62 protein-coding genes (1 of these 62 running past the window's edge) are annotated in these 54,205 nt (G+C 65.7%); 25 read left to right on the top strand and 37 right to left on the bottom strand.

Annotated features, from left to right (window positions below):
• Positions 1-8: 8 nt before the first annotated feature.
• The 5 genes from EPO41_RS11465 to EPO41_RS11445 are packed head-to-tail and all read left to right on the top strand — an operon-like array spanning position 9 to position 4,657.
• The gene (locus EPO41_RS11465) at positions 9-776 is read left to right on the top strand and encodes an ABC transporter permease (protein WP_296324891.1); all 768 of its coding nucleotides are present in this window, start codon (positions 9-11) and stop codon (positions 774-776) included.
• Between the two features lie 29 nt (positions 777-805).
• The gene (locus tag EPO41_RS11460) at positions 806-1,792 is read left to right on the top strand and encodes an ABC transporter substrate-binding protein (RefSeq protein ID WP_296324888.1); all 987 of its coding nucleotides are present in this window, start codon (positions 806-808) and stop codon (positions 1,790-1,792) included.
• A gap of 18 nt (positions 1,793-1,810) precedes the next feature.
• Positions 1,811-2,611 carry an ABC transporter ATP-binding protein gene (locus tag EPO41_RS11455; RefSeq protein ID WP_296324885.1) on the top strand — a complete coding sequence of 267 codons (801 nt, stop codon included), beginning with the start codon at positions 1,811-1,813 and terminating at the stop codon, positions 2,609-2,611.
• 58 nt (positions 2,612-2,669) lie between these two features.
• Positions 2,670-3,905, top strand: coding sequence for an acyl-CoA dehydrogenase (locus EPO41_RS11450; protein ID WP_296324882.1), 1,236 nt, complete (start codon positions 2,670-2,672; stop codon positions 3,903-3,905).
• 5 nt (positions 3,906-3,910) lie between these two features.
• Positions 3,911-4,657 carry a sulfite exporter TauE/SafE family protein gene (locus tag EPO41_RS11445; protein WP_296324876.1) on the top strand — a complete coding sequence of 249 codons (747 nt, stop codon included), beginning with the start codon at positions 3,911-3,913 and terminating at the stop codon, positions 4,655-4,657.
• Between the two features lie 27 nt (positions 4,658-4,684).
• Here the strand turns inward: EPO41_RS11445 and EPO41_RS11440 are convergent, their stop codons facing one another.
• The 14 genes from EPO41_RS11440 to EPO41_RS11375 form a co-directional block, all read right to left on the bottom strand.
• Complete coding sequence (locus EPO41_RS11440; RefSeq protein ID WP_296324874.1) at positions 4,685-6,919, bottom strand: N,N-dimethylformamidase beta subunit family domain-containing protein; 2,235 nt, start codon at positions 6,917-6,919, stop codon at positions 4,685-4,687.
• Positions 6,916-7,275: a hypothetical protein gene (locus EPO41_RS11435; RefSeq protein ID WP_296324872.1), complete on the bottom strand. Its 360-nt coding sequence runs from the start codon at positions 7,273-7,275 to the stop codon at positions 6,916-6,918. The genes EPO41_RS11440 and EPO41_RS11435 overlap by 4 nt, the downstream gene beginning before the upstream one ends.
• 7 nt (positions 7,276-7,282) lie before the next feature.
• Complete coding sequence (locus EPO41_RS11430; protein WP_296324870.1) at positions 7,283-8,329, bottom strand: extracellular solute-binding protein; 1,047 nt, start codon at positions 8,327-8,329, stop codon at positions 7,283-7,285.
• A 13-nt stretch (positions 8,330-8,342) separates the two neighbouring features.
• A complete protein-coding gene (locus EPO41_RS11425; protein WP_296324869.1) occupies positions 8,343-9,173 on the bottom strand; it encodes an ABC transporter permease in 831 nt (276 codons plus the stop codon).
• Positions 9,170-10,039 (bottom strand): ABC transporter permease, encoded by an 870-nt coding sequence (locus EPO41_RS11420; protein ID WP_296324868.1) that lies wholly within the window; start codon positions 10,037-10,039, stop codon positions 9,170-9,172. The genes EPO41_RS11425 and EPO41_RS11420 overlap by 4 nt, the downstream gene beginning before the upstream one ends.
• Positions 10,036-11,121, bottom strand: a complete 1,086-nt coding sequence (locus tag EPO41_RS11415) for an ABC transporter ATP-binding protein (protein ID WP_296324865.1) — start codon at positions 11,119-11,121, stop codon at positions 10,036-10,038. The genes EPO41_RS11420 and EPO41_RS11415 overlap by 4 nt, the downstream gene beginning before the upstream one ends.
• Before the next feature lie 143 nt (positions 11,122-11,264).
• Positions 11,265-12,257, bottom strand: coding sequence for a glutathione S-transferase family protein (locus EPO41_RS11410; protein ID WP_296324861.1), 993 nt, complete (start codon positions 12,255-12,257; stop codon positions 11,265-11,267).
• Positions 12,258-12,264: 7 nt separating this feature from the next.
• Positions 12,265-13,344 (bottom strand): magnesium/cobalt transporter CorA, encoded by a 1,080-nt coding sequence (gene corA / locus EPO41_RS11405; RefSeq protein ID WP_296324859.1) that lies wholly within the window; start codon positions 13,342-13,344, stop codon positions 12,265-12,267.
• A gap of 11 nt (positions 13,345-13,355) precedes the next feature.
• Positions 13,356-13,640, bottom strand: coding sequence for a putative quinol monooxygenase (locus tag EPO41_RS11400; protein WP_296324857.1), 285 nt, complete (start codon positions 13,638-13,640; stop codon positions 13,356-13,358).
• Complete coding sequence (locus EPO41_RS11395) at positions 13,637-14,143, bottom strand: MaoC family dehydratase (RefSeq protein ID WP_296324855.1); 507 nt, start codon at positions 14,141-14,143, stop codon at positions 13,637-13,639. The genes EPO41_RS11400 and EPO41_RS11395 overlap by 4 nt, the downstream gene beginning before the upstream one ends.
• Before the next feature lie 2 nt (positions 14,144-14,145).
• Positions 14,146-14,832 carry a glutathione S-transferase N-terminal domain-containing protein gene (locus EPO41_RS11390; RefSeq protein WP_296324854.1) on the bottom strand — a complete coding sequence of 229 codons (687 nt, stop codon included), beginning with the start codon at positions 14,830-14,832 and terminating at the stop codon, positions 14,146-14,148.
• 7 nt (positions 14,833-14,839) lie between these two features.
• Positions 14,840-15,787 (bottom strand): 3-hydroxyisobutyrate dehydrogenase, encoded by a 948-nt coding sequence (gene mmsB, locus EPO41_RS11385; RefSeq protein ID WP_363246965.1) that lies wholly within the window; start codon positions 15,785-15,787, stop codon positions 14,840-14,842.
• On the bottom strand, positions 15,750-16,817 hold the full coding sequence (locus EPO41_RS11380) for an enoyl-CoA hydratase/isomerase family protein (RefSeq protein WP_296324851.1): 1,068 nt from the start codon (positions 16,815-16,817) through the stop codon (positions 15,750-15,752). Before EPO41_RS11380 ends, mmsB begins: the two co-directional genes overlap by 38 nt.
• A 4-nt stretch (positions 16,818-16,821) precedes the next feature.
• The gene (locus EPO41_RS11375; protein ID WP_296324849.1) at positions 16,822-17,961 is read right to left on the bottom strand and encodes an isobutyryl-CoA dehydrogenase; all 1,140 of its coding nucleotides are present in this window, start codon (positions 17,959-17,961) and stop codon (positions 16,822-16,824) included.
• Between the two features lie 90 nt (positions 17,962-18,051).
• On the opposite strand from EPO41_RS11375, the gene hemB reads away from it, so the two are divergent.
• Positions 18,052-19,062 (top strand): porphobilinogen synthase, encoded by a 1,011-nt coding sequence (hemB, locus tag EPO41_RS11370; RefSeq protein ID WP_296324847.1) that lies wholly within the window; start codon positions 18,052-18,054, stop codon positions 19,060-19,062.
• Positions 19,059-19,547 carry an NUDIX domain-containing protein gene (locus tag EPO41_RS11365; protein ID WP_296324846.1) on the top strand — a complete coding sequence of 163 codons (489 nt, stop codon included), beginning with the start codon at positions 19,059-19,061 and terminating at the stop codon, positions 19,545-19,547. The genes hemB and EPO41_RS11365 overlap by 4 nt, the downstream gene beginning before the upstream one ends.
• Here EPO41_RS11365 and EPO41_RS11360 read toward each other — a convergent pair.
• Genes EPO41_RS11360 through EPO41_RS11345 form a run of 4 tightly spaced genes read right to left on the bottom strand, consistent with a single transcriptional unit; the run spans position 19,544 to position 22,922 of the window.
• The gene (locus tag EPO41_RS11360; RefSeq protein ID WP_296324844.1) at positions 19,544-19,687 is read right to left on the bottom strand and encodes a hypothetical protein; all 144 of its coding nucleotides are present in this window, start codon (positions 19,685-19,687) and stop codon (positions 19,544-19,546) included. The two genes, EPO41_RS11365 and EPO41_RS11360, sit on opposite strands and share 4 nt — an antisense overlap.
• 12 nt (positions 19,688-19,699) lie before the next feature.
• Positions 19,700-20,938 carry an MFS transporter gene (locus tag EPO41_RS11355; protein WP_296324841.1) on the bottom strand — a complete coding sequence of 413 codons (1,239 nt, stop codon included), beginning with the start codon at positions 20,936-20,938 and terminating at the stop codon, positions 19,700-19,702.
• On the bottom strand, positions 20,935-21,918 hold the full coding sequence (locus tag EPO41_RS11350) for an alpha/beta fold hydrolase (RefSeq protein WP_296324838.1): 984 nt from the start codon (positions 21,916-21,918) through the stop codon (positions 20,935-20,937). Before EPO41_RS11350 ends, EPO41_RS11355 begins: the two co-directional genes overlap by 4 nt.
• On the bottom strand, positions 21,915-22,922 hold the full coding sequence (locus EPO41_RS11345; RefSeq protein WP_296324835.1) for an alpha/beta fold hydrolase: 1,008 nt from the start codon (positions 22,920-22,922) through the stop codon (positions 21,915-21,917). Before EPO41_RS11345 ends, EPO41_RS11350 begins: the two co-directional genes overlap by 4 nt.
• Positions 22,923-22,951: 29 nt before the next feature.
• On the opposite strand from EPO41_RS11345, the gene EPO41_RS11340 reads away from it, so the two are divergent.
• Genes EPO41_RS11340 through EPO41_RS11330 form a run of 3 tightly spaced genes read left to right on the top strand, consistent with a single transcriptional unit; the run spans position 22,952 to position 27,434 of the window.
• Positions 22,952-23,827: a DMT family transporter gene (locus EPO41_RS11340; protein WP_296324832.1), complete on the top strand. Its 876-nt coding sequence runs from the start codon at positions 22,952-22,954 to the stop codon at positions 23,825-23,827.
• 9 nt (positions 23,828-23,836) lie between these two features.
• Positions 23,837-24,994 carry a CaiB/BaiF CoA-transferase family protein gene (locus EPO41_RS11335; protein WP_296324829.1) on the top strand — a complete coding sequence of 386 codons (1,158 nt, stop codon included), beginning with the start codon at positions 23,837-23,839 and terminating at the stop codon, positions 24,992-24,994.
• A 4-nt stretch (positions 24,995-24,998) separates the two neighbouring features.
• The gene (locus tag EPO41_RS11330; protein ID WP_296324828.1) at positions 24,999-27,434 is read left to right on the top strand and encodes a penicillin acylase family protein; all 2,436 of its coding nucleotides are present in this window, start codon (positions 24,999-25,001) and stop codon (positions 27,432-27,434) included.
• 3 nt (positions 27,435-27,437) lie between these two features.
• On the opposite strand, the gene EPO41_RS11325 is transcribed toward EPO41_RS11330, so the two are convergent.
• Genes EPO41_RS11325 through EPO41_RS11315 form a run of 3 tightly spaced genes read right to left on the bottom strand, consistent with a single transcriptional unit; the run spans position 27,438 to position 30,400 of the window.
• Entirely contained in the window at positions 27,438-28,748 is a 1,311-nt protein-coding gene (locus tag EPO41_RS11325) for a hemolysin family protein (RefSeq protein WP_296324825.1), read from the bottom strand.
• 12 nt (positions 28,749-28,760) lie between these two features.
• A complete protein-coding gene (locus tag EPO41_RS11320; RefSeq protein WP_296324823.1) occupies positions 28,761-29,597 on the bottom strand; it encodes a TauD/TfdA family dioxygenase in 837 nt (278 codons plus the stop codon).
• Between the two features lie 2 nt (positions 29,598-29,599).
• Positions 29,600-30,400, bottom strand: a complete 801-nt coding sequence (locus EPO41_RS11315) for an enoyl-CoA hydratase/isomerase family protein (RefSeq protein WP_296324819.1) — start codon at positions 30,398-30,400, stop codon at positions 29,600-29,602.
• Here EPO41_RS11315 and mepA point away from each other — a divergent pair.
• On the top strand, positions 30,399-31,265 hold the full coding sequence (gene mepA / locus EPO41_RS11310; protein WP_296324817.1) for a penicillin-insensitive murein endopeptidase: 867 nt from the start codon (positions 30,399-30,401) through the stop codon (positions 31,263-31,265). The genes EPO41_RS11315 and mepA overlap by 2 nt on opposite strands.
• A 5-nt stretch (positions 31,266-31,270) precedes the next feature.
• Here mepA and EPO41_RS11305 read toward each other — a convergent pair whose 3' ends face one another.
• From EPO41_RS11305 to EPO41_RS11290, 4 genes are read right to left on the bottom strand one after another with little or no spacing between them, the layout of a single operon-like run.
• Positions 31,271-31,666, bottom strand: a complete 396-nt coding sequence (locus tag EPO41_RS11305; protein WP_296324814.1) for a hypothetical protein — start codon at positions 31,664-31,666, stop codon at positions 31,271-31,273.
• A 26-nt stretch (positions 31,667-31,692) separates the two neighbouring features.
• The gene (locus EPO41_RS11300) at positions 31,693-32,490 is read right to left on the bottom strand and encodes an ABC transporter permease (RefSeq protein WP_296324811.1); all 798 of its coding nucleotides are present in this window, start codon (positions 32,488-32,490) and stop codon (positions 31,693-31,695) included.
• Positions 32,487-33,260 carry an ABC transporter ATP-binding protein gene (locus EPO41_RS11295; RefSeq protein ID WP_296324809.1) on the bottom strand — a complete coding sequence of 258 codons (774 nt, stop codon included), beginning with the start codon at positions 33,258-33,260 and terminating at the stop codon, positions 32,487-32,489. The genes EPO41_RS11300 and EPO41_RS11295 overlap by 4 nt, the downstream gene beginning before the upstream one ends.
• Positions 33,261-33,267: 7 nt before the next feature.
• Complete coding sequence (locus EPO41_RS11290) at positions 33,268-34,479, bottom strand: pyridoxal phosphate-dependent aminotransferase (RefSeq protein WP_296324806.1); 1,212 nt, start codon at positions 34,477-34,479, stop codon at positions 33,268-33,270.
• Between the two features lie 99 nt (positions 34,480-34,578).
• Between EPO41_RS11290 and bamE the strand changes: the two genes are divergently transcribed.
• From bamE to EPO41_RS11270, 4 genes are read left to right on the top strand one after another with little or no spacing between them, the layout of a single operon-like run.
• Positions 34,579-34,878, top strand: a complete 300-nt coding sequence (gene bamE, locus EPO41_RS11285) for an outer membrane protein assembly factor BamE (RefSeq protein ID WP_296324805.1) — start codon at positions 34,579-34,581, stop codon at positions 34,876-34,878.
• Between the two features lie 31 nt (positions 34,879-34,909).
• The gene (locus EPO41_RS11280; RefSeq protein ID WP_296324800.1) at positions 34,910-35,860 is read left to right on the top strand and encodes a hypothetical protein; all 951 of its coding nucleotides are present in this window, start codon (positions 34,910-34,912) and stop codon (positions 35,858-35,860) included.
• Complete coding sequence (locus EPO41_RS11275) at positions 35,857-36,429, top strand: chromate transporter (protein ID WP_296324798.1); 573 nt, start codon at positions 35,857-35,859, stop codon at positions 36,427-36,429. Before EPO41_RS11280 ends, EPO41_RS11275 begins: the two co-directional genes overlap by 4 nt.
• A complete protein-coding gene (locus EPO41_RS11270) occupies positions 36,426-36,959 on the top strand; it encodes a chromate transporter (RefSeq protein WP_296324795.1) in 534 nt (177 codons plus the stop codon). Before EPO41_RS11275 ends, EPO41_RS11270 begins: the two co-directional genes overlap by 4 nt.
• Here the strand turns inward: EPO41_RS11270 and EPO41_RS11265 are convergent.
• Positions 36,956-37,525: a hypothetical protein gene (locus EPO41_RS11265; RefSeq protein WP_296324792.1), complete on the bottom strand. Its 570-nt coding sequence runs from the start codon at positions 37,523-37,525 to the stop codon at positions 36,956-36,958. The two genes, EPO41_RS11270 and EPO41_RS11265, sit on opposite strands and share 4 nt — an antisense overlap.
• 174 nt (positions 37,526-37,699) lie before the next feature.
• Between EPO41_RS11265 and EPO41_RS11260 the strand changes: the two genes are divergently transcribed.
• The 3 genes from EPO41_RS11260 to EPO41_RS11250 all read left to right on the top strand — a co-directional run bounded on the left by EPO41_RS11260 (position 37,700) and on the right by EPO41_RS11250 (position 39,084).
• Positions 37,700-37,999, top strand: a complete 300-nt coding sequence (locus tag EPO41_RS11260; protein ID WP_296324789.1) for a PepSY domain-containing protein — start codon at positions 37,700-37,702, stop codon at positions 37,997-37,999.
• Between the two features lie 84 nt (positions 38,000-38,083).
• Positions 38,084-38,653, top strand: a complete 570-nt coding sequence (locus tag EPO41_RS11255; RefSeq protein WP_296324786.1) for an NnrU family protein — start codon at positions 38,084-38,086, stop codon at positions 38,651-38,653.
• A gap of 83 nt (positions 38,654-38,736) precedes the next feature.
• Positions 38,737-39,084, top strand: a complete 348-nt coding sequence (locus EPO41_RS11250; protein WP_296324783.1) for a hypothetical protein — start codon at positions 38,737-38,739, stop codon at positions 39,082-39,084.
• Here the strand turns inward: EPO41_RS11250 and EPO41_RS11245 are convergent.
• From EPO41_RS11245 to EPO41_RS11225, 5 genes are all read right to left on the bottom strand, one after another.
• Positions 39,081-40,616, bottom strand: a complete 1,536-nt coding sequence (locus EPO41_RS11245) for an amidohydrolase family protein (RefSeq protein ID WP_296324780.1) — start codon at positions 40,614-40,616, stop codon at positions 39,081-39,083. The genes EPO41_RS11250 and EPO41_RS11245 overlap by 4 nt on opposite strands.
• Positions 40,617-40,641: 25 nt before the next feature.
• The gene (locus EPO41_RS11240; protein ID WP_296324777.1) at positions 40,642-41,472 is read right to left on the bottom strand and encodes an ABC transporter permease; all 831 of its coding nucleotides are present in this window, start codon (positions 41,470-41,472) and stop codon (positions 40,642-40,644) included.
• Positions 41,444-42,226: an ABC transporter ATP-binding protein gene (locus tag EPO41_RS11235; protein ID WP_296324773.1), complete on the bottom strand. Its 783-nt coding sequence runs from the start codon at positions 42,224-42,226 to the stop codon at positions 41,444-41,446. Before EPO41_RS11235 ends, EPO41_RS11240 begins: the two co-directional genes overlap by 29 nt.
• A gap of 10 nt (positions 42,227-42,236) precedes the next feature.
• The gene (locus EPO41_RS11230) at positions 42,237-43,235 is read right to left on the bottom strand and encodes an ABC transporter substrate-binding protein (protein WP_296324769.1); all 999 of its coding nucleotides are present in this window, start codon (positions 43,233-43,235) and stop codon (positions 42,237-42,239) included.
• A gap of 63 nt (positions 43,236-43,298) precedes the next feature.
• Positions 43,299-43,742, bottom strand: coding sequence for a YqaA family protein (locus EPO41_RS11225; protein WP_296324766.1), 444 nt, complete (start codon positions 43,740-43,742; stop codon positions 43,299-43,301).
• 159 nt (positions 43,743-43,901) lie between these two features.
• Here EPO41_RS11225 and EPO41_RS11220 point away from each other — a divergent pair, with 159 nt between their 5' ends.
• Positions 43,902-44,234 carry a hypothetical protein gene (locus tag EPO41_RS11220; RefSeq protein ID WP_296324763.1) on the top strand — a complete coding sequence of 111 codons (333 nt, stop codon included), beginning with the start codon at positions 43,902-43,904 and terminating at the stop codon, positions 44,232-44,234.
• 165 nt (positions 44,235-44,399) lie between these two features.
• Positions 44,400-46,004: a benzoylformate decarboxylase gene (gene mdlC / locus EPO41_RS11215; RefSeq protein WP_296324761.1), complete on the top strand. Its 1,605-nt coding sequence runs from the start codon at positions 44,400-44,402 to the stop codon at positions 46,002-46,004.
• Here mdlC and EPO41_RS11210 read toward each other — a convergent pair.
• The gene (locus EPO41_RS11210; RefSeq protein ID WP_296324758.1) at positions 45,989-47,455 is read right to left on the bottom strand and encodes an amino acid permease; all 1,467 of its coding nucleotides are present in this window, start codon (positions 47,453-47,455) and stop codon (positions 45,989-45,991) included. The two genes, mdlC and EPO41_RS11210, sit on opposite strands and share 16 nt — an antisense overlap.
• A gap of 55 nt (positions 47,456-47,510) precedes the next feature.
• Between EPO41_RS11210 and EPO41_RS11205 the strand changes: the two genes are divergently transcribed.
• Positions 47,511-47,885 (top strand): hypothetical protein, encoded by a 375-nt coding sequence (locus EPO41_RS11205; RefSeq protein ID WP_296324756.1) that lies wholly within the window; start codon positions 47,511-47,513, stop codon positions 47,883-47,885.
• Positions 47,886-47,989: 104 nt separating this feature from the next.
• On the top strand, positions 47,990-48,655 hold the full coding sequence (locus EPO41_RS11200; RefSeq protein WP_296324754.1) for a dihydrofolate reductase family protein: 666 nt from the start codon (positions 47,990-47,992) through the stop codon (positions 48,653-48,655).
• Positions 48,656-48,659: 4 nt separating this feature from the next.
• On the opposite strand, the gene EPO41_RS11195 is transcribed toward EPO41_RS11200, so the two are convergent.
• Positions 48,660-49,628, bottom strand: coding sequence for a tripartite tricarboxylate transporter substrate binding protein (locus EPO41_RS11195; protein WP_296324753.1), 969 nt, complete (start codon positions 49,626-49,628; stop codon positions 48,660-48,662).
• Between the two features lie 207 nt (positions 49,629-49,835).
• Between EPO41_RS11195 and EPO41_RS11190 the strand changes: the two genes are divergently transcribed.
• The gene (locus EPO41_RS11190) at positions 49,836-50,237 is read left to right on the top strand and encodes a helix-turn-helix transcriptional regulator (RefSeq protein ID WP_296324751.1); all 402 of its coding nucleotides are present in this window, start codon (positions 49,836-49,838) and stop codon (positions 50,235-50,237) included.
• A gap of 70 nt (positions 50,238-50,307) precedes the next feature.
• Positions 50,308-50,700 (top strand): MliC family protein, encoded by a 393-nt coding sequence (locus EPO41_RS11185; RefSeq protein ID WP_296324748.1) that lies wholly within the window; start codon positions 50,308-50,310, stop codon positions 50,698-50,700.
• A 9-nt stretch (positions 50,701-50,709) separates the two neighbouring features.
• Here EPO41_RS11185 and EPO41_RS11180 read toward each other — a convergent pair whose 3' ends face one another.
• Genes EPO41_RS11180 through EPO41_RS11165 form a run of 4 tightly spaced genes read right to left on the bottom strand, consistent with a single transcriptional unit; the run spans position 50,710 to position 53,697 of the window.
• Positions 50,710-51,375 (bottom strand): amino acid ABC transporter permease, encoded by a 666-nt coding sequence (locus tag EPO41_RS11180; protein ID WP_295136347.1) that lies wholly within the window; start codon positions 51,373-51,375, stop codon positions 50,710-50,712.
• A complete protein-coding gene (locus EPO41_RS11175) occupies positions 51,372-52,052 on the bottom strand; it encodes an amino acid ABC transporter permease (protein ID WP_296324745.1) in 681 nt (226 codons plus the stop codon). The genes EPO41_RS11180 and EPO41_RS11175 overlap by 4 nt, the downstream gene beginning before the upstream one ends.
• Before the next feature lie 13 nt (positions 52,053-52,065).
• Positions 52,066-52,809, bottom strand: coding sequence for an amino acid ABC transporter ATP-binding protein (locus EPO41_RS11170; protein WP_296324742.1), 744 nt, complete (start codon positions 52,807-52,809; stop codon positions 52,066-52,068).
• A 39-nt stretch (positions 52,810-52,848) separates the two neighbouring features.
• On the bottom strand, positions 52,849-53,697 hold the full coding sequence (locus EPO41_RS11165; RefSeq protein ID WP_296324740.1) for a transporter substrate-binding domain-containing protein: 849 nt from the start codon (positions 53,695-53,697) through the stop codon (positions 52,849-52,851).
• Between the two features lie 87 nt (positions 53,698-53,784).
• Between EPO41_RS11165 and EPO41_RS11160 the strand changes: the two genes are divergently transcribed.
• Positions 53,785-54,205 carry the 5' portion of an aspartate/glutamate racemase family protein gene (locus tag EPO41_RS11160; RefSeq protein ID WP_296324738.1) on the top strand. The gene runs 242 nt beyond the window's last position, so the window shows 421 of its 663 coding nt (coding positions 1-421); it begins with the start codon at positions 53,785-53,787; its stop codon lies off the right edge, out of view.

Here is a 54,205-nt window from a genome sequence, read left to right as displayed (position 1 = left end):
GCAAGCGCATGACGAAATTCGGCACCTTGGCCAACCGTTACTGGCCGACTCTCGCCCTCTTCGCTTTCCTGCTCGCCAGTTGGCAGGCCGCCGTCACCTTCGGCAACATCCGCGAGTATCTCCTACCCGCCCCGCTGTCGGTCTGGAACGCGCTATGGCACGGCGACACCGCCTGGGCCGGTCATCTCTGGACCACGACGCTGGAGATCATCGGCGCGTTCCTGATGGCCGCTGTGGTCGGCGTGGCGCTGGGTGTCGCCATCGCCTGGTCGCCCATCCTCGCCAACGCCCTCGTGCCGTTCCTGGTGTTCGTGAATACATTGCCCAAGGTGGCGATCGCACCGCTGTTCCTGATCTGGATGGGCTACGGCATCTTCCCCAACATGCTGATGGGCGCGCTGATCGGCTTCTTCCCGGTGGTCATCAACACAGCCGTCGGCCTGTCCCAGGTCGAGCCCGACATGCTCGACCTCGGGCGCGTCTTCAACGCGCCGAAATGGAAGATCTTCGTCAAGATCCGCATCCCCAATGCGCTCCCCTATATCCTGAGCGCGCTGAAGATCACGGCGACCGCCGCGGTGGTGGGTGCGATCGTCGGCGAGTTCGTCGCCTCCCAGCGCGGCCTGGGCTACGTCATCGTCACCACCCAGAGCAGCATGAACACCTCCGTGGCGTTCGCAGCCCTGGTCTGGATTTCCGTCGTGGGCCTCGTGCTCTACGGCGCTGTCGTATTGCTGGCGCACCTCTGGGCCCCCTGGGCCGAGGGCGTCGACTGAGATCGGGGAAGGGATAAAGGGAGACCGTCATGACTCGCACACTGTCGCTTGCGCTGGCCGCGTTGCTGGCCACGTCCGGCGCCGCCTCGGCGCAGGAGAAGTTCACTTTCGCACTCAACTGGTTCGCGGTCGGCGACCACGCCGCCTACTGGGTGGCCCTCGACAAGGGCTATTACAAGGCCAAGGGCCTCGACGTGACCCTGGAGAACTCCAAGGGATCGGGCGACTCGATCGCCAAGGTCGACACCGGCCGCGCCGATGCCGGACTCGCCGACGCCGCCGTCGTCATCGCCTCGGTCGGCCGTGGCACGACGGTGAAGACGGTCGGCATGGTGTTCGACAAGACGCCGCTCAACATCTTCAGCCTCAAGGAGAAGCCGCTCGCCAAGCCCAAGGACCTGGAAGGCAAGACCCTCGCGGCCCCTCCGGGCGATTCGCAGCGCCAGATGTTCCCCGCCTTCGCCAAGGTGAACGGCATCGACCCGGCCAAGGTCTCCTGGGTGAACATCGAGCCCGCCGCCAAGATCGCCGCCGTGGCCGAGAAGCGCGTCGACGGCGTCGGCGACTACAGCACCGGCCTGCCGCTCTACGAGAAGGCCGCCGGCAAGGGCAATGTCGTCATGATGCCGTGGGCCGATTTCGGCTTCGACATGTACTCCATGTCGATCATCGCCAGCGCCAAGACGATGAAGGACAGGCCCAAAGCCCTGAAGGACTTCCTCGAAGCCTCCTACATGGGCTGGCGCGACGTCATGGCCGACCCGAAGGCCGCCATGGAAATCCTGAAGAAGCGCGTGCCCGAGGTCGACGTCGAGGTGATGACGCCCAACATGATGATCGGCCTCGGCCTGATGAAGACCGACCGCTACGCCAAGAACGGCATCGGCTGGATCGACGAGAAGAAGATGTGCGACTCGGTCGATCTGGTGAACACCTACATGGGCCTGCCGAAGAAGGTCGAGTGCAAGGACGTCTACTCGACCGAGTTCTTCACCAAGGTCGCGATGCCGAACTGATCCGGGCAGTCGCGTCGCGTGACAAAGGGACTGATCGACCTCGACCGGGTCGGCATGACGTATCAGGCGGCGAGCGGCCCGGTCGAGGCGCTCGCCGGTATTTCCGCGTCCATCGGCGCCGGCGAGTTCGTCTCGCTGGTGGGACCGAGCGGCTGCGGGAAGTCGACCCTGCTGCGCATCGTGGCCGGGCTGCGTCCGGCCACGACCGGCACCATCACGGTCGCCGGCCGCACGGTGACCCAGCCGATCCCGGATATCGGCATGGTGTTCCAGGCACCGATCCTGCTGAAGTGGCGCTCGATCCTGGAGAACGTGCTGCTGCCGGCCGAACTGGCCGGCAAAGATCCTGGCAAACTGCGGCCGCGCGCCGAGCAGCTCCTCGACATGGCCGGCCTCGGCGGCTTCGGCGCCAAACTTCCGCGCGAACTGTCCGGCGGCATGCAGCAGCGCGCCGCGCTCTGCCGCGCCCTGCTGCTCGACCCGCCCCTCCTGCTGATGGACGAGCCGTTCGGCGCGCTCGACGCCATGACGCGGGACGACATGGCGCTCGAACTGCTGCGGATCTGGGGCGAGAAGGACCTCGCCCGCGAGGCCCGCAAGACGGTCCTGTTCGTGACGCATTCCATCCCGGAGGCGGTCTTCCTCTCCGATCGCGTGATCGTCATGTCGGCCCGCCCGGGCCGCATCGCGGCGGACTTCCGCATCGACCTGCCGCGCCCTCGCACCGTGGAACTGCGGGCCTCCGAGGCCTTTGGCAAGCTGAACCTCGAGATTTTCCGAGCCCTGACGGGCAAGACCATCGTGGGCACGGCCCTTTAGGGCGTTGGCGTCGCCCGCCCTGCCTGATAAGACGCGGGCGAAATAGCCAGGAGCAGACATGGCCAACGCCGCCACCCCCCTCAAGAGCGCCGCCAAGGGCATCAGCGCCGACGCCAGGCCCTTCGACTGGGAAGACCCGTTCTTCCTCGACGACCAGCTGACCGAGGACGAGATCGCCATCCGCGACGTCGCGCGCGATTATTGCCAGGACAAGCTGATGTCGCGCGTCCTGATGGCCAACCGGCACGAGAAGTTCGACCGCGAGATCATGAACGAGTTCGGCGCGCTCGGCCTGCTGGGCTCGACCATCCCCGAGAAGTACGGCTGCGCCGGCGCCAACTACACGAGCTACGGCCTGGTCGCCCGTGAAGTCGAGCGCGTCGACTCCGGTTACCGCTCGGCCATGAGCGTCCAGTCGTCGCTGGTCATGCATCCGATCTACGCCTACGGCAGCGAAGAGCAGCGCATGAAGTACCTGCCCAAGCTCGCGACCGGCGAGTGGGTCGGCTGCTTCGGCCTCACCGAGCCCGACCACGGCTCGGATCCCGGCAGCATGAAGACCCGCGCCACGACCGTGCCGGGCGGCTTCAGCCTCTCCGGTTCCAAGATGTGGATCACCAATTCGCCGATCGCCGACGTGCTGGTGATCTGGGCCAAGCTCGACGGCGGCGCGATCCGCGGCTTCATCCTGGAGCGCGGCTGGAAGGGCATCGAGACGCCGAAGATCGAGGGCAAGTTCAGCCTGCGCGCCTCAGTAACGGGCGCAATCATGCTCGACGAGGTGTTCGTACCGGTCGAGAACCTGATGCCCAACGTCGCCGGCCTCGGCGGCCCGTTCGGCTGCCTCAACAATGCCCGCTATGGCATCGCCTGGGGCGCCATGGGTGCGGCGGAGTTCTGCTGGAAGCAGGCGCGCAACTATACGATGGAGCGCAAGCAGTTCGGCCGGCCTCTCGCCGCCAACCAGCTCATCCAGAAGAAGCTCGCCGATATGCAGACTGAGATTGCGCTGGGCCTCCAGGCCTGCGTGCGGGTCGGCCGCCTCAAGGACAAGGGCCATGCCCAGCCCGAGATGATCTCGCTGATCAAGCGCAACAACTGCGGCAAGGCGCTCGACATCGCCCGCGTTGCCCGCGACATGCACGGCGGCAACGGCGTCTCGGACGAGTATCATGTGATCCGTCACGCGATGAACCTCGAGGCGGTGAACACCTACGAGGGCACGCATGACGTCCATGCGCTGATCCTCGGACGTGCGATGACCGGCATCCAGGCGTTCAGCTCGGGAGCCTGATCGGCGTGCCGCTGCCACCCCCCGGCGACATCGCGATCGTCGTCGCCGGGGCGCTGGCGGCTGGCTTCGTCAACGGATTGAGCGGCACCGGCTACGCGCTGGTGGCGCTGGGCTTCTGGCTGCAGGCCATGTCGCCGCTCACGGCCGCCCCCCTCACCGCCCTGTGCGGCGTCGCCGGCCACATCCAGTCCCTGCCCCGAATCTGGAGCGGCGTGCGTTGGTCGCGCCTGTGGCCGATGCTGTCAGCCGGCATCGTCGGCGTGCCGCTGGGCACGCTCCTGCTCAATCATCTGGAACCGCGGCCCCTCAAGGCTGGTGTCGGTCTCCTCCTGGTCGTCTACAGCGCCTGGATGGCCATCGTGCGCCGCCCGCCGATCGTCACGGGCGGCGGTCGTCCGGCCGACGCCGCGGTGGGCCTGATCGGAGGCGTGCTGGGCGGCATGGCGAGCCTCAGCGGCCCAGCGCCGGCGATCTGGGCGCAGCTGCGCGGCTTCGGCAAGGACGAGCAGCGCGGCGTCAATCAACCCTTCAACATGAGCGTGCTGTTCCTGGCCCTCATCTCGGCCGGCATCGCGGGCTTCCTCGACCGGACGTTCCTGATCTGGGCGGCCATCACCATACCGACGACGCTGATCGGTGCGCGCATCGGCCTGGCTCTCTACAGCCGCATCAACGACACCCAGTTCCGCCGGGTACTGCTGGCGTTGCTCATGCTGTCCGGCCTGACGCTCGTGGCGACAAGCCTGTTCTAACCTCGACCTCGTGCGAGGCCGCCCAGGTCACAGCGGGGTCGGGTCGAGGAACCGCTTCAGGACGTTTGCGGTGAGCTGGCTCACATTGTTCCTGTAGCCCGCGTGAGACAGGGCACAGACCCAGGCGATCGACCCGGTCGAGAAGACCGCGCCGCCATTGGCCGTCGGGAAATAGACCAGATCGGCCCGAACCTGCGCATTCTGGTCACCCATCACGCCGCGATGAAGCGTGCGGATCTCCTCCGGTGCGGGGGTACCGCCATAGCCGAGACGGTCCGCCGTCGCGAGCCATACGGTGCCGGGGGGTGACCCCAGCGAGAAGTCGACGCGATCGATCTCGACTCCGGCGGCGCCGTTGCCGCGCAGGCCGAAATCGCCCAGCGGCGTGGCAAGATCGATCCCTTTGGTCAGCCACGACAGTGAGGGATCCTTCGCGCCATCGAGCCAGCGGTAGGGCGAGGAATGGGTGAAGACCTGACCATCGAAACCGACACCGACCAATCGCTGCGGCGGACGCCCGTTGCTGCGCCAGGTCGAGGACGGCTCGCCGGTGAAGGCCAGCGCGGTCTCGCCCGCCTCTCCTTCCCAGGTGCGCAGCCCGGTCATGCCGCGGCGCATCTCGATCGTGTGCGGCACCGTCGGATGATAGGCGATGCGCCAGTAGAAGCCGTTGCCGCCGAGATACATGTGACGCCCACCGCTGCGCTGGTAGGCGTCGAAGGCGTCCCAGACCTCGCGGCTGATATATTCCGGGTGCGACCCCGTGACGACGCAGGTGTACGGCGCCAATACCTGGACACCGTGGCGATGGATGTCGTCGTCCGTGATGACGTCGTAGTCCTGCCCCATCTCCTCGAGCCAGTCGATGAAGTGCGTGTCGTTGCCGTAGTTGAACACGTTGCCGCGCGGCCGCATGTTGAGAATGGGTCGTCGCGCGCTGCTGATGCTCCAGCCGCTGCCGTCGGCATGCGTATCGTAGGTCGAGAGGCCGACCTCGCGATGTTCCTGGATGTAGACATCGTCCCGCGACAGCGTCAGCACACCCTCCAGCATCGCCTCGGCATGGACCTGGTCGAGCCGCAGCGCGCTGTTGGCATAGGCGAGAAAGGTGCCGGTGCTGGCCACGAAGGCGAGATTCGAACGAGGCTTGCCCAGTTCGGCGCGCACGAAGAACGCGACGAAACTCTCGACTGGCTCGTCACCCCCGTCTGTACGCAGCCGCAGCGCATAGAAACCGCTGCGCCACTCCTGCGGGACGGTGAAGCGCACAGTGGGCTCCCACTCCGCGTCGGCCATGTCGTCGCTGTGGAAATGGATGGCGCCATACTGTTCGGGGCAATCGGTCCAGCGGTCCGTGCTACCGTCCCAGTTGGCTCCGGTCATGCCCCGCGTCGGCATCTGACGCAGCCTGCCGTGGAGGTGATGGGCCGAAAGGTCGATGACCCTCTCGCTGGCCATCTCTCGCGAGAAATCCCACGCAGCGACCAGTCGTGCGTCGGCCATCGGAAAGGTCACGCTTTCGCAAAGCCGGTGCAGCCCGTCGATCGGCTGCACGCTGGCATGGAGCCGAGGCCGGTCAATCTTGCCGTCGTAGAAGCCGTCGAACAGATCGCCGCCGCCATCGCTGGCGTGGGCCGCGATCACCAGGGGCACGGCGGCAGGCCATTCCAGACCCGTCGGCCCGTCCGCCTCGACGCTCTCTGAACGGTCCCGGCCGGCCTGCGCGTCGGCGCTGCGGACCATCACCGCAAGGCGGCCGGCGTCGGCATCCCAGCGCGCCCCCGCCAGCACCCACTCGCGCGACAACAGTGCCGCGCTGGTCGCAGTCCGCCACGTCCGGCCACCGGCCGCCACGACGAACTCCAGGTGGCCCTCGGCGTCGAGGCCGAGTCGCCAGCCCTCCTGCGTATCCGCCCTCCAGCGCGACAGTATCGTCTGCGCGCGGTCTCCGGGCATCGTCGGCCACAGGAAGGCGCCGACGGTGAACGACTGGAAGGATGTGAGCGCAGGCCCGTCGGCGACGATAGCGCACGAGCCCGGCCGGATGACCTGGTGGACGAGAGGCACGGTGCGCTCGAACGGTGCGTCCATCTCGTGAACCCGGATTCCGGGGCCCGCAGGATCCGGATCGCCGCAGCGCACGCGCACCAGGGCGGCATCGGCCTTCGATACGGAGGGGCTGGAGAGATGGAACGCTACTTCTTCGCCGGGCGAGACCACCATCGGCCACGCATATCCAAGAACGGAGGTCGTATCGGTCATGCCAGTTTTTCACTCAGGTGCGGCGGCAGGGTCCGGCCAGTGATGGCCTCCCAGCGCAACTTGAAGACCTCCCATTCCGCCTCGGCGATGGAGGTGAAGACGTGATTGCGCATGAGCTCGATTGGCCTGCCCCGCTGGCGCGGGAGGCGCCCGAGCATCCATTCCTTGCCCGGCTGCGTGACGATCAGCACATAACGGCCGGGCTGGTCGGGATCGCCCGCCCAGCGCAGGCGATGCAGCAGCTTCTGGAGCTCATCGCCATGCGGTCCGCGCGGTTGCCGCCGGAATTCCTCCACCAGGTCGAGCCGGTCGGGATCGATCGGCCAGTGCGCGGCCTCGGGATAGGTGACGAGCACGGGCGACCTACTTGGTGAGCCAGCTGATCCAACGCTCGCGCAGCTTGGCGCGATCGGCGGCGATCCACGCATAGTCGGCGATGACCAGCTTGTCGTAGTTCGCGGGATAACTGGGCCGGAAGCGCCGCTCCTCGGCCGGCACCTTGGCGGCCGCTTCCTTGTTGTTCGAGTCGAAGCTCACCTCGTTGCTGAACGGCAGGTGTTCCGACGGGTCCTGTACGAAGAAATCGAGGAACTTGATGGCGTTCGCCGTATTCGGTCCGCCCTTCAGCACCGCCCAGTTGCCGGTGTCGCGGATGGCGCCGTTCCAGGTGAAATCGAACTCGCCGCTCTTGGCGAGCGGGACGGCACGGCTTGAATAGAGCATGCTCATGACGGCGTCGCCGCCGCGCAGGATCTGCATGGAATTGTCACCGCTCTTCCACCAGGCCGCGACGTCCTTCTTGATCGTGTCGAGCTTGCGGTAGGCTCGGTCCACGTCCATCGGGAACAGCTTGTCGCGCGGCACGCCGTCGGCCATCAGGGCGGCCAGCGGCACCCACCAGTCGCGGTCCCCGGTGTCGGGCAGCGAGCGCGGACCGGGAAACTTGGCCACGTCGAAGAAATCGGCCCAGGATTGCGGCCCGCCCGCCGGGAAGGCCTTCTTGCTCCAGGTCAGCGCCATGCCGCCCACCGTCCGGATGATTCCGCTCGGCATGCAGCTGCCGGGCAGCGCATTGGCAACGATGCCGGGCATTGCGGCGCAGTCGAGCGGCTGCAGGAGGTTCGCATGCTGGATCAGGTCGGGCGGCGTGGCGGTCACCACGTCGAACGGCACGTTGCCGCTGCGCGCCCCTGCGATCGCGCGCGCCCACTGGTCGGGAAGCTCGATGGCGATGGCGCGAACCTTGATGCCTGTCTGGGCTTCGAAGCGCTTGTAGAAGTGGGCCTGCAGGCTGTTCGTCATCAGGCCGCCGGTGGTGGCGATGATCACCTCGCCGCCGGCGGCCCGTGCCGTCGAGATGAAGGGAAAGGACGCGGTAGCCCCGAGGATCGTGCGGCGTGTCAATTTCATGCTGCTCTCCTGTTCAATTCCCGGAAGTCGGCCTGCGCGCGCCAGGCGAGGCCTGCCGGCCGCGGCCGGCGAAATGACCGGCGACCAGCGCCAGTACGGTAAGCCCGGTCAGGACCGTGGCAACGGCGGCCAGGGTCGGCGAAACATTGTAGTCGATGTCCTCGAACATCTTGCGCGGCAGCGAGCGATGATCGAGGTCGGAAATGAAGAACGAGATCACCGGCTCGTCGAACGAGATGATGAAGGCGAAGAGCGCTGCCGAGACGATGCCGGGCAGTATCTGGGGCAGCGTGACCCAGGTGAAGGCCTGCAGCGGGCTGGCGCCGCACGACAGCGCCGCGCGTTCGAGATCGGCGTCGTAGCGATGCAGCGACGCCAGGATCGTGAACACGACGAACGGCATCGCGAGCGCGGTATGGGCGGCAACGAAGCCAAGCGTCGTACCGGTGAGTTTCAGCCCGTCGAACACCAGGTAGGTGGCGATGGCGATCGCTATGTTGGGCACGATCACCGGCCCCACCACCAGCAGCTCGAACACAGGCTTGCCGGGAAGCCGGCCGCGCACCAGGGCCAGCGAGACGAGCGCGCCGACGACGGTTGCGACGATCGATGTCAGCACCGCGATGCGCAGGCTGAAGAAGGTGGCGTCCAGCCAGTCCCGGTCCGAGAAATAGGCCGAGTACCATTCGAGCGTGAAGCCCGAGGGTGGGAACTTGAGATAGCGATCGGGGCCGAACGACATCGGTACGATCAGCGCCGTCGGCACAAGCAGGAAGATGGCCACACCGTAGGCGAAGGCGTTTGCCGCCAGCCGTCCCGCCGTCAGTTCCGACCGCCTCCTCATGCCTGCCCCACGAACCGGTCCAGCCGGATGACGCGATGGAAGACGATCATCAGGCCGAGCACGGCGAGCAGGAGAACACCGATGATGGCGCCGGCGAAGGGCCAGTTGAGCAGTTCCGTGACCTGCTGCTGGACGAGCGTGGCCAGCATCATCTGCTGCGGCCCGCCGATCAGCGCGGGCGTGACGAAGAAGCCCAGCGCCAGCAGGAACACCATCACGCACCCGGACGTGATGCCGGGCATCGACAGCGGCAGGGTGACGTGGCGGAACACGGCGAAGCCGTTGGCGCCCAGCATCCTGGCGGCACGCGCATAGTCGTCCGGTATGGCGCGCAGGGTGGCATAGAGCGGCAGCACCACGAACGGCAGAAGCACATGGCTCATCGCCAGCACGACGGCCCCCTCGGTGCGCAGGAGCTGCATGGGCGCGTCCACGATGCCCAGGCCGGTCAGCAGGTCGTTGACCACGCCGTTGCGCTGCAGCAGCACGAGCCAGGCATAGGTGCGCACCAGCACCGACGTCCAAAGCGGCAGCAGGACGGCGACCAGCAGCAGGTTGAGCATCAGCCCGCGCGTGCGCGCCATCATGGCCGCCAGGGGATATCCCAGCAGCAGGCTGATCAATGTCACCAGCGCCGATATCCGTATCGTGCGGTACATCACCCGGAGATAGACCGGCTCGTCGAACACCCGGCGATAGTGCTCGACCGTGAAGGACGGCACGAACAGGCTCTCGCGCAGAAGCATGCCCAGCGGCAGCAGGAACGCGAGCATGAGGACCAGCAGGAACGGCGTCGCGAGCAACAGGCTCGCCGCAGGACTGTAGGTCCGGCCCCCCAGCATGAAACGGGACGGCCGGGCCTTCATGCGGCGTATGCGCGGGCGTGTCGCGTCTGCCAGCCCAAGGTGAAGGGCGTGCCCGGCGCCGGCTCGCCGAGCGCACCGTCGGGGCCGACCCGGACGCGCAGCGTCGGCCCCTTGCTACGCAGCAGAAGCGTCGTGATGCTGCCGGCATAGATGGCCTCTTCGACCGAGGCCTGCACACCGGCACCGTCCTTACTCAGACGGATATTCTCGGGGCGGATCGCCACCTTGACCTTCTGCCCGCCCCGAATGGCGTCTGCGGCCGTGACGGTGGCGCGCTCCCCTCCCTCGAGGGTGACGCCGAGCTCGCTTCCGGCCACGGCGTCGCCCGAAGCGACGGCCGGCCAGAAATTGGTCTCGCCGATGAATCCTGCGACGAAGGCGGAGGTGGGCTGCTCGTAGAGTGCCTTGGGCGTGTCGAGCTGCTGCAGCTTGCCGAGATCGAGCACGGCGATGCGGTCTGCCATGGTGAGGGCCTCGGTCTGGTCGTGCGTGACGAAGATCACCGTCACGCCCAGCTCGCGCTGCAGATGCTTGATCTCGATCTGCATTTCCTCCCGCAGATTCTTGTCGAGCGCGGAGAGCGGTTCGTCCATCAGCAGCACTTCGGGATTGTACACGACGGCCCTCGCCATCGCGACGCGCTGCTGCTGGCCGCCCGACAACTGCGCAGGCTTGCGCTCACCGTAGCCTTCGAGGCGCACCGTCCGGAGCGCCACGCGCGCCCGTTCCTCGCGCTCGGCCCGGCCGATCTTCCGCATGCGGAGCGGAAACGCGATGTTGTCGAGTACGGTCATGTGCGGAAACAGGGTGTAGCGCTGGAACACCATCCCGAGGTTGCGCTTGTGGGACGGCGTCCAGGTCACGTCCTGCCCGCCGATCTCGATGCGGCCGAAGTCGGGAAAGTCGAAGCCCGCGATATTCATCAGGACCGTCGTCTTGCCCGAGCCGGACGGTCCCAGCAGGGCAAGGAATTCTCCGGTGCGGACACCGAACGTCACCCCGTCCACGGCGGCGACATCGCCGTAGCGCTTTACCAGCTCGTGAACGCCGACATGCTCGCCATTTCCGGTGCCTGTACGCAACTCTGCCCCGCCTGCTGCCGCACGCATCCTAATGAGCGGCCAACGTCGCGCACAACCTCATATTTGCAGGGCAGGCTGGCCGGGTTCGTCGAGCGCTCGAGATCCCGACAGGCCGGCGGCCTGATATCGGCGGGCGTCGCCGGCTAACCCACCAGAACCTTCAGGCAGCCACTCTCGGCCAGCAGCTGTTCGAGGCCGGCCGCCTGCTTAGCCACCTCATATTTGCGCCGGATCTCGGCCAGGGACCGCGCGTGATACTTCTGCGGCTCCTGCGTCCACGCCGCGCCGCCGAGGCTCAGGGTGAAGCTCTTGTCGCCGTGTGCGATCGCGGCCGCGTTGGCCGCCGACCAGGGCAGGAACAGCGCGCCGACCTCCTCGCGCAGAAGCGGCATCAGCGTCGGCGCGAGCCCCGCCAGTGTTTCGAAATTGCCTTCGAGCCGCGGCAAGAGCATGCGCTGGATCCAGGCCATCACGTTCGGCGCCGAAGCCCGCATGATCGCGCCCGGCGTGGGATCGGTCGCCGCTTCATAGAGCTGCGCCCACAGGCCGAAATCGGCCATCGCGGGCCGCCCGCCCAGCAGGTAAGGCCGCGACGCGAGGTGTGCCTCGATCAGGGCCAGCGCCCTGGCGAACGAGGCCTCGATCAGCGGCTCCGTCTTGTCGTTGGAGCCGACGAATCCCAGCCGGCCCATCATGCGCTCGGCCACGGCCGCGCGGGCCTGCGCCACGGCAAGCGTTCCCTGCGCGCCCATCATCTGCTGCGCGATGCGCTCGGCCGTGGACCAGACGTCGGGCTGGTAGCGCCAACGATAGTGGAACATCCACTTGTTGCCCCACTCGTCGCCATACTCTTCGAGAAGCGCGGAGAGGAAGGCCAGCACGGGATCCGCGGGCGTTACGGACGGTTCGGGATGGGACGCCTCGAAGCGTTCGAGGATTGGAGTCGAATCCTGGATGCCCTCGCCCTCCGGCGTCACGACCAGCGGCACGAGCGGCAGCTTGGCGTACTTCTGGAACTCCGACTGAACCGCCGGCGACCTCGGGATCCACTCGTGATCCAGGTTCTTGTAGCGGAAGAAGGACCGCACCTTCACCGAATAGGGCGACAGTTCGGAGCCGTAAATCCTGTAGGTCACGGCTCCCTCAGATCCAGCGCTTGCGCTTCAGCCACAGGAAGATGGAGGTCACGATGACGACGACCATCACCCAGAAGAAATCATAGCCGTGCTTCCAACCCAGCTCGGGCATGTTGCCGCTGTCGCGGTCGAAGTTCATGCCGTAGATGCCCGCGAGGAAACTCAGCGGCATGAAGAACACAGTGATCACCGCCATGGTCTTCATCACCTCGGACATCCGGTTGGACGAGTCCATGAGATAGACTTCCATCAGGCCGTTGGCCATTTCGCGGTAGCTCTCGACCAGGTCGAGCACGGCGACCGCATGGTCGAAGCAGTCGCGCAAATAGGTGCGGGTCTCCGGCATGATGAAGGGCACGTCCGGCCGCATCACCGCCAGCACCGTCTCGCGCTCGGCCCACTGGATCCGATGGAAGGCGACGAGCGCCCGCCGGGCCTGATGGATATGCGCCAGCGTGTCCTTGGTCGGGTGGTCGAGCGCCTCCTCCTCCAGCTCCTCGAGATGGGTCGACAGGGCCTCGATCAGCGGGAACTTGCGGTCGACCACGAGATCGATGAGCGCATAGACGAGATAGTCGATGCCGAACATGCGCAGCCGAGAGCCCGCGGTCTGCAGACGGTCGCGCACCGGCTTGAAGATGTCGGCCTTCAGGTCGTGGAAGGAGATGACGTAGTTGTCGCCGAAGAAGATGCTGACCTGCTGACCCTTCAGGACGCAGTCTTCATAAGCCGGGTCGTTCAGGACGAGGAAGCCCTGGCCCTCGTAGAGATCGAGCTTGCTGCGCTGGTTGGAGTGGAACACGTCCTCGAGCGCCAGCGGATGCAGGTTGAACGCCATGCCGAGATTGCGCAGCATCTCGGAGCTCGGGCGGCCGCTCACATCGATCCAGGTATGACCGGGCGTGCCGAGATGGAAGCGGCACTGGTCCACTTCCACCTCATGCAGGACTTCGACTTCCTCCTGTGTGTATTCGACCAGGGTGAAATCGAGCGCTTCGTCCGGAACCGGCGCGCGCCCGGTCAGCGTGCCGGGAGCCGTACCGGGCTTGGTGTGGCGGCGGAAGAAGCCCTCCATGCGCTCACTCATCCTCGAGTCGTTCAGACTTCTTCCATCACCTGGACGTCGGGACGGCCGGCGAGATAGTCGCCGAGCTTGCGGCCGAGTTCCTTGAAGTGCGGCGCGGCCCGATGGGCCTCCAGCGCCGCCTGGTCCTCGTAGCGCTCCAGCATGACATAGACGTTAACGTCGGCCGTCTTGTGCAGCGCATAGAGCTTGTTGCCCGGCTCGTCGGCATGGACCTTGGCCTGAAGCGCCTTCATGGTCGCCTCGAAGTCGCCGTTGGTACCGGGCTTGATGGTCAGTTTCGCGATGACGCCGATCATACTCTCTCCTCCTGCCGTCTCTGTTGCGGCCGCTTCTTCACAAGATACTTGTGCTCGCCATCGCACACCAGTTCACCCTTCTGGTTGTGGATCGTGAGCTTCAGCACGGCGACCCCGGTCGTGCGTCCAGGCTTCAGCTCGGTCACCTGCAGCATCGGATAGAGCGTGTCGCCGACATAGACCGGCTTCAGGAACCGCGAAGACTGTTCGAGGAATCCGACCAGCGATTCGCCCACGAAATGCGGGAAGATGCCGCCGCCGGCCGCGCCCTGGATCGCGACCTGCAGTCCATGGGCCAGCATATCCCTGTGCCCCAGGGCCTTGCAGTACTCGCGATCGTAGTGGATTGGATGATTGTCGCCGCTGGCGAGCTGGAAGGCGGAGAACAGCGCTTCGGTCTGGGTGCGCGAGTTGATGTAGAACTTCTGGCCGACCTCGAGATCCTCGAACCAGTGGGCCGGTCCGAAGCGATGCTCGGCCGGGTCGAATGGCTTCTCCGTCATGCCTAGGCCGCCTTGGCCTTGCGGGCCATCCCGTCAAACAGGTCGAGCATGCGCTCACGCCACGCATGGACCGGATCGTCCTTCTCCAGCAGCTCGAGCGGGCTGACCGTGCGTGGCCACATGAAGGTGCCGGCAAGGATGTAGTCCGGATACGCCGCCTCGGCGCCCGACAGGAATTTCTGCTCGCGCAGCGCCCGGCGCGCCGGCTCGAGCGCGGCGCGGAAGGCCGCCAGCCCTTTTTCGCGCGCCTTCATCTGGAACGAGGAGAAATCCGTCGTGCCCAGCCGCTTCCCGCGCGACTCGGCGAAATAGGGCTTGTCCTCTGCCCGCACGCGATCATAGAGGTCGCCGACGATCAGCGGGAAAACCCCGGCATTGACCACCGTGTCCGTCCAGCCGTTGATGAAGCGCGCGTAGGAGCGGCCCATCTCGCTCTTCAGCAGCAGCTTCTCGGGATACATATCGTCCAGATAGACGGCGATGGCCCAGCTGTCCTTGACCGGCTTCTCACCGTCCTTGATCACCGGCACGGTCTTGGAATCGGCGAAGGCGATCTTCTCCTTCTCCGTGAAGCCCATCGGCACGCTGGCAAAGTCGAGTCCCTTGTGCGCCAGCGAGAATTTGGTCCGCCAGCAGAACGGGCTGGGACGCCGATCGTCCTCGAACGCCAGGTCGTAGAGCGTGATCATGCGGGCCTCACTTGCCGTCCAGCATCTTGATGATGCCGGAGAAATCCTTGGCGCCGTTGCCGGAGTTCACGAACAGGCTGAAGAGCTGGGCGGCTTCGGCGCCGAGCGGCGTGCTGGCGCCGGCCGCACTGGCCGCCTGCTGGGCCAGCATCAGGTCCTTCAGCATCATCGCGGCCGTGAAGCCCGGCTGGTAGTCGCGGTTGGCCGGTGAGGCCGGCACCGGGCCCGGCACGGGGCAGTAGTTGGTGAGCGACCAGCACTGGCCCGATGCTGTCGAGGCCACGTCGAACAGCTTCTGCGCATCGAGGCCCAGCCGCTTGGCCAGCATAAAGGCCTCGCTGACCGCGATCATCGAGATGCCCAGGATCATGTTGTTGCAGATCTTGGCCGCCTGTCCGCCGCCGCTCGCACCGGCCAGAACGATGTTCTTGCCCATCTTCTCCAGGATGGGCCTGGCCTTGGCGAACGACGCCTCGCTGCCGCCCACCATGAAGGTGAGCGTGCCCGCGGTGGCCCCGCCGACGCCGCCCGAGACCGGCGCGTCGACCATGTCGAGGCCCGCCTTCTCGGCCAGCACCGCAACATGGCGGGCGCTCTCCACGTCGATGGTGGAACAGTCGATCAGGAGCGTGCCCTTTGCGACGTTCGGCAGCACGTCCTTCTCGTAGACCTCGCGCACATGCTTGCCGGCCGGCAGCATGGTGACGACGATCTCCGCGCCCTTCACCGCCTCGGCGGCGGAGGAAGCCTTGTGCGCCCCCTTCTCGACCGCCGTCTTCACGGCGGCATCCGACAGGTCGAAGGCCACCACGTGATGCTGCGCCTTCGCGAGATTGGCGGCCATCGGACCGCCCATGTTGCCGAGACCGATGAAGGCGATTTTCGCCATGGCTTCCTCCGTTTGGTTTGCTGCCGCCTCAGTCGAAGAACAGGTCGTTCGACACCGGCCTGAAATGCTCCTCGACCATCGCCGCGGTCACGCCGTCGATGGTCGGCGGATTCCATTGCGGCTTCTGGTCCTTGTCGATCAGCAGGGCACGCACGCCCTCGAAGAAATCATGACCCTTCTGCATGCAGCGCTGCGACATGCGATACTCGATCGTCATCGTGTCCTCGAACGACCGGTTGGCGCAGCGCTTCAGCTGTTCCAGGGTGATCGCCATCGAAAGCGGTGAGAGCTTCATGAGGGCGGCGAGCTGCTTCTGGGCGAACTCGCTGTTCGACTTCTTCAGCTTCGCCACGATTTCCGGCAGCGTCTCGGCCGAAAAGCAACGGTCGATCTCCGGCATCAGGGCCGGCAACGTCTGGTCACCGGCGTCCGCCTGGAAGCGGGCGATGACGGCATCGACCTTCTCGTTGGCGCGCGGACCGGAGAGGTCGGCCTCGCCGAGCGCCGCCTGCAGGTCGTCGATCTTCGCGCTTGGCACGAAGGCGTTGGCAATGCCCGCCCAGACTGCATCTGCCGCCTTGAGACGGTAGCTGGTGAGCGCGAGGAAGGTGCCCAGCGCGCCCGGCAGGCGTGTCAGGAAATAGCCGCCGCCGACATCGGGGAAGAGACCGATGGTCGTCTCCGGCATGGCGAAGAGATACTTCTCCGTCACCACCGAGTGCGAACCGTGGGCCGACAGGCCGACGCCACCGCCCATGTTGATGCCGTCGATCAGCGAGATCCAAGGCTTGGCGAAGCGGTAGATACGACGGTTGACGATGTACTCGTCGCGGAAGAAGTCGCGCCGCAGGGTGCCCGACGGATTGTCCCGCATCTCGCGATAGAGGCCGGCCACGTCACCCCCGGCGGAGAACGCCCGGTCGCCGGCGCCGCGCAGGACCACCGCCTTGATGGAAGGATCCTTCTCCCACTCAGGCATCACGCGCTCCATCTCGAGGATGATGCCGTGCGACAGCGAGTTGAGGACCTTCGGGCGGTTGAGCGTCATGACGCCCAGACCGTCCTTCACGTCGAACAGGATTTCAGCTTCGGACATACTTTCAACTCATCAACAAGCGGCGGGAAATGATCACGCGCATGATCTCGTTGGTGCCTTCGAGGATCTGGTGCACGCGGAGGTCGCGGAGATAGCGCTCCAGCGGGAAATCCTTCAAGTAGCCGTATCCGCCATGCAATTGCAGCGCCTCGTTGACCACACGGAATCCCGTGTCGGTCGCGAAGCGCTTGCCCATGGCGGCGGCCTGCGTCGCTTCCGGCGACTTTGCATCGAGCAGCGAGGCCGCGCGCCAGATCAGCAACCGCGCTGCGTCGAGCTCGGTCGCCATGTCGGCAAGCTTGAACTGCGTCGCCTGGAAGTCGGCCAGGAGCTTGCCGAACTGCTTCCGCTCCACGACGTAGCGCGACGCCGTCTCCAGGCAGGCGCGCGCGCCGCCCAGCGAGCAGGCGCCGATGTTGATGCGGCCGCCGTCGAGCCCCATCATCGCGATCTTGAAGCCGTGCCCTTCCGGCCCGAGCCGGTTGGCCACCGGCACCCGGCAATTCTCGAAGATCACCGAGGCCGTCGGCTGGCTGTTCCAGCCAAGCTTGTTCTCCTGCTTTCCGAACGAGAGGCCCGGTGTCCCCGCCTCGACCACCAGGGTCGAAATGCCGCTGGCGCCCGGCCCGCCGGTGCGCAGCATCACGACATAGATGTCGCTGCGGCCGCCGCCCGAAATGAAGGCCTTGCTGCCGTTCAGCACGTAGTGATCGCCCTGGAGCTCGGCACGCGTCGCCAATGCCGCCGCGTCGGAGCCGGCCCCGGGTTCGGTGAGGCAGTAGCTCGCGAAATGCTCCATCGAGCAGAGCTTCGGCAGGAAGCGCCGGCGCTGGTCGTCATCGCCGAAAGCGTCGATCATCCAGGCGGCCATATTGTGAATGGAGACGTAGGCCGCCGTGCTCGGGCAGGCCGCCGCCAGCTCCTCCATGATGAGCGCCGCGTCGAAGCGGCTGAGGCCGCTGCCGCCGACATCGTCGCGCACGTAGATGCCGCCGAAGCCGAGGGCCGCCGCCTCGCGCAGCACCTCCTCCGGAAAGATCTTCTCGGCGTCCCAGCGCGCGGCCTGAGGCAGCATGCGGTCGGTCGCGAACTGCCGTGCCGTATCGCGAAAGGCCTGCTGGTCTTCTGAAAGCGTGAAATCCATCAATGGGACCGTATCAACTCTGGGGCCGGCATTCTGCAGGAAAAGGAGCCGCATTGCGGCCCCCCGCCTGTTCGGGCGATAAGGCCATTCATGTCCGCCCGTTTCACGACCCTCGGCCGTTATCCCACGACCCGCCTGCGCCGCAATCGCGGCGAGGAATGGTCCCGCCGTCTCGTCGCCGAGAACAAGCTTTCGGTCGATGACCTGATCTGGCCGGTCTTCGTGCAGGAGGGCCAGAACGCCCGCACGCCGGTCGCCTCCATGCCGGGCGTCGACCGTCTTTCGATCGACCTGTTCGCAGAGGCGGCCAAGGAAGCGCGCGACCTCGGCATTCCCGCCATCGCGATCTTTCCCGAGACCGATCCCAAGGCCAAGACGCCCGACGCGCGCGAGGCCTACAATCCGGGCAATCTCGTCTGCCGCGCCATCACGGCGGTGAAGAAGGCGGTTCCGGACATCGGCATCGTCTGCGACGTGGCCCTCGACCCGTTCAACAGCGACGGGCATGACGGCATCGTGCGCGACGGTCGCATCCTGAACGACGAATCGGTCGAGGCGCTGGTCAAGCAGGCGATCGTGCAGACCGAGGCCGGCGCCGACATCCAGGCGCCCTCGGACATGATGGACGGCCGTATCGGCGCCATCCGTGCCGCTCTCGACGCCAGGGGATTCCAGCACGAGCAGATCATGTCCTACGCCGCCAAGTACGCCTCGGCCTTCTACAATCCGTTCCGCGACGCCATCGGCAGCTCCGGCGCCCTGAAGGGCGACAAGAAGACCTACCAGATGGACTACGCCAATTCCGACGAGGCGCTGCGCGAGGTTGGCTTCGACATCGAGGAAGGCGCCGACATGGTGATGGTGAAGCCCGGCCTTCCCTATCTCGATATCGTGCGTCGCGTGAAGGATACGTTCGGCGTGCCGACCTACGCCTACCAGGTGAGCGGCGAGTACGCGATGCTGAAGGGCGCGGCCGATCGCGGCTGGCTCGACTGGAACAAGGTGCTGATCGAGACGCTGACCGGGTTCAAGCGCGCCGGCTGCGACGGCATCCTGACCTACGGCGCGGTTGACGCGGCGCGACTGCTCAACTCCAGATGATTGAGCGTCCGTCGGCCCGGCTGATCCTGCTCGATCCGCAGGACCGCCTTTTTCTCTTCAATGTCCACGATCCGCAGGTGTTCGATCCGGCCAAGCCGTTCTTCGATCCATTCTGGGTGATGATCGGCGGCATGGTCGATCCGGGCGAGGACTATGTCCAGGCCGCGGTACGCGAGGCCGGCGAGGAAACCAGGCTGCCGGTCATCGGCACGCCGCGCTGGGTCTGGTCGCGCGAGCGAGTCATGAGCTGGCGCGGCAAGGACGTGCTGCACAGGGAGCGCTTCTTCCTGGCCCGCACCGACCGAACCGAGATCGACACGTCGGGCCTTGACGAGAAGGAACGGAGCTGGACTCTCGGCCATCGCTGGTGGACCGCCTCCGAAGTCGCCTCTTCGTCCGAGCGCTTCGAGCCGCTCGAACTCGGCACGCTCCTGCCGGCGCTGCTGCGCGACGGCCCTCCCGCCGAGCCGCGGCAACTCGTCTAGCGGCGGTCGCGCTCCTCGCGTTCCCGCTTGCGCCGTTCCTGCTCTTCCGCCGCGCCGCGATAGGCGCGCCATGCCAGGACAAGTGCGACCAGCGAGCAGGCCACGCCCACGATCATCGCCATCGGCTCCACCTCACCCATCTCCGCATTTCCTCACGATGGTCTCGCCTGCCCGATGATCAGCGCCGCATCGTGGCCTGAATGAGGCTTGCTCTCGGGCATGAAGGCGGCATAGATCAGCAGCCCGATGCCGGCGATCCCGGCCAGGGCGAGGAACGCCGCCGAGTACCCGGCCTTCACGACGATCAGACCCGCAAAGGTCGCACTGAGCGCGGCCCCGATCCCCAGCGCGGTTGCGATGGCGCCCTGGCTGACGTTGAAGCGGCCGGTCCCCCGCGTCAGGTCGGCGACGACCACCGGGAAAAGCGCACCAAAAATGCCGGCGCCCACACCGTCCAGCGCCTGAACGCCGACCAGCCAGTAGGGATCGTCGGACAGCGGGTAGAGCGCGCCGCGCACCGCGAGGATCACGAAGCCGGCGAGGAACAGCGGCTTGCGCCCCCAGTCGTCGGCCTTGGCGCCGACGATCAGCGCGGCGGGTATCATCACCAGCTGGGCGATGACGACGCAGGCGGCCATGAGGGTCGTCCCCAGCCCCTCGTTGGCCAGGGCGAGCTTCTGCCCGACGAGCGGCAGCATCGCCGCGTTGGCAAAGTGGAACAGCACCACACAGCCTGCGAAGGTCAGCAGCGGCCGGTTCTCCAGCAGGACCCGTAGACCCGCAGGCCTGGCGTGGCCGTGGTGGCTGCCGTCATCCAGACCGCGGGCCACATCATGATCAATGGACCTGGCCGGCACGGCAAGGGTCGCGGCGATGCTGGCGATGGCCATGCCGGCCATCAGATAGAAGACTGCGATCGGCCCCATGACGTAGGCACCCGCTCCGGCCAGCACGGCGGCGACCGCGTTGCCCGCGTGGTTGAACGCCTCGTTGCGGCCGGTGCGCCGGGTGAACGCCTTGGGACCCATGATCCCCAGTGTGATCGCGGCGATGGCCGGCGCGAAGATCGAACTCGCGACGCCGGCCAGCGACTGGGCGACCGCGACGGACACGAAGCCCGGCGCAATCGGCAGGACGAGGCAACAAGCCGTTACGACGATCGCCGCAACGATCAAGGCGGCGCGCTTGTAGCGGGTCACGTCGATGAAATTGCCCGCCGGCGTCTGGGCCAGGATCGCCGCGATGCCGCCGATCGACATGACGAGGCCGATGCTGGCCGCGTCCCATTTCTGGACCGTCAGGAGGTAGATGGCGAGATAGGGGCCCAGCCCGTCGCGCACGTCGGCCAGGAAGAAGTTCAAGGCATCCAGTCCGCCCTCTTTCCTGTTCATGCGGAAGTCACCTCGAAGAATTTCGCAACGGCCTGGTCGCACCAGGGAATCAGGCTTCCCGAGCCGTGGAACCCGACATGGCCGCCGTGCAGTGGCAGCAGCGGCATCAGCGCCTTGTTGCCCGTCCACTGGTAGCTGCTGTAGAGCGCGCCCGGGATCCAGGGATCGTCCAGAGCGGCCAGCACCAGGGTCGGCACCCGGATGCCGGCCATGAAGCGAACCGGCTTGCAGCGCTCGTAATAGTCTTCCGCGCCGGCGAAGCCGTGACGGGGCGCGATGAACACCTCGTCGTATTCCCAGATAGTGCGGGACCCAAGGATCGCGGCCCTCTCGCTTTCCTGAAGCTGCGCGCCTGTTGCGGTGGCCTCAATCTTCATCATCCCGAGCAGATGGCGGTGATAGATGAAATTACGCCGTTCCAGCATCCGACGACAGGTCGCGGACAGGTCGATGGGCGCACAGATCGCTGCCGCGGCCAGGAGAGAAGCCGCCTCTCCCTCCTCACCCAGATATTTGAGCAGTGTCGCGGCTCCCAGCGAATACCCGACGATGCGCACGCCGTCGGCTTTCAGATCGGCGGGGAGGTTCGCCAGCAGGGCGCGCAGATCCTGGCTCCGGCCGGCATAGTACTGCCCGCCGCAAGTCGCGCGCGACGGCCCGGCGCCCCGGAGGTTCACCCGCAGGACGCGTTCTCCGGCGTCCAGCAGGCAACGCGCCAGGCTAAGGATGTAGGAACTCTCCTGCGAGCCGGTCAGCCCGTGAACGAGGATCGTGAGAGGCTTCCCCTTCGCGGGCACCGACGGCCGGTCGAGGGTACAGGCCAGACGATCCCCCGTTCCGTCTCCCAGATCGACGATCAGCCGCTCCGACGTGTGGGGCGCCAGGTCTTTCGGGAGCGGCCTTACGAAGTTGGCGACGGTCTGGAGATCGGCGCCCCACCAGGGAAAGCGCGGACGGAACAGCGGGAGATCGAGCTTCACGCCTCGATGGTAGCAAGCCGGTCGATGAATTTCTCCACCGCGAGATCGCACCAGGGCCGCGTGCTGTCATGGGCATGGAAGCCGATATGCCCGCCCGCCGGCGGCATCAGGGGCACGAGAGACGGATTGTCGGCCCAGTTGAACTCCCGATAGTACTCGACGGGAATCCAGGGATCGTCGCACGAGGCGATGACCATCGTCGGCACGCGGATCTCGGGCATGAAGGCGAGCGGCGAGCAAAGTTCGTAGTAATCCTCGGCGCCGCGGAAGCCGTAGCGCGGGGAGATGAACCGGTCGTCGTATTCCCTGACGCTCCGCGCCGCCCTGATGATCTCCCGCTCCTCCGGCGACGTCAGCGCCCCCGGCGCCAGCGCTTCGGCCTTCATGTCGTTCAGCAAGTAGGCCTGATAGAGCCAGTTGCGCGCCCGCGACATGTGTTTGCAGGTCCGGATCAGGTCGATCGGGGCGCAGATCGTGGCGGCTCCCAACAGGGGCGAGAACGATCCCTCCTCGCCCAGATACTTCAGCAGCATCGCCCCGCCCAGCGAATAGCCGACGGCGACCACGCCGTTTGCGGTGAGATCCTCCGGCAGTTGCGCGAGCACGCGGCGGAAATCGGCGGTGCGTCCGAGGTGATAGTGCTCCCGGCAGTAGGGGCGCGAGGGACCGGACCCTCGCATGTTCAGGCGCAACACGCAGTAGCCGTTGTCGAGTAGATGTCGTGCGGCGTTCAGCATGTAGGGGCTTTCTTCGCTCCCCGTCAGCCCGTGGACCAGGAGAACGAGAGGCCGGTGTTCGGCAGGTTCAGCCGGTTTATCGAGCATGCCGAGGAGGATATCACCGGTCCGGTCGGCCATGGGAAAGGCCATCCGCTCGCTGGTATGTGGCGCGAGATCCGACGCACGCCCCGTCAGCAGGACGGCTATGGTCTGCAGGTCTGGCCCCCACCACGGAAAGCGCGGCTTGAACGGCGGCAGATCGAGGGAATCGATGGACGGGGGCACGGTCGATCCGTATTCACGCTTTCGTTGTGATGAAAACGTCCGTCACCCCGCCAAGTTCCCCGCTGCTCGGGGTGCTGTTCGCCGTCGCCGCTGCGATCACCTTCAGCACGGCGGGCGTCATCGTTCGGCGGATCGAACTTCCCGCATGGGATGTGTCCTTCTGGCGTTCGGCCCTTCTGGTCGCGACGATGCTGCCGCTGCTGATCTGGCAGCGACGGCAAGTCCTGATCGACGTGCGCAACGGCGGTCCCGCCCTGCTGCTCAGCGCCGTTCTGCTCGCCGGAAGTTTCGTGAGCTTCATCCTGGCACTGGGTCTCGCGCCGGTCGCCAACGTGCTGATCATGTTCGGCGCGACGCCGTTCATCACGGCGATCGCCGCCCGCCTGTTCCTGCGCGAGCCCCTGCATGGTCACACCATCCTAGCCATGGCGGCGGCGGTCGTCGGTCTGGCGATCAGTGTCGCCGGATCGCTGCAGCCCGGCGCCCTGGCGGGCATGGCCGTCGCCTTCATCGTGGTGCTGTGCATGAGCGGTAACTACGTGGTGGTCCGCCACCGCCGTGACATCGGCATGACGCCCTCGATCTGGCTCGCCGGCGTCATTTCCGGCCTCGTGGCCTTGCCCTTTGCGCATCCCGAGAACGTCACTTGGTCGCAGCTTCCATGGCTGTTCGCCCTGAGCCCGGGACAGCTCGCAGTCGGCCTGCTGCTCTACATGGCGAGCCTGAAGCGCATTCCGGCCGCCCAGGCCTCGTTGCTCGGCCTGCTCGAGCTGGTGCTGGGGCCGATCTGGGTGTGGCTGTTCGATGGCGAAAAGCCGGACGATCTCACCTTGTTCGGCGGTCTCATCGTCATCTCGGCGGCAGCGGCCAATGTGTGGCTGGATTCACGGCGATCCACTGGCTAAGAACCCGACATGACCCAGAATACAAAGGGCCCGCTGTCGGGCATTCTCGTCGTCGACCTCTCCCGCATCCTGGCGGGCCCCTACTGCACCCTTCTGATGGCCGAAATGGGCGCACGGGTGATCAAGGTCGAGCCGCCGAAGAGCGGCGACGACGCCCGCGCCTACGGGCCCTTCGTGAACGGCAAGTCGACCTATTTTGCCTCGGTGAACCGCGGCAAGGAGAGCATCGCACTCGACCTCAAGAACGAGGAGCACCGCAAGATCTTCGAGAAGCTCCTCGAGAAGGCCGATGTGGTGGTCGAGAACTTCCGCCCCGGCACGATGGAGAAGCTGGGCTACGGCTGGGAGACGCTGCACGCCAGGTATCCCCAGCTGATCTACGCCTCGGCCTCGGGCTTCGGGCACACCGGCCCGAACTCGAAGGACCCCGCCTACGACATGGTCATGCAGGGCCAGGGCGGCATCATGAGCATCACCGGCAACGAGGGCCAGCCGCCGAGCAGGGTCGGGATGTCGATCGGCGACATCGGCGCGGGCCTCTACACCGCCGTCGCCGTGAACGCCGCGCTGGTGCACCGCCTCAAGACCGGTGAATCGACCAAGGTCGACATCGCGATGTTCGACTGCCAGCTCGCGCTGCTCGAGAACGCGATCATGCGCTACACGGTCGAGAAGGAAATCCCCGGTCCGCTCGGCGCGCGCCATCCGACCATCACGCCCTTCGAGGCCTTCGCCACGGCCGACGGCTCGATGATCATCGCTGCGGGCAACGACAGCCTGTTCATCAAGATGTGCGAAGCGCTCGGCCGCCCCGACATGGCGACCGATCCTGCCTACAAGTCGAATGCGCTGCGCCAGAAGAGCCAGAAGAAGCTGAAGGACGAGATCGAGTCCGTCCTGAAGACCAACACGACCGACCACTGGATCGCCGTCGTGTCCAAGGGCGGCGTGCCCTGCGGCCCGATCAATAACATCGCTCAGGCCATCGCCCATCCGCAGGTCGCCGCGCGCAACATGCTGGTCGACGTGCCGGACGGCAGCGGCGGTATGCTGAAGCTGGCGGGCAACCCGCTCAAGATGTCGGCCTTCCCCGATCCGACGACACGCCCTGCCGCGCCCGACCTCGACGGCGACCGCGACACGATCCTCTCCTATCTGGGCGGTTGACCCGGTGAGGTTGTTGGTCCGCGTCGCCGCCTTCCTCGGAAAGTTCCTGGTCGGCACGGCGCTGGCGCTCGCGGTTTTCCTCGCCGGTACCTATTTCCACGTACGCGGCGCGCTGCCGAGTTACAGCGGCACGATGGACGTGGTCGGCCTGAAGGCTCCGGTCGAAATCCTGCGAGACAAGAATGCGGTCCCGCACATCATCGCGGGCTCGATCGACGATGCCTCCTTCGCCCTGGGCTACGTCCACGCCCAGGATCGCTTCTGGCAGATGGAGCTGATGCGCCGCATCGGCCAGGGACGCCTGGCGGAACTCGTGCCGCCCGCCCTGGTCGGCAACGGCCTCGTCGACAGCGACCGGACCATGCGCGGTCTGGGCGTCTATCGACGCGCGTCGGAGAGCGTGAACGCCCTTTCGCCCGCCATGCGAGCGCGCCTCGACGCCTACGCGGCCGGCGTCAATGCATGGCTGTCGGACGATGATCAGCAATTCGGACTTGAACTCACGCTGATCAAGCTCCTGTCCGCCGGCCGCTATCGGCCCGAGCCGTGGCGGCCGGCTGATTCGCTTGTGTGGGCCAAGCTCATGGCGTTCGGCCTCGACGGCAACTGGCGCGCCGAGCTGCTGCGCCTGCGCCTGTCGCAGAAGATCGGCGAGGACGGGGTGAAGTTCCTGATCGAACCGTCCGGCGACAGCAAGGACTCGACCCTGTCGATGGTTCTCGCCGCCGTGAAGGACATCGATCTCGACCGGATTTTCCACGGCACCGACAACGAGGTGACGCGCAAGCGGGAAGCCTCCAACGAGTGGGTGCTCTCGGGCGCGCACACCGTCTCGGGACGGCCTCTGCTCGCCAACGACCCGCATCTCGGCTTCTCCTTCCCGGGCGTCTGGTACCTTGCCCGCCTGATCGGTCCGGGCTTCGACATACGCGGCGCCACCTCGCCCGGTTCGCCTGCCGTGGTGCTGGGCCACAACGGCATCATCGGCTGGGGCTTTACGACCACCAACCTCGACAGCCAGGACATCTTCGTCGAAAGGGTCGATCCGACCGATCCCAACCGCTACATCACGCCCGACGGCGCCCGCCCCTTCGCGGTGCGAGAAGAGACCATCAAGGTCGCCTGGGGCGATCCGATCACGATGCGCGTGCGCGAGACGCGGCACGGGCCGGTGATCGACGACTTCGTCCGCCACGGCGAAAACCTCACGCCCCAGGGACATGTGCTGGCGCTGCAGGCGACCGCGCTGGACGGCGCCGACACCTCGGCCGAAGGCTTCGCCCGCGTCGGCTCGGCGCAGAACTGGGACGAATTCCTGTCAGCCACGCGCCGCATCGTCTCGCCGATGCAGAACATGGTCTATGCCGACACGTCGGGAAACATCGGCCTGATCTCTCCGGCGCGCGTGCCGATCCGGCGCAAGGGCGACGGCTCGATGCCGGTGCCGGGCTGGACTTCCGAGTACGACTGGGCGGGCTTCGTGCCGTTCGACGAGCTGCCGCGCGTCTACAATCCGGTCGGCGGCGTGATCGTCAACGCCAACGGCCGCCTGGTGCCCGACGACTATCGCCACTTCATCAGCAAGGACTGGGCGGAACCCTATCGCCAGCGACGCGCCGCCCAGCTCCTGGGCGAGGTCGAGCGCCATCCGGTCTACGGCATGATCGTCATGCAGGCCGACAATCTCACGCTCGACGCCGCCGAGATGCTGCCCTACCTGTTGAAGGGCGCACCGCGCAACGCCCGCGCCGCCCAGGCGCGTGAGCTCCTGAGCCGCTGGAACATGTTCATGCTGGCGAGCCGGCCCGAGCCGCTGATCTACAATGCCTGGATCGCCGAGTTGCAGCGCGGCCTGCTCGCCGACGAGCTGGGCGAGGACCTCTTCAATTCGATTGCCGTGCCCAACGTGCCCCTGATGATCCGTGTCCTGCGCGACAAGCCGGGCTGGTGCGACGACGGCGGCACAAAGCCGGCCGAATCGTGCGAGGACGCGATCGCGCTGGCGCTGGACCGGGCGCTCGACTGGATTTCGCGCCGCCAGGGCACCGACATGACCAAGTGGCAGTGGGGGCGGGAACACTTCGCGGTCCATCGTCACCCCCTGTTCGACGGCGTGCCGCTGCTGCGCAACATCGCGTCGGTGCGCTACCCGGCGGACGGAGGCAACCAGACGCTGAACCGCGCCTCCCCCTCCTTCAGAGGCAACCGGCCGTTCGATGCCGCGCACGGCGCCGGCTATCGTGGCATCTATGATTTCAGCGATCTCGAGAACAGCCGCTTCGCGACGCCGCTCGGCCAATCGGGCAACATGCTCTCGCCCTGGGCTCGCAACTTCGTCGAACCCTGGCAGAAGCTCGTCTACATCAACATCGGCGGCACCCGCGCCGAGACAGCGCGCAGCGCCGTCGGCACGATCACGATGACGCCGGCGGCGCGCTGACGGTCAGGCCTCGAACGTCGGCATCCGCCGGGCCAGAAGCTTGTCGATGCGCCGTCCATCCATGTCGACGATCTCGAAGGTCCAGTCCTCGTAGGTGAATTGCTCGCCGGCCACCGGCAGATGGCCGAGTTGAGCAAGCGCAAAGCCCGCGATCGTGTGGAACCTGGTACTGACCGGCAGCTTGTTGACCTGCAGCCGGTCCAGTGTCGCATGGACGGGCGCCATCCCGTCGATCAGGAGCGAGCCGTCCTCACGCTCGACCACATCGGGATGCTCGCCCGGCGCTTCCGGCAGGTCGCCGGCCAGCGCCTCGAGCAGGTCGGTTTGCGTAACGATGCCTTCGATGCCGCCATACTCGTCGACCACGACGGCGAGCCGCACCGGCGCCTTCTTGAACTGCTCCAGTACCTTGAAGATCGGCATGGCCTCGTGGACCATAAGGGGCGTCGCCACCACCGCGCCAGGATCGAGCGGACCGCCGCGCAGCACCTGGTTCAGCAGGTCCGTCTTGGCGACCACGCCCAGCAGGTTGTCGATGCTGCCGTGCCCGACCGGCATCTGCTCATACGGGCTTTCGAGAACCCAGCGCACGATCTCGTCGCGATCGTCGGTGACGTCGATCCAGTCGAGTTCCGTGCGCGGGGTCATGATCTCGCCGATGCGGCGGTTGCCGATGTCGAGCGCGCGCACCACGACTTCTTCCTGCGCATCCTGCAGGAGCCCGGCATCCTGGCTGGCCTCGACCAGCAGCTTCAGCTCGCCGGGCGAATGCAGGGATTCCTCGCCCGTTCCGGGCCGCAGGCCGAACAGTCTCAGCACGAGGTTGCCCATGCCGTTCAGCACCAGAATCGCCGGGCTGAGCAGCCAGCGGAACAGGCTTAGCGGCCGCACGACCCACAGGGCCGTGCTCTCGCTGCGCTGAAGCGCGAGGCTCTTGGGCGCAAGCTCCCCCAGCACGATGTGCAAGGCGGTGATCAGGACGAAGGAGATGCCGACTGCGATGGCGTAGGCACTGACTCCGGCCGTCGTGCCCCAGATCTCGGCCAGCGGCTTCTCGATCAAATGACCGATCGCCGGCTCGCCGATCCAGCCCAGCGCCAGCGACGAGATGGTGATGCCGAGCTGCGTGGCGGCGAGGTTGGAATCGAGATGATCGAGCGCGCGTATCAACGCCTGGGCATTCATCCGGCCCGAGGCGGCCAGTTCGATGACCCGGCTGCGGCGCACGGCCACCAGCGAGAATTCGGCAGCCACGAAGAACCCGTTGGCTGCAACCAGGATCAGGACCGCCAGCAAACCGCCCGCTCCGGACATTCCCAGCCCCCCTTATCGTGGCGTGTCGCCGGCCAGCGTAATCCGGTGCATGACGCGCCGGTGGCCGTGATAGTCGTTGATCGGATTGTGCATGGCGCAGCGATTGTCCCAGAAGGCGAGCGAGCCCGATTCCCAGCGGAAGCGGCAGGTGAACTCGGGCCGCGTCTGGTGTTCCCACAGGAAGCGCAGTAGCGGCAGGCTCTCCTTCTCGGTCCAGCCCTTTATCTGGGCGGTATGGGCATCGGACGTGTAGAGCGCCTTGCGGCCGGTCTCCGGGTGCGTCCGCACGATCGGATGCTCCGCCGTCATCACCTTGAGCTCCTCGCCTGCCGCCTTCATGCGGTCCTCACGGGTCTTGGTGACATCGGCCTTGGCCGAGGAGCTGACTCCGACCAGCCCGTCGAGCGTCGCCTTGAGCCCGTCCGACAGCGCCTCGTAGGCCAGGTACTGATTGGCGAACATCGTGTCGCCGCCGAACGGCGGCACCTCGCGCGCCAGCAGCATGCTGCCCATCGGCGGAACCGGCAGATACGTCGTGTCGGAATGCCAGATACCGCCGAAATTGTTGCGCTCGTGCTCGAGTTTCACCACCGGGGTGATCATCGGGGACTCCGGCAGCCCCTTGAGCTGCGGGTACTCGACCGGCTCGCCGAACTTGCGCGCGAAGGCGAGTTGCTGGTGTGGCGTCACCGACTGGTCGCGCAGGAAGATCACGAGGTGGTCGAGGAAGGCCTGGCGCATCTCCGCAACGACCTCGGTATCGAGATCCTGCGCCATGTCGACGCCATGGATCTCCGCGCCCAGCGCGCCGGCGATCGGTCTCACTTCGATGTGCCGATAGTTCCGCATGTCTACCTCCTGGCCCACGACGGCGCGGTCTTCGCCATGAAATGCCTGATGCCCTCGGCCGCCTCCGGCTGTCGCAGCAGACCGGCCAGGCTTGCCGCCGCCTCGTCGAGCACCGTGAGATCATCCTTGCCCGCACAGGAGAGCACCAGACGCTTCGCCACGGCCAGCGCCTTGGGCTCCATCTTCAGAATGTCATCGAGCAGACTCTCAAGCGTCGCATCGACGTCGGCGCCCGTTGCGCAGAGGTGGCGTCCGAGGCCCAGCCGATACGCCTCGGCCGCATCGATCACGCGTCCCGTCACGGCGAGATCGCGGACCGGACCTTCGCCGAGCCGCCGAACCAGGAACGGGAGGATTTGCGACGGGATAAAGCCCACCCGGGGCTCGGGGATGCCGAAACGGGCGTCGTCACGCAGGATCACGACGTCCGAGCAGCAGGCCATGCCGAAGCCCGCGCCGACGGCCGAACCCTCGACCACCGCGATCGTGGCCTGCGGCAGGGCCTCCAGGGCAAGCAGCGCGTTGCCGAACTGGCGATAGGTCGGAAGCAGCGGATCCGTGCCACCCGGCGGCACGGGCGGCAGGTCGGCCATCGTATCGAGATCGCCGCCGGCGCAGAAGTGCCCGCCCGCTCCGCGAAGGACCAGCACGCGGCAGGCCGCATCGTTGGCGATGCCGACGAAGGCGTCCTCCAGTTCGAGCATCATGCGGTGCGTCAGCGCGTTGCGCCGCTGCGGCCTGCTCAGCGTGAGTGAGGTAACGGCGCCCTGCCGGTCGATCTTGAGGAACTCGTAGTCGGCCATGGGCAAAGTCTTAACGAGCGACTATCGTGCCAACAAGATGAAGCGCTTCGCGGTTCCGCTGCTCGCGGCTCTCCTTTTCCTGGCGCACGGGGCCCGGGCCGACGACTGGGCCACCGTCATGACGCCGGCGCCCGGTCCGACGCAGTCGATCGGTTTCTACACCGCCGGTTGCCTGCAGGGCGCGCAGGCGCTGCCGCTGGAAGGTCCGGGCTACGAGGCCATCAGGGTCAGCCGCAACCGCTACTGGGGTCAGCCGGTCACCATCGAGTTCATCAAGACCCTTTCGGAGAAGATCCGGACCGCCGGCCAGGCGCATCTCTACATCGGCGACATCGGCCAGCCGCGCGGCGGGCCCGCCCCGTCGGGCCATGCCAGCCACCAGGTCGGGCTCGACGCCGACATCTGGTTCGAGCGCCAGCCCGGGCCACGTCGCACGCCCGCCGACCGCGAAAATCCCCGCCTGCGCTCGCTGGTACTCGCCGACGACAGCGGGATCGACGATTCGGTCTTCAATGAGCAGCATGTATTCCTGCTGAGAACGGCCGCGCAGATGCCGAATCTCGACCGCATGTTCGTGAACAAGTGGATCAAGCAGCGGCTCTGCCAGACGACCGGCGGCGACCGCTCCTGGCTGCGCAAGCTGGTGCCGTGGTACGGGCACGACTCGCACTTCCATGTCCGCCTCTATTGTCCGCCGGGCAATCCGCAGTGCCAGCCCCAGGCTGACTATGCAAACGACGACGGGTGCGGCGAGGCGCTCGAGTCATGGTTCCGCAAGGCACCGATCGTGCCGCCGACCACCCCGCCCAAGCCTTACCGGCCGAAGTTGCCGGCCGCCTGTACTGCGGTGCTGAACTCCCGGTAGCAGGATCAGCCGATCCCGCCGCAGCGGTTGGCGCGCTGGCGGGCCTGCACGTCGAGCCAGTCGAGACCGCCCACCGTGCCGACGCGGATCCAGTCGACCTGGATCGTACCGTCGGGCACGCGCTTCACGACGTAGCGCGACTCCGCCTGCGGGGCGCTCTGCGGCACGTACAGGACCGTCGTCGTCCCCGGCGCCGATGACGGCTCGATGTTCACCACGAAGCCGCTGGCGACCGGGGCCGCGAGACAGGCCACCATCGAGTCATAGGGAACGGTATAGACGCTGGACCACGCCGGCACCGGCTTGGGCGGCTTGATGGGCTCGCTGCCCAACTTGTCCACGGTCGAACACGCTGCGGCGGCGAGCGATAGAAGAGCGGGAACCATCACGTGCTTGAACATCACTCACCTCCGGAAACAGCCCTATTCTACTCACCTTGGCCAAGGAGTGAACCGGCACGGCGCGAGGAGCGGAAGAACCACTGGAACACCTGGAAGCCGATCACCAGGTAGACGGCCGACAGGCCGAAGGCGAGCCCCAGCATGTCCCAATGGACCGTCTTCTCCAGCATGATGGAGCGCATGCCCTCGAAGATGTAAGCTGGCGGCAATCCCCAGGCGATGACCTGCAGCCAGTGCGGCAATACCGAGATGGGATAATAGACGCCACTCACCGGCATCAGCACGAAGACGGCCGCCCAGGCGAAGCTCTCCGCACTCTGCCCCACCCGCATCACGAGACCCGACATGGCGAGCCCGATCGACCAGGAGAACATCTGCAGGATCACGAAGAAGGCAAGCAGCGGCAGGCCGAGCGTGTAGATCGAGTAGCCGAAGAACGCCCAGGCCAGCAGCGATACCGGAATCATGCCGAGCAGCGTGCGCAGCAGCGCCGCGATGATGATGCCCGTCGCCAGCTCCCAGGACCGGATCGGGCTGACGAAGAGATGCCCGAGGTTGCGCGACCAGATCTCCTCCAGGAAGGCGATCGACAGCGAGAGGTTGCCGCGGACCACGACCTCCCACAGCAGCAATCCGGACAGCAGCACGCCGGCCGCCTGCGCCACGAACGAAGCCTGGGGCAGCAGGTATTGGGTCATGAAGCCCCACATCACCATCTGCACGGCCGGCCAATAGATCGAATCGACAAGGCGCATCACCGAGCTGCGCCAGAGATAGATGTGGCGCAGCACGAGGGCATAGATGCGCTGGGCAGAGCCGCTCATGGCGCACCCTCCTCCCGCTTCAGGGTGTCGAGTCCGCGGCCCCGGCCGCGCGCCATGTCGAGGAACACCTCCTCCATGTCCTCGCGGCCGAACCGCTCGAGCAGCTCGCGTGGGCTGCCGCGCTCGAACACCTTGCCCGCCTGCAGCAAAATCACGTCGTCGCACAGCCGCTCGACCTCGGCCATGTTGTGCGAGGCAAGCAGGATCGTGGCGTGGGTTTCGCGCTGATAGGCCTCGAGATAGCCGCGCACCCAGTCGGCGGTGTCGGGGTCGAGCGAGGCGGTCGGCTCGTCGAGCAACAGCACGTCCGGGCGGTTGATCAGCGCCTTGGCCAGGGCAACGCGCGTCTTCTGGCCGGCCGACAGCTTGCCCGCCTGGCGATCGAGGAACGCCGAGACCTGCATGTGCTCGGCGATCTCCTCGATGCGATGGCGCAAATCCCTCACGCCGTAGAGGCGCCCGTAGAACTGCAGATTCTGGCGCACCGTGAGCCGATGCGGCAGGTCGACATAGGGTGAGGAGAAATTCATGCGCGGCAACGCCGCGTAGCGCCGCCGCAACATGTCGACGCCCAGGATCTCGATGCTGCCGGCCGTCGGCTCGAGGAGGCCGAGCAGCATGGCGATGGTCGTGGTCTTGCCCGCACCATTGCCGCCGAGCAGGCCCAGCACGGCGCCGCGCGGCGCCGAGAAGCTCAGATCGTCGACGGCGACGATCTCGCCATACACCTTGCGCAGGTGCTGGACCGCGATGGAGGGTGCTTCGGGCATGCCGGCATCACAACGCCTTGACCGCCGCTTCGATGCGATCGAGGCCCTTGCTGAGCCGTTCCGCGCTCGACGCGAAGCACAGGCGCACATTGCCCTGCCCGCCCGGACCGAACGCCTCGCCGGGTGCCAAGCCCACCTTGTACTGCTTCGCCATCGTCTTGCAGAAGGCCAGCGTGTCGTCGACGCCGTCGACCGAGAAGAAGGCGTAGAAGGCCGCATCCGGCCGCGCGATCTTCACCTTCGGCAGGGCTGAGAGCCGCTGGAACACCAGTTCGCCACCCGAGCGGCAGCGCTCGACCATCTCGTGAACGAAATCGTCGCCCTGCTCCAGCGCGGCCACCGCGCCCTTCTGCAGGAATGCGGGAACGCCCGACGTGTTGATCTGGACCAGCTTGGCGAACTGGTCGCCCAGCGCCGCCGGATGGGTGAGCCATCCCAGGCGCCAGCCGGTCATGGCCCACGGCTTGGAGAAGCTGTTGAGGACGATGACCGGATCGTCCGGGCCGGCCAGTTCGAGGAACGACGGCGCCACCTGCCGGCCGTCGGGACGCTTGGTGTAGATCAGGCGAGCGTAAACTTCGTCGGCCATGATCCAGACGCCGCGCTTGCGCGCGAAGTCCAGCAGGGCTGCCTGCTCTTCGGAGGACATCGTCCAGCCCGTGGGATTGCCCGGCGAGTTGACGAAGATCGCGCGGGTGCGCTCGTCGACGGCATCGAAGATTTTCTGAAGGTCGAGCTTCCAGCCGCCGCCCGGCGTGCGGTCGAGCGCCACGTACTTGGGCACACCCCCTACCAGCCTTGTGGCCGAGGTGATGTTCGGCCAGATCGGCGAGACGATCACGATATTGTCGCCCGGATCCAGCAGGAGCTGGCAGGTCAGCAGGATCGCCTGCATGCCGCCGGTCGTCACCGTGAGGCGCTCGATCGGGCACTTGATGCGATACAGTCGCTCGGTATAGGCCGACAGCGCACTCCTCAGCTCGGGAATGCCACGCTGCCACGTATAGAACGTCTCGCCCGCCTGCAGGCCCCTGGCCGCGGCTTCGCCCACGAAATCCGGGGTCACGAGATCGCTCTCGCCGAACCACAGCGGCACCACGTCGGGGTCCCCGAACACGGTCATCGCCACTTCGGAAATGGGGGTCTCGGCCAGGCCGGCAGTGGCGCCGCTCAGCGAAGCCGGGACGCCCGGCGCGACAAATCTGGGGTGATTCTGCATCCTGCGGACGTACCGCATCGTTCGGAATTGCGCCAGTCAGGTGGCTGCACGACAATTGTTGGCGGCGAGGCCCAACCCTACTAATCACAGGAGAAAGCCATGAAGTATCTGCCCTGTCTGCTGGCGTCCCTGCTGCTGGCCGGCTGCGTGCACGGCGACGATGTCGAGCGCCTCCAGGCCGGGATGGATCGCGAGCAGGTGCGTGCGGTCATGGGGCCGCCCGAGGGATCGGCCCATTCGCCGGGCAAGGATTGCGCCTACTACACGGTGCTCAAGGACTTCTGGAGCCGAACGCCCTGGTCGATGTCGGATCGCTACTACGTCTGCTTCACCGACGGGAAGGTCGACACCTATGGCCGTGTGGATCAGCCCGCGTCGGCTCAGATGACAGCTCGATAGACCGGCGCTACGGTATCGTCAGGGAGAGACAATGCATTCACATCAGGACGACGGGCAGATCGCGCAGTGGCTTTCCGAGCGCCAGGACAGCCTCTATGCCGACGGGCGGCGCTGCGATGAAATCCAGTATCTTCAATGCAAGCTGATCCTCAAGCCCGACCGCTTCACCTCCGCCCACGTCTTCAAGGAGTTCGCGGCCCTCGTCCAGCGTGCCGCAGCCACCACCGGCGTCGGCTACCAGCACACGCCGAAATCCCAGCAGCGACCCGAAGTGCGCGAGGTGCTGTTCCTGGATACCGGCGGCTACCACCTCTACAACAACAACTTCATCGTCCGCCGCCGCATCGCCTATCAGGACGGCTTCGCGATCGGGGATCCCGAGATCGTCTTCAAGTATCGCAGCGACAACATGGCGAAGGCCCAGGCCCTCGACGTGCGGCCGCACATCGACGGCAAGTACAAGATCAAGTTCAAGCTGGAGGTCATGCCTCTCAAGGAGCGGATCGGCGGCGTCCGGCGCCTGCTGTCGCACAATGTCGAGTTTGGCCTTAGCCAGGCCCCCCAGGCGGCCCGGATCGTGATGTCCTCGCTGGGCAACATGTCCCTGCCCGAGCTGACGCAGATCTTCCCGGTCCTCGCGGCGGTCAACTGCGACGGGCCCAACGACGTCTCGCTGGTCAACCAGACGATCGTCGAGGAGCTGCTGCAGGACATCTGCCTGCTCGACTTCGGCCATCACACGGCGGCAACGGCCAATCTCGGCCTGTGGCGCGCGCGTGGAGATCACCACTCCTTCGTGGGCGAGTTTGCCTTCCAGCTCCGTTTCGCAGGCCCCGACGACATCAAGCACAAGGCGCTGAACCATTGTGAGCGCTTCTTCCTGGAACTGCAGCAGGTCGCCGGAGACTGGCTGGCCCTCACCACGACCAAGACCGGCGCCGTGTACCGGCTGAAGGGCAACCCGCCGCAAGCGCACGAATGAGCGTCGCAGAAGCCCCATCGCCGCCGGCGCCGCCGTCGCTCGGAAAGCTCTTCTGGGTCTTCCTCGTCATGGGCGCGACCAGTCTCGGCGGCGGCGTGGTCGCCTATCTGCGAACCGGCCTCGTCGTGCGCCAGCGCTGGCTCGACGATCTGAGCTTCGTCGAGCTGCTCTCGATCAGCCAGACCCTGCCCGGGCTCAATGCGACCAACATGTCGATCCTGGTGGGCGACCGCCTGAGAGGCGGCATGGGCGCCTTGGTCGCCACCTTGGGCATGTGCCTCCCGGGCGCCAGCCTCATGATCGCCGCCGGCTTCCTCTACGGCGCCGGCGGAGACGGGCCGTGGTCGAAGGCCTTCCTGCACGGGATTGCAGCCGGCGCCGTGGGCCTCGTCGTCGTCGTCCTGGTCCAGCTCGGGGCCAAGACGCTGAAGACCGCGGCCGACTACGTGTTCGTGGCGGCCACGGCCGTTGCAGTGGCCTTCTTCAAGGTGCCGGTGCCGTATGCATTGATCGTGGCCGGGATCATTGCCATCTGGTGGCACCGGCCCCGCGACAAGGATGTCCCGTGAAGCAGCTCTGGGACCTCGCCGGCGTCTTCGCCTACCTGTCGCTCCTGACCGTGGGTGGTGGCATGGCCGCCTTCCCGGAAATGAAGGAACTCACGGTCGACACCTATCACTGGCTGACCTTTCCCGAGCTGCTGCATTTCTACAGCCTGGGCCAGCTCGCCCCCGGCCCGAACATGATGATGGTGGCGTCGATCGGCGCCGTCGTGGGGCACATACCCGGCGCGCTGGTGGCCCTTGTCGCCTTCTTCCTGCCGACCGGACTGCTGACTTTCTTCGTCGGCCGCCTGTGGAGCCACCTCGCGACGTGGCGCTGGCGGCCGGCTATTCAAAGCGGTCTCGGCTCGGTCGCGGTAGGGCTCGTGCTGGCCGGTGCGATCATCATGGGACGCGGTGCGATCACCGAAATATTCTTCGGCGTGATTGCGCTGGTGGTCTTCCTGCTGCTGTGGCGGACGAAGATCAATCCCGCCTATCCGATCGTGGCCTCGGGCCTGATCGGCATGGCGCTGCACTACTTCAACATCGCCTAGTTCGGCAGGTTCGCCGTCTCTGCGGTGTATTCCGGTTCCTGATCGCAGCTTGCCCGCGAAACACCGATCGCCACCACCTTGTCGCCCACCTTGAGGCAGCCATTGCGCCATTCGCCGGACAATGTTGTGCCCGCCAGCGTCACCGTACCGAAGCCGTTCGGCAGGTCGTTGGCGTAGGTACCCTTGAAGCGATCGGTCGCATTCCAGGAATATTGGCCGGCGCCCTCGCGACGCCCGTTGCGATAGGTACCCTCGAAGCGATCGATCGGCTGGCCGTGCTCGGTCCACTGCGACACGCCCTCTCCGTCCTTCAGGGAGGCTCGGCACGCCCCGCTCCATGTCACTTTGTCGTGCGTATCGGGGTGCCAATCCCACATGCGGCAACCGACACCCGGCTCGAACAGCCAGTCGCCTTGCTGGCAGGGCGCATCCCAGCTGATCTCGACTGGATCGGGCTCATGGCTGGCGCAGTCGGACCTGCCCGGCGCGAGCGCAAGCTGCTGAGCCAGAACCGGAAGAACCGTCAACATCAGCGTCGAGGAAATTAAGACGGGCAGTATTTTCACGGGACCCCCTTCGACGGTCTTTCGACCATGGAAATGGAACGCGACAGCTCAGCGGACGGTTGCTCGCAGGTAGGGCCGAATGATGATCGTGCCGAGACGAATTGGGGCGAATGAACGCAACGCTTGGAGGCTTTCCGCATTAAATCCTGACAGTCTCAGTGGAGGAGTGTCCCGATGAAACCCATCCTTTCGACTGCTGCGGCGCTGCTCGTCGTCGCGTCGACTGCGGTCGCCCAGATGCCTCCGGCCACCGGAACCTCCACGACGCCGGCTGCCCCGCCGGCCGGAATGCCGGGAAGTGCCCCCCAGACCGCCACATCGGCGCGGACCCAGATCGAGGCGAGTGGCTACACCAACATCAAGAACCTCAAGCGCAGGGACGATGGTTCCTGGGAGGCAACCGCCACCAAAAACGATGTCGAGGTCGCGGTGTCGGTGGACACGTCCGGCAGCGTTACCCAGATCTCCCGCTAGGATCTTTGCGGCATTGTGAACTCCGTAAACGGGGACGGGGTATTTGCGCCTCCCGCGCATTGATGCGCGTGCTATATTGAACCCATGTGGCTTTTGATCCTTGGGCTCGCCCTCTTCCTCGGCGCCCATTTCTTTACAACCCTGCGGGGAACACGGGCCGCGGTCATCGGTCGCCTGGGGGAAGGAGGCTACAAGGGGATCTACACTCTGGTTTCAGCCGCCGGGCTGATCCTGATCTTCATCGGCTTCGGCAGTTATCGCAGCACCGGCTACGTCGTGGTATGGCATCCGCCCTACTCGCTTTTCCATCCGATCGCGCTGGTTCTGCTGTGGTTTGCGTTCGTGGCCCTGACGGCGACCTATGCGCCGCCCAGTCGGATCAAATCACTGCTGCGACATCCCATGTTGGTGGCCGTGAAGGCCTGGGCGCTCTCCCATCTCCTGGTGAACGGCGACCTGGGCTCGATGTTGCTGTTCGGCAGTCTGCTTGCCTGGGCAATCTACGATCGGATTGCCCTGAAGCGCAGGGGCGATACCGGCGCTCCCCCTGCCGGCTGGTCGATCAACGACCTGCTTGTCGTGGCGCTCGGGACCGTAGCCTACGTCGCCATGTTCTGGTTACACGACAGCTTGATCGGCGTTGCCGCCGCTTAGGGCTTGCGGCCACTGGCCCATTTGCATCGGCCATGATAGGTTGCACTGCAAACACCGCCCCCCCAAAAGCCGCCGAAATTCCAGTGATCGTAGAAGCACTGTTTCCGACCTATCGCTTCGACAAGGCCGAGACCGATGATTTCATGGTCATCGACCAGTGGTCCTATGCCTGGGCGGCTTTCAGCGGCCCGCTGTTCGTGCTTTCGAAGCGACTTTACTTCCTGGCCTTCGTCGCCATGATCGCCATGATCGCCATTGCGGGCGGCGTCATCTTCGGTCTCACCATCATCGTCTACCTGTTCAGCGCCTCTCTGGAGGGCATGCTCCTCATGCTCATTACCGTCGTCGGCGGCATTGCGCTGAACGGAATCGTAGCCGTGCGCTTGGTTCGCTACGGCTACCTGCAGAGGGGCTGGCGCCTGGGCTACTAATGGTGATGCGGATGGTAGCCGTGATGGTGGCCGCCGCCGAACCGGTCGATGTGTAGTGGCTGCTTAGCGAGTCCTGGGCAGAACGTGTTCACCACCTTCTCGAGCTTGTCGTAGAGCGCCTTGGCAGGCTTGCGGCCCCGCTCCAGCCGCTCCCGGGCCTTCTCGGCCAGACGTGCAAGCTGCGCCATGTCGACGTTCAGCAGCTTGCGGTCCTCGAGAATCATGCGGCCGGCGACCATCACCGAATGCACGGCCGATCCGTCTTCGGTATGTACGATCTGGTTCGTCGGATCGTTGAACGGGATCCAGTTGATGTGGCCCAGGTCCAGGAACACGATATCGGCCTTGTAGCCGGCTTCCAGCTTGCCGATCTTGTCGCCGAGTCCCAGAGCCCGTGCGCTGCCGGCCGTAGCCGCGTGCAACACTTCCTCGGTCGTGATCCACTCGCGGTTGTCCGGCCCCTGCACCTTCGACACCATCGAGGCCAATCGCATGTTCTCGTACATGTTCTGATTGTCTGAACAGCTCGCGCCGTCAGTGCCGATGCCGACATTGACCTTGGCATCCAGCATGCCGCGCATGTCGGCAATGCCGTTGCCCAGCACCATATTCGAACCGGGATTGTGCGAGACCGAGGCGCCCTTGTCGCCCAGCAGCTTCATGTCGTCGCCATCGAGCCAGACGCCGTGCGCCACGGTGAACTTCGGCCCGACGAGGCCCAGCGAATCCATATAGGCGGTGAGCGACGTGCCGTAGAGCCTGTAACCCGCGATCACCTGGACTTTCGACTCGGAGACGTGGGTGTGAAGGCCGGTATCATAATCCTTTGCGAGCTTCAGGCAGGCCAGCAGGAACTCCCGGCTGCAGTGATGCGGGATGGTCGGCGCTACGGCCAGATGCACACCCTGCCGGTCGAGTTTCCAGCCGTGCAGCGCCTTCTTCATCTGCTTCACGCTCGCCTTGTAGGGCGAGAATTGATAGGCCTCGACCTCCTTCTGCAGCGAGGGCGGCAGCTGGTCCATCAGGCCGGGAATGGCCTGGAAGAAGCTGGTGTCGGCCACCATCGGCGCCAGCATCGCGCGCATGCCGACATCGGCATAGGCCTGTCCGATCGCGGCGAGCCCCTCCGCCGTCGGCATGGGGAACTCGGCCGCAAGATCGTAGGCCGCGGTGCAGCCCTTCATCACCATTTCGCACGCGCCGATCAGGCTCGACAGGTACTTGTCCTCAAGCGTGCGGGCGCCGCTCATGTAGGGACCCGCCGTCAGCAGCAGCTCCAGGGTCACCCGGTCGACCATGCCCTTCGCGAGATTGCCGTGGCTATGCGTGTGGCCGTTGATCAGGCCGGGATGCAGCAGCTTGCCTCTGGCGTCGATCACGATGGCCGACTCCGGCGCCGAGACCTTCGTTCCGATCTCGGCGATCGTGTCGCCATTCACCAGGATATCGGCCTTGGGCGCGGCATGGCCCTTGATGTCGACCACCCGGCCGCCACGGATGACGGTCATCGACGTTTTCGGCGCTTTCGCCATATCCACTCTCCCCTTGCGCGGCCGGTCAGGCACCCGGCGTCGTATTGCTGCTCGACCACGGGAAGAAGACCCGCTCGGCGACGACCACGATCTGGAACAGCACGACGCCCATCACCGACAGGATGATAAGCGCCCCGAATGCCACGGGCACCTTGAAGAACGCCGTAGAGGTCTGGATCAGGAAGCCCAGCCCGGAATCAGCGTTGACGAATTCCGCGACGACCGCACCGACGACGGCGAGCGAGATCGCCACCTTGAGGCCCGCGAAGATGAAGGGAATCGCATAGGGCAGCCTGATCCGCAGCAACTCGCTGAGCTTCGAGGCGCGGCAGGCGCGGCTGAGTTCGATCAGTTCCGGCGGCACCGAAAGCAGCCCGGTCGCGATCGAGATGACCAGCGGGAAGAACGCCACCAGCACGGTGATGACGATGCGCGGCAATTCGTTGGTCCCGAGCAGCACCACGAGGATCGGGGCGAGCGCCACCTTGGGGATCGACTGCGTCCAGACGAGGAACGGATAGACGGCCGCCGCGATCGCGGGAGATGCGGTGAGGATCACGGCCAGCGGCAGGCTGATCAGGATCGAGACCACGAAGCCCAGCATCACGGTCTTGAAGGTCGCCAGCGTATGGCCGGCAACCGTGGGACCGATGGCCATCGTGTCCTTCCAGATATCGGCCGGCGACGGCACGAGATAGGCCGGGATCTTGAAGAGGCGGCAGGCGCCCTCCCACAGCACGAACAATCCAATCGTGGCGAAGATCGGAACCACCACCTCGTAGAGGGCGGCGCTCTTCTTCCTGCGGCGGGGCGGCTTCTGCCGCTCGTCAAGCGGCGGCGCGGCCTGGACCGACATGACGTGTTCCGAAGATGAGTTGGCGGATGCGCTGGCTGGCCTCGTGGAATTCCGTCGAGGCCTCGGTCTCAAAGCTGCGCGGGCGCGGCAGGCCGATATCGATGATCTCGGCGATCCTCCCGGGCCGCGGCGACATCACGACCACACGATCGGCCAGCACCACGGCCTCCGTGATCGAATGCGTCACGAAGAGTACGGTCTTCGGCCGCTCGCTCCAGATGCGCAGGAGCTCCATGGTCATCTCCTCGCGTGTCAGTGCGTCGAGCGCCCCGAACGGCTCGTCCATCAGCAGGATGTCGGGATCGTGCACCAGTGCCCGGCAGATCGCGACCCGCTGCTGCATGCCGCCCGACAGCTCGCGCGGCGACTTGCCCTCGAAGCCCTTGAGGCCCACCAGCTTGAGCAGCGCCATCGCCTTGTCAGTGCTGGTCGAATCGATGCGATGCATCATGCGCAACGGGAACAGCACGTTGTCCAGCACGCTGGCCCAGGGGAGCAGGGTCGGTGCCTGGAAGACGATGCCGGTTTCCGCCCGCGGCTCGGTGATCTCCTCTCCGCCGATCGAGGCTCGTCCCGCGGTGGGCAGGATCAGTCCGGCAACGATGCGCAACAGCGTGGACTTGCCGCAGCCCGACGGGCCCACCAGGGTGATGAACTCGTTGCGACCGATCTCCAGCGACACGTCCTGCAATGCCGTGACCTGATCGCCGTCACGGCTGTTGAAGATGCGTGTGACCCGGTTGAGCGAGATCACGTCGGGGCGCCTACCTGGTGACCTTGCTCGTGTCGATTGCGGTCTTGTAGTCGAATTCGGGCTTCAGCTCGTTCGCCGTGGCGATCGTCTCCCATGAGAATTTGAGTCGCTCCGGGCTTTCCTTGCCCCAGCCGAATTCCTTGCTGTGGTCGTTGAAGACGAACTTCATCACGGCCTTCACGCTGCCCATGCAGTCGTCCAGCTCGACCTCGGGAAAGCGCGCGACATGCAGCTTGCAGGCTTCCTCGGGATTGGCCGCGGCCCATTCGAAGGCCTCCTTGGTGGCGGCCAGGAAGCGTTTCACCAGGTCGGGCTTGTCCTGGATCATCTTGTCAGTGGTGATGAGCGAAGCGGCGTAGATCTTGAAGCCGACCTCGACGAACGGCAGGGGCAGGATCTCCTCGCCCGCCTTCACCGCGGCCTTGTTGATGTAATAGTAATGGATCGAATAGAACGGCGCGGCGTCGATGTTCTTGGCGATGAGCTGCGCGGCCATCGCGGCCCCGTCCATGTTCGTCCAGATCAGCTTGTTGGGATCGGTGCCCGCCTTCTTGGCGACCTCCGGGAAATAGAACCGGTGACTGTTGCCCGGCGTGATGCCGATCTTCTTGCCTTCAAGCCCCTTGAAGTTGGTGATGCCCGAACTCTTCAGCACGAACAGCGAATGCGGCGATTCGTTGTAGAGCACGGCGATGGTCTTGACTGGCACGTTGGTGCGCGCCCTGGCGGTCATGACGGCCGCGATGTCGGCAACACCGAAGTCCGCCGCACCAGACGCCACCTTGGTGACCGTGTCACCGGAGCCGTAGCCGCGCGTGATGGTAATGTCGATGCCGTGCTTGGCGTAGATGCCCTTGCTCCAGGCACCGTAATACATTGCGTGCTCGCCCGACGGGATCCAGTCGGTCTGGAAGCGGACCTTGTCCTGGGCCAGCGCCGGCACGGCCGAAATCAGCGTCAGCGCAAGCGCGGCCAACCCTGTGCGCCGGCGGAACGATGATGACTGCAATGATGCCTCCTGTCCGTGTCGAGCACTGTCGGCGGAAGCAATTTGGGTGCCACGCAGCTGTCGCTAGGCGAGCCAGCCCAAGGTCGCCGCGACCAGAACGGCATAGCGCGCGGTCTTGCCGATGGCGACCAGCACGACGAAGAGCGGCAACGGCGCACGCATGGCACCCGCCACCACGGTGAGGGCGTCCCCTCCGAACGGCAGCCAGGCGAACAGCAAAGACCATACGCCCCAACGGGTATACCAGCGCTCGACCCTCTCGTAGTCCCCCGGCTTCACCGGGAACCAGCGGCGGTCGCGGAAGCGCTCTATCAATCGCCCCAGCAACCAGTTGACCACCGAGCCCAGCGTATTGCCTACGCTGGCCGCCAGCAGCAGCGTCGGCCAGTACGTCGGTTCGGCCACCAGCAAACCCACCAGAATCAGCTCGGACTGGAAGGGAAAGACCGTGGCGGCAAGGAAGGCAGCGCCGAACAGGCCGGTGTGGCTGAGGACAAAGGCGCTCATCGAGCAACCTCATTACTGCCTGGAAGAGTGCGCGGATAGCGCGCTGAAATCAGGACCATTTCCGGAAAATCGCTTTCTGCGATTCGATGCAACACCTTCCAGCAAGCGGCGTTGATCCAGCACAGCCCACGCCATTCGAAACGACAATGGAGGAACACCATGAAGAAGACCCTCGTTACGCTCGCCGCGATCGCCGCGACCACCATCGGCGGTGCCGCCTTCGCGCAGACGATGCAGCCCAGCACGCCGGCCGGCCGCGACATGAATTCCATGCCGGGCCAGACCAGCAACCCGAACACCAATCTCCCCGCGACTTCGCCGAACGCGACGGCGGCGGAAGCCGCAGCCAAGTCGAAGCTCGAGGCCAAGGGCTATAACGGCATCAAGTCGCTGACCCGCGACACCGCGGGCAACTGGACGGGCAAGGCCATGCGCAACAACGTCGAAGTCGCCGTGACGCTGGACCCGGCAGGCAATATCCGCGAGCAGTAGGAGCCACACCCTACGCGTCTGCGGTACGGCGGAGCGTCCTACCCTCGTGGGGCGCTCCGTTCGCATGCGTGGTTCCGTCACGTCAGCAAGATTACGCAGTGGCGCGGGCCCGGCTGCCCACTAGGATGCAGGTGTCCACGCTTCATGTGACGAGGGAACATCCGCATGCGCACCGTCAAGGACGTGACTTTCGACCTGCTCCGCAAGCTCGGCCTGACGACGATCGTGGGCAATCCTGGTTCGACGGAAGAGACTTTCCTCAAGAATTTCCCGACGGATTTCGATTACGTGCAGGCGCTCCAGGAAGCGAGCGTCGTCGGAATCGCCGACGGCATTGCGCAAGGCCTGCGCAAGCCGGTCATCGTGAATGTCCATACGGGCGCCGGCATGGGCAATGCGCTCGGCTGCATTGTGACCGCCTACCAGAACAAGACTCCCCTGATCATCACGGCCGGCCAGCAGACGCGCGAGATGCTGCTGCTCGAGCCGCTCCTCACCAACATCGACGCCGTGACTTTGCCGCGGCCCTGGGTGAAGTGGTCCTATGAGCCCTCGCGGGCGGAGGACATCCCCGCCGCGTTCATGCGCGCCTATGCGACGGCCCTGCAGCAGCCGGCCGGCCCGGTATTCCTCTCCCTGCCGCTCGACGACTGGGACAGGCCGATGCCGGAGATCGATGTCTTCCGCACGATCGCCACGCGCGTCGGCCCCGATCCGGCGCGCGTCGCCGAATTCGCCGAGCGCATCAATGCCGCAAGGTCGCCCGTCATCGTCTATGGCTCGGATCTGGCGCGCAGCCAGGCCTGGAACGACGGCATCCGATTTGCCGAAACGCTCGGCGTGCCGGTCTGGACCGCGCCGTTTGCCGAGCGCACCCCTTTCCCGGAAACCCATCGCCAACATGCCGGCGCGCTGCCGCCCGCGATCGGACCGCTGGGGCAGAAATTCAAAGGCCACGATCTGGTGATCGTGATCGGTGCCCCGGTCTTCCGCTATTATCCCTATGTCGGCGGCGACTACGTGCCGAAGGGCACCCAGCTCCTGCAGGTCACCGACGATCCGAACATGTCGTCCAAGGCGCCGGTCGGCGACAGCCTGGTATCCGATGCCAAACTCTTCCTCGAGGCAATCCAGCCGATGCTGAAGAAGCGGACCTCATCCGTGTCCGCGCCCCTGCGGGCCATGCCGAAGAAGCCCGACATGGACGCACAGCCGCTGGCGGCCGATGCGATCATGGCGGCGGTGCGCGACGCCTGTCCGGCCGACTATGTCCTCGTGGAGGAAGCGCCCTCGGTCGTGGCCGAGATGCAGGACCAGTTCCGCATCGACAAGCCCGATACCTTCTACACCTTTGCCTCTGGCGGCCTCGGCTGGGACATGCCGGCTGCCGTCGGTCTCGCACTGGCCGAGCGCAGTAGTAGCGGCCGCCATCGCCCTGTCATTGCCCTCATGGGCGACGGCTCCTTCCAGTATTCGATCCAGGCGCTCTACACGGCGGTTCAGCAGAAGGCGCATGTCGTCTTCGTCGTCCTGCAGAACCACGAATATGCCATCCTGAAATCCTTCGCCGAACTCGAGGAGACGCCCAACGTGCCCGGCCTCGATCTGCCTGGCATCGATCTCGAAGCCCTGGCGAAGGGTTACGGCGCGCCGGCGACGCTGGCCAAGACCGGCGCGGAGGTGACCGCAGCCGTTGCCGCGGCCATCGCCCGGCCCGGGGCCAGCGTGGTCGTCGTGCCGCTCACGCGGAAGCGTCACGCCCTGCTTTGAGGGCCATCCATCCGGTGTCGGGCGGCGCGCGATCGGCCATAGGCGAAGTAGATCACCAGGCCGATCGCGATCCAGAGCACGAGCCGCGCCCAGGTTACCGGCGCCAGCCCAACCATCAGACCAAGACAGGAGAAGATGCCGAGCATCGGCACCAGCGGTACGGCCGGTACCCGGAACGGACGTGGGGCATGCGGCTCCAGACGGCGAAGCCGAACCACCGACGCGCAGACCATCAGGAAGGAAAACAGCGTGCCGACGCCGACCAGCTCGCTCAGCGTCTCGATCGGCGCCACGGCGGCTATAGCGGCCACGATCACGCCGATCAGGATCTGACTCATCCAGGGCGTCTTCAGCCGCGGGTGGATGCGGCTGAACAGCGGCGGCATCAGGCCGTCATGCGCCATGGTTGCGAAGATGCGGCCCTGTCCATAGAGCAGAACTAGGATCGCTGTCGTGATCCCGATCATCGCACCGAGCTGGATCAGCGCGGCTAACCAGCCGATGCCCATGCGATCGACCGCCAATCCGACCGGAGCCGCCACGTTCAGCTCGGGGTACGGCACGACGCCGACGAGCACGCCCGCCACCAGGACATAAAGGATCGTCGAGAGCACGAGGGCCCCGAGAATGCCAATCGGCATGTCGCGCTGCGGGCGCCTCGCTTCTGGTGCGCAATTGGAGACGGCATCGAACCCGATATAGGTGAAGAACACGACCGAGGCGCCGTGCAGGACGCCGCTCCAGCCGAAGGTCCCGAAAGTGCCGCTGTTCGGCGGCACGAACGGCTGCCAGTTCGCGACCGAGACATGGCTGATCCCGAAGCCGATGAACGCCAGGATGACGAGCAGCTTGAGCGCCACCATGAGATTGTTGAGCTGCGCCGACTCGCGCGTTCCCCGCACGAGCAGGAGCGTCAGAAGCGCCACGATCGCCGCGGCCGGCAAATTGGCGATCGCGGTTGCCGTCGTACCGTCGGCGAGCTGGACGGCCTGGCCGGTCGAGGTCGACAGCCGGGGTGGGATGGCAAGACCGAGGGACGCCAGCGTGCCGTTGAAGTAGCCCGACCACCCGACGGCCACCGCGGCCGCACCGATCGAATATTCAAGGATGAGGTTCCAGCCGACCAGCCACGCCGCGAGCTGGCCCAGGCTTGCATAGGTATAGATATAGGTGCTGCCGGAAACGGGCATCAGCGCCGCCAGCTCCGCGTAGCAGAGCGCGACGAACGCACAGGCGATGCCGGCCAATACAAAGGACACGACCACGGCGGGGCCGGCGTACAGGGCGGCCGCCGTGCCCGTCAGGACGAAAATGCCGGCGCCGATGATGGCACCGATGCCCATGAAAACGATGCTGATGGGGCCCAGGACTTTGGGCAAAGGCGCGGCATGGGCGCCCGAGGCCAGGATATCGGAAAGCAACTTACGCGACGCGGCGCCTTTGATTTTCATTCGATTCCCCTACCCCCTCTTAGCAAGACCGGGGCGGACACCCTATATAAACCGCATGCGCCCCACCCTGCTCACCCTCGTCTTCGTGATGGCCCTGGTCGCCGCGGCGGACACGGCCTTCGGCCAGCTCGTGCCGGGATCGATCGGCAATGGCGGCCGCATGCCCGACACCATGTCGCCTGGGGCCTTGCAACCGCCTCCCGTCGCCCCGCCCGCCCCCGTCATGGCGCCGCCGGCGCCCCAGCCCAATACCTATTCCCTGCAGCGCGACCGGCTTGAGAACCAGGGCTACAAGGTGCAGCGCCTCGAGCAGGAAAACGACGGATCCTGGCGCGCCAGAGTTAGCCGCGACGCCGTGCCGACCCGGCCACAGGGCGTGCCGAAGAAGGTCACGATCCATCCCAACGGGCAGGTGATCGAGGAGTACTAGGCCGAAATATCGTATCGGTTCACGTCGTCCGGAGAATTTTCGACACCGATGTCGGGCCACAGGGCCCTCGCTCGTCCTTGGGGCAGACACATCGGAGTACTGCCATGAGAAAGATCGTTGCCGGAGCCTTCGTGAGCCTCGACGGCGTGATGCAGGCACCGGGCGGGCCACCGGAAGATCCCTCGGGCGGCTTCACCTATGGCGGCTGGACCGTACCCTATTGGGACGAGCCAATGGGCCAGTTCATGAGCGAATGTTTCACCCAGCCCTTCGACTTGCTGCTCGGCCGCAAGACCTACGAGATCTTCGCTGCACACTGGCCCTTCGTCGGCGAGGACGATCCCATCGGCAAGACCTTCAACGAGGTGACCAAATACGTCGCCACCTCCTCGACGACGCCGCTTACCTGGAAGAATTCCGTCGCCTTGAACGGTGATGTCGCCGCCAGGATCGCCAGGCTGAAACAAGGCAAAGGCCCCATCCTTCTCACGCAGGGCAGCAGCGTACTTCTTCAGACCCTGCTGAGCCACGATCTGGTCGATGAGTTCCGGTTGCTCACCTTCCCGCTCGTCCTCGGCTCGGGCAAGCGGCTGTTCGGCCAGGGCACGCAGGCTGGCGCGTTGAAACTCGTTGAGAGCAAGGTCTCGACGACCGGGGTGACGATGGGCGTCTACTCGCGTGCCGGCGCCGTGGAGATCGGCAGCTTCGAGCTGCCGAACACGTCCGAGGCCGAGCTGGCCCGTCGCGAAAAGGCGAAGCGCGAAGGTTGAGGGATTACTGACCCGTTCTGATGTTCGCGTCCTTGATGACCTTTGCCCATTTTGGAATATCCGCGGCGATGGCAGCCCGGGTCTCTTCCGGCGTACTGCCCATGAGGTCGAGGCCCATGGCGGTGAATTTCTCCTTCATCTCGCGATCGGCCAGCACCTTCAGCGACTCCGCCCGCACCTTGTCCACGATCGGCTTGGGCAGGTCGGCCGGGCCCAGCAGCGCGAACCACGAGGTCGCCTCGAAGCCCGGAAAGCCCTGCTCGGCGAGCGTCGGCAGGTCCGGCGCACCCGGCGTGCGCTTCAGCGAGGTGACGGCGATGCCGCGCACGCGGCCATCGCGCACCAGTGGCATCGCCGCCCCGGCGTTCTGGATGCCGACCTGGACGACGCCACTCATCAGGTCAACCATGTTGGCGCCGCGGTACGGGATGTGTTCCATCCTGATGCCGGCCAGAAAGCAGAACAGCTCGCCCGCGATGTGCTGCGGCGTGCCGACACCCGGCGTGCCGTAGGACAGCTTGCCCGGATTGGCCTTGGCGTAGCCGATCAGCTCGGGGATCGATTTCACCGGCAGGTCGTTGTTCACCATGAATAGCGACGGCATGACCAGCGAGGTCGAGATCGGCGTGAGGTCCTTCAGTGGATCGAACGGCAGGGCCTGCATCGACGGCAGGATCGTGATCGCGGCGTTTCCCGACCACATCAGCGTGTATCCATCGGGCGCGGCCTTGGCGACACGGTCGACGCCGATCGCACCCGAATTGCCGGCGACGTTCTCGACGATCACCGGCTGGCCCCAGGCCTCGGAGAATTTCTGTGCGAACATCCGCGCCGTGACGTCGGTCGAACTCCCGGCCGTGAAGCCAACGACGATCTTGACCGGCCTGTCCGGCCAGTTGGCCTGGGCAAGGACCGGCGGCGCAAACACCAGCAGAATCAGGCATGTGAAAACGGTGCGAATACGAGTCAGCATCGTGAAATCCTCCCGGAATGCGGTCTTTGCCGCCTGAGTGCGAGGTTATGAAGCTTGCATCCGGTCGGCAACTGCTGCGCGCCTCCGCGTCCGTGCTGCGAAGTTTCGCGTCTGGCGCGCAGCCATTCTTTGGTGCAATGGCATATGGATCGAAAGGTGGCTGTAAGGCCGGGCTGCGATAGCAACGTCTTGTTTTCGGAGGAATGAGTGGCTGTTTCCCATCCAGTAGACACGCATGTCGGGAACCGACTGCGCCAGCGGCGCGCCCTCCTCGGCATGAGCCAGACGGATCTCGGCAAGGCCGTGGGTCTCACCTTTCAGCAGGTCCAGAAGTACGAGCGCGGTTTCAACCGCGTCAGCTCAAGCCGCCTGTTCGAGTTCGCCAAGGTCCTCGACGTTCCGGTGGCCCACTTCTTCGAAGGCATGGACGCCGCAGCCGCAGGCGCCAAGCGCAAACCCGGCCGCCCCAAGGCGAACGCGAGGCCGGCGGATGCCGATCTAAACACCAAGCGCGAGACGCTCGAGCTTGTCCGCGCCTATTACAAGATTCGCAGCAAGAGCTTGCGTACGAAGACGCTGGACCTCATCGAGGCGCTCGCCAAGGATTGACGGCGGGACGAAACGTCCGGCTTTTGGCAGCGTTGAGGAAAGTTCCTCTTCCCTTCAGGCCGGTGTTTTGATGATGCCTCGTCCTCTCGCTTGGGGCTCTGCCCTGCTCCTGATGCCGGCGGTCGCCGCCTGCAATGACGGCCCCCCGCTGAAAGCACCGCCGCCCGACGCCCCCATGTCGACGGTCCGCTACCAGTGTCAGCAGAACAGGACGATCGTAGCGGACTTTTACGACGGCAAATCGAGCGTCGGAGCCGACGGGCGGCCCATTCCCGGCGGCCGGGTCGTCGTGCAGCTGAGCGACGGACGGAAGTTCAGCCTGCCGCAGACTCTTTCGGGGTCTGGAATCCGCTATGCCGATTCGAGTGGCACCTTCGTCTTCTCGAGCAAGGGTGACACCGCCCTCGTCGAGGAAGGCTCCGGCCAGACCGTGACCTACCGCGACTGCGTCCAGAAGCGCTGAGGCCCGGCCCTAGCGCCGCCCCGCCAGCGCGCGGTTCTCGAGGCGACTCAGCAGTCGCACGACCGGCCAGAGCAGCAGGAAGTAGATCACCGCCGCCATCACGATTGGCGTCGGATTGTAGGTGATGCTCTGCGCCTGCCGCGCCTCGTAAAGCAGCTCCGGCACGGCGACCACCGACCCCAGAGACGTGAGCTTGACCACTTCCAGCGTGTTGGAGAGCAGGTCGGGCATCACGTTGCGCACCGCCTGGGGCAGTACGACGTATCGCATGGCCTGCATCCGCGTGAGACCGGTGGAACGCGCCGCCTCGACCTGCCCGGCCGGCACGGAATCGATTCCGGCGCGGAAGATCTCACCGTAATAGGAGCCGGTGTTCAGGAAGAAGGCGATCGCCACGCAGGCGAAGCCGCCCAGTTCGAGGCCGGCGAACGGCAGGCCCGCGAACAGCAGGACCAGCAGCACCAGCGGCGGGAAGGCCCGGAAGAAGTCGACCCAGGCCATCAGCGGCCAGCGCACCAGCGGATGCCTGATCGAGGCGAGCAGCGCCAGGATCAGGCCGCCCAGCAGGCCGAGCGGCACCACAATCAGCGACAGCAGGATCGTGTTCCAGAGGCCCGTCAGCACGATGGGCCAGGCCGCCTTCATGATCTCGATGTTGAAGAAGGCCTCGATCATCGCTTCCACGCGAACCTGGTTTCGATCCAGCGCGCCGCAACGACCACGGGGAGGAACAGGACGACATAGGCCGCCGCGCCCATCATCAGCGGCGAGGGATTGTACGAGTTGGACATCGCCGAACTCGCCTGTCCGAGGATCTCGGTCACCGCCACGACGGTGCCGAGCGCGGTCCCCTTGGTGATCGCGATGGTGCGGTTGGTCAGCGGCGGGATGGTGAGCCGGAAGGCCTGCGGAAGTACCACGTTGAACAGCGTCTGGCCGAACGACAGGCCGGTCGAGCGCGCGGCCTCCCACTGCCCCTTCGGGATCGAGGTGATTCCCGCCCAGAAGATCTCCTCGGAAAAGGCCATCAGCACGAAGGCGAGCGACAGCCAGGTCGAGACGAATCCCGACGGGGCCGGCCCTGCATAGGGCAGGCCGAAATACATCAGGACGATGATGACCAGCGGCGGCAGGGAACGGAACAGGTCGACGGTGAAGACGATCAGCCAATTGAGCGGCCGGATCGCCAGGCTCCGCAGCAGGGCCAGCGCGAGCCCCGCCCCGAGGCCCGTCACGACGATCAGCAGCGCGAGCTCGATGGTCACCACCACACCGGACAGGATGTCCGGCAGGTACTTCACCATGACCTTCGCGTTGAAGAAGGTCTCGACGAACTTGTCCCAGCCGCTCATTGCCGTGCGGCCCTCAGTGCCGCTGGATCTGGCCGATGAAGGCGCGCGTGCGTTCCTGGGTCGGGTTCTCGAAGATCGCCGCGGGCGGCCCCTGTTCCACGATCAGCCCGTCATCCATGAACACGACCCGGTCGGCCGCATTGCGCGCGAAGCCCATCTCGTGGCTGACGACGATCATGGTCATGCCGCTTTCGCGCAGGCCGCGCATCACCTCGAGCACCGAACCGACCAGTTCGGGATCGAGCGCGCTGGTCGGCTCGTCGAACAGCATTACGCGCGGCTCCAACGCAATCGAACGGGCGATGGCGACCCTCTGCTGCTGGCCACCGGAAAGCTGGCCCGGGGTATGGTCCGCACGCTCGGCAAGACCTACGCGTTCGAGCGCCGCCCGGCCGAGCGCCTCGGCTTCGGCTCGCCCCTTGCCGGCCACCTTGCGCAGCGCCAGCGTCACGTTCCCCAGCGCCGTCATGTGCGGATAGAGATTGAACGACTGGAAGACCATGCCGATGCGACGGCGGGCATGGTTGATGTCGGTCTTCGCGTCGAGCATGTCGATGCCGTCGACCACGATCGAGCCAGAGGATGGCTCCTCCAGCCGGTTGAGGCAGCGCAGCAGCGTCGACTTGCCCGAGCCCGATGGTCCGATGATGAATACCAGCTCGCGCTCATCCACCTTCAGATCGACACCCTTCAGGACATGGAGGGTGCCGAAATGCTTGTGGATGGCGCGCGCATCGACGATGTGATTCGTTACCATGAGCCTAATCCGTCGCCTCGACGGGAGGCGACGATAACGTCAGTTGCACTTCAGCTCGTGCGGCGTCGGGTCGTAGCCCGGCATGCCCGGCACGCCGTAGCCCGGCGTCACCACCACGGCGAGATCGTCGTCCGCCGGCTTCTTGTTGAACCACTTCTCGTAGAACTTCGCCATCGTGCCGTCCTTCTTCATGCAGTCGAGCGCATCCTGCAGCTCGGCGCGAAGCTCAGGCTTGTCCTTCGGCACGGGTGCGGCCCAGTGGGCGCGCGTTTCGGCGAGTTCGAGGTCGGCGATGAACTGCGGGTTCTTCGAGGCGGCGTAGACGATCGTCGTGTTGCCGCCGAGCGTGGCGTAGGCGCGGCCGGAGAGAACGGCCTGCGTGGCATCGGGCTGCGTGTCGTAGACCTGCACGGTGAAGCCGTGCTCCTCGCCCATCTTCTTGGCGAGAGTTTCGTACGGCGTACCCTTATTGGTCGCCACGACCTTCCCCTTCAGGTCGGCCCAGCTCTTGATCGGCGCACTGCCCTTCTTGATGCCGAACTGGAAGGCGGTCCACAGATAGCCCGCAGTGAACAGCATGTTCTCGGCGCGCTCCTTGGTCACCGTCGTCGGCGCGGCGATGAAGTCGTAGCGGCCGGACTGCATGCCCGGGATCAGGGTCGAGAAGCTCACGGCATCGATCGTGATGTCGCGCTTCATGCGCTTGGCCACTTCGGTAAAGACGTCGATCTGGAAGCCCTCGACGCCGCCGCCGAGCTTCGGCATGGCATGCGGAGCGAAGGTGCCGTCGACACCCGTGCGCAGCGGCGGCTTCTTGTCCTGGGCGAATGCCGGGCTCGCACACATCAGAGCTGCGATCGCGATCGCAGCGAATCGGCGTTGCATCATCAAAGCGCTTTCCTTCCCATGAAATCCCCAGGACACGACGTTAGATCAGGCATTGTTGAATAGCAATTTACAGGCCATCTTGCGGCTATGTCCGACCGCATCCTCGTCATCAATCCCAACTCTACCGAGGCCGTCACCCGCGGCATCGACGCCGCCATGGAGCCGTTGCGCATCGAGGGCGGCCCGGCCATCGAATGCGTCACCTTGAAGGACGGCCCGCCCGGCATCGAGAACCAGGGCCATGTCGAGCAGGTCGTTCCGCTGATCGGCGCCATGGTGAAGCAGCGCGACAACGATTGCTCGGCCTTCGTCATCGCCTGCTACTCCGACCCCGGCCTGCATGCCGCGCGCGAACTCACGACCAAGCCGGTGCTCGGCATCGCCGAGAGCGGCATCCTGACCGCCCTCACCCTCGGCCAGCGCTTCGGCGTCATCTCGATCCTGCGCAAGTCGATCCCGCGCCACCTGCGTTATGTCGGCCAGATGGGGCTGAACGACCGCATGGCCG

Origin of the sequence: Reyranella sp. (assembly GCF_004297265.1) — a bacterium.
Taxonomy (GTDB): Bacteria; Pseudomonadota; Alphaproteobacteria; order Reyranellales; family Reyranellaceae; genus Reyranella.
Note: the sequence above shows the minus strand (reverse complement) of the source record. Positions and strands in the feature narration are given on the sequence as shown.

Bases quoted from the DNA above. Each gene is read 5' to 3' on its own strand.
- EPO41_RS11465 (WP_296324891.1), top strand. From the start codon at position 9: ATGACGAAATTCGGCACCTTGGCCAACCGTTACTGGCCGACTCTCGCC.
- EPO41_RS11460 (WP_296324888.1), top strand. From the start codon at position 806: ATGACTCGCACACTGTCGCTTGCGCTGGCCGCGTTGCTGGCCACGTCC.
- EPO41_RS11450 (WP_296324882.1), top strand. From the start codon at position 2,670: ATGGCCAACGCCGCCACCCCCCTCAAGAGCGCCGCCAAGGGCATCAGC.
- EPO41_RS11440 (WP_296324874.1), bottom strand. From the start codon at position 6,919: ATGACCGATACGACCTCCGTTCTTGGATATGCGTGGCCGATGGTGGTC.
- EPO41_RS11430 (WP_296324870.1), bottom strand. From the start codon at position 8,329: ATGAAATTGACACGCCGCACGATCCTCGGGGCTACCGCGTCCTTTCCC.
- EPO41_RS11425 (WP_296324869.1), bottom strand. From the start codon at position 9,173: ATGAGGAGGCGGTCGGAACTGACGGCGGGACGGCTGGCGGCAAACGCC.
- EPO41_RS11420 (WP_296324868.1), bottom strand. From the start codon at position 10,039: ATGAAGGCCCGGCCGTCCCGTTTCATGCTGGGGGGCCGGACCTACAGT.
- corA (WP_296324859.1), bottom strand. From the start codon at position 13,344: ATGAGTGAGCGCATGGAGGGCTTCTTCCGCCGCCACACCAAGCCCGGT.
- EPO41_RS11400 (WP_296324857.1), bottom strand. From the start codon at position 13,640: ATGATCGGCGTCATCGCGAAACTGACCATCAAGCCCGGTACCAACGGC.
- EPO41_RS11395 (WP_296324855.1), bottom strand. From the start codon at position 14,143: ATGACGGAGAAGCCATTCGACCCGGCCGAGCATCGCTTCGGACCGGCC.
- EPO41_RS11390 (WP_296324854.1), bottom strand. From the start codon at position 14,832: ATGATCACGCTCTACGACCTGGCGTTCGAGGACGATCGGCGTCCCAGC.
- EPO41_RS11380 (WP_296324851.1), bottom strand. From the start codon at position 16,817: ATGTCCGAAGCTGAAATCCTGTTCGACGTGAAGGACGGTCTGGGCGTC.
- EPO41_RS11375 (WP_296324849.1), bottom strand. From the start codon at position 17,961: ATGGATTTCACGCTTTCAGAAGACCAGCAGGCCTTTCGCGATACGGCA.
- hemB (WP_296324847.1), top strand. From the start codon at position 18,052: ATGTCCGCCCGTTTCACGACCCTCGGCCGTTATCCCACGACCCGCCTG.
- EPO41_RS11365 (WP_296324846.1), top strand. From the start codon at position 19,059: ATGATTGAGCGTCCGTCGGCCCGGCTGATCCTGCTCGATCCGCAGGAC.
- EPO41_RS11360 (WP_296324844.1), bottom strand. From the start codon at position 19,687: ATGGGTGAGGTGGAGCCGATGGCGATGATCGTGGGCGTGGCCTGCTCG.
- EPO41_RS11355 (WP_296324841.1), bottom strand. From the start codon at position 20,938: ATGAACAGGAAAGAGGGCGGACTGGATGCCTTGAACTTCTTCCTGGCC.
- EPO41_RS11340 (WP_296324832.1), top strand. From the start codon at position 22,952: ATGAAAACGTCCGTCACCCCGCCAAGTTCCCCGCTGCTCGGGGTGCTG.
- EPO41_RS11335 (WP_296324829.1), top strand. From the start codon at position 23,837: ATGACCCAGAATACAAAGGGCCCGCTGTCGGGCATTCTCGTCGTCGAC.
- EPO41_RS11325 (WP_296324825.1), bottom strand. From the start codon at position 28,748: ATGTCCGGAGCGGGCGGTTTGCTGGCGGTCCTGATCCTGGTTGCAGCC.
- EPO41_RS11320 (WP_296324823.1), bottom strand. From the start codon at position 29,597: ATGCGGAACTATCGGCACATCGAAGTGAGACCGATCGCCGGCGCGCTG.
- mepA (WP_296324817.1), top strand. From the start codon at position 30,399: ATGGGCAAAGTCTTAACGAGCGACTATCGTGCCAACAAGATGAAGCGC.
- EPO41_RS11315 (WP_296324819.1), bottom strand. From the start codon at position 30,400: ATGGCCGACTACGAGTTCCTCAAGATCGACCGGCAGGGCGCCGTTACC.
- EPO41_RS11305 (WP_296324814.1), bottom strand. From the start codon at position 31,666: ATGTTCAAGCACGTGATGGTTCCCGCTCTTCTATCGCTCGCCGCCGCA.
- EPO41_RS11300 (WP_296324811.1), bottom strand. From the start codon at position 32,490: ATGAGCGGCTCTGCCCAGCGCATCTATGCCCTCGTGCTGCGCCACATC.
- EPO41_RS11295 (WP_296324809.1), bottom strand. From the start codon at position 33,260: ATGCCCGAAGCACCCTCCATCGCGGTCCAGCACCTGCGCAAGGTGTAT.
- EPO41_RS11290 (WP_296324806.1), bottom strand. From the start codon at position 34,479: ATGCAGAATCACCCCAGATTTGTCGCGCCGGGCGTCCCGGCTTCGCTG.
- bamE (WP_296324805.1), top strand. From the start codon at position 34,579: ATGAAGTATCTGCCCTGTCTGCTGGCGTCCCTGCTGCTGGCCGGCTGC.
- EPO41_RS11280 (WP_296324800.1), top strand. From the start codon at position 34,910: ATGCATTCACATCAGGACGACGGGCAGATCGCGCAGTGGCTTTCCGAG.
- EPO41_RS11275 (WP_296324798.1), top strand. From the start codon at position 35,857: ATGAGCGTCGCAGAAGCCCCATCGCCGCCGGCGCCGCCGTCGCTCGGA.
- EPO41_RS11260 (WP_296324789.1), top strand. From the start codon at position 37,700: ATGAAACCCATCCTTTCGACTGCTGCGGCGCTGCTCGTCGTCGCGTCG.
- EPO41_RS11255 (WP_296324786.1), top strand. From the start codon at position 38,084: ATGTGGCTTTTGATCCTTGGGCTCGCCCTCTTCCTCGGCGCCCATTTC.
- EPO41_RS11245 (WP_296324780.1), bottom strand. From the start codon at position 40,616: ATGGCGAAAGCGCCGAAAACGTCGATGACCGTCATCCGTGGCGGCCGG.
- EPO41_RS11240 (WP_296324777.1), bottom strand. From the start codon at position 41,472: ATGTCGGTCCAGGCCGCGCCGCCGCTTGACGAGCGGCAGAAGCCGCCC.
- EPO41_RS11225 (WP_296324766.1), bottom strand. From the start codon at position 43,742: ATGAGCGCCTTTGTCCTCAGCCACACCGGCCTGTTCGGCGCTGCCTTC.
- EPO41_RS11220 (WP_296324763.1), top strand. From the start codon at position 43,902: ATGAAGAAGACCCTCGTTACGCTCGCCGCGATCGCCGCGACCACCATC.
- mdlC (WP_296324761.1), top strand. From the start codon at position 44,400: ATGCGCACCGTCAAGGACGTGACTTTCGACCTGCTCCGCAAGCTCGGC.
- EPO41_RS11210 (WP_296324758.1), bottom strand. From the start codon at position 47,455: ATGAAAATCAAAGGCGCCGCGTCGCGTAAGTTGCTTTCCGATATCCTG.
- EPO41_RS11205 (WP_296324756.1), top strand. From the start codon at position 47,511: ATGCGCCCCACCCTGCTCACCCTCGTCTTCGTGATGGCCCTGGTCGCC.
- EPO41_RS11200 (WP_296324754.1), top strand. From the start codon at position 47,990: ATGAGAAAGATCGTTGCCGGAGCCTTCGTGAGCCTCGACGGCGTGATG.
- EPO41_RS11195 (WP_296324753.1), bottom strand. From the start codon at position 49,628: ATGCTGACTCGTATTCGCACCGTTTTCACATGCCTGATTCTGCTGGTG.
- EPO41_RS11185 (WP_296324748.1), top strand. From the start codon at position 50,308: ATGATGCCTCGTCCTCTCGCTTGGGGCTCTGCCCTGCTCCTGATGCCG.
- EPO41_RS11180 (WP_295136347.1), bottom strand. From the start codon at position 51,375: ATGATCGAGGCCTTCTTCAACATCGAGATCATGAAGGCGGCCTGGCCC.
- EPO41_RS11175 (WP_296324745.1), bottom strand. From the start codon at position 52,052: ATGAGCGGCTGGGACAAGTTCGTCGAGACCTTCTTCAACGCGAAGGTC.
- EPO41_RS11170 (WP_296324742.1), bottom strand. From the start codon at position 52,809: ATGGTAACGAATCACATCGTCGATGCGCGCGCCATCCACAAGCATTTC.
- EPO41_RS11165 (WP_296324740.1), bottom strand. From the start codon at position 53,697: ATGATGCAACGCCGATTCGCTGCGATCGCGATCGCAGCTCTGATGTGT.